The sequence below is a fragment of the Nocardioides litoris genome (assembly GCF_006346315.1).
GTDB classification, from domain to species: Bacteria; Actinomycetota; Actinomycetes; order Propionibacteriales; family Nocardioidaceae; genus Nocardioides; species Nocardioides litoris.
In genome coordinates, this window is the sequence record NZ_VDMR01000001.1 from 1 (window position 1) to 56,819 (window position 56,819).

The window sequence follows — 56,819 nt, forward strand, 5'->3', positions numbered from 1 at the left end:
ATGCCGCGTCCGATCACGTTGTTCACGGGCCAGTGGGCCGATCTGCCTTTTGAGGAGGTGTGTCGTCTGGCGTCGGGGTGGGGGTATGACGGGCTGGAGATCGCGTGCTGGGGGGATCACCTGGATCCGTGGCGTGCGGCGGAGGACGACGCGTATGTGCAGGGCAAGCTGGACGTGCTGGAGGAGCACGGGTTGAAGGTGTGGGCGATCTCGAACCACTTGAAGGGTCAGGCGGTGTGTGATGACCCGATCGATGGTCGGCACCAGGCGATCTTGCCGCCGCAGGTGTGGGGTGATGGTGACCCGGAGGGGGTGCGGCAGCGGGCGGCGGAGGAGATGAAGCTGACGGCTCGGACTGCGCAGCGTCTGGGGGTCGACGTGGTGGTGGGGTTCACGGGGTCGGCGATCTGGAAGTACGTGGCGATGTTCCCGCCGGCGACGGAGGAGATGGTGGCGGCGGGGTATCGGGATTTCGCGGATCGGTGGAACCCGATCCTGGATGTGTTCGATGAGTGTGGGGTGCGGTTCGCCCATGAGGTGCACCCGAGCGAGATCGCGTATGACTACTGGACGACGCATGCGACGTTGGAGGCGATCGGGCATCGGCCGGCGTTCGGGTTGAACTGGGACCCGAGCCATTTCGTGTGGCAGGACCTGGATCCAGTGGGGTTCATGTGGGACTTCCGGGATCGGATCTACCACGTGGACTGCAAGGACGCGAAGCGTCAGGTGGGCAACGGTCGGAATGGTCGGTTGGGGTCGCATCTGCCGTGGGCGGATCCGCGGCGGGGGTGGGACTTCGTCTCGACGGGTCATGGTGATGTGCCGTGGGAGGCGTCGTTCCGGATGTTGAACACGATTGGTTATGAGGGGCCGATCTCGGTGGAGTGGGAGGACGCGGGGATGGATCGGTTGGTGGGGGCTCCGGAGGCGTTGGAGTTCGTGCGTCGTCTGGCGTTCGACCCGCCCTCGGCGGCCTTCGACGCCGCCTTCTCCACCACCAGCTGACCTGACCACCCGGCCCCCCACGCCCGACCGCACGACCGACCGACCACGAGCGAGGACGACGACATGACCAGCCAGCCGACCGGGACCGCCGCGACCAGCAGGACGGGGGTGTGGTTCGTCGGGGCGCGGGGCTCGGTGGCGACGACCGCGGTGGTCGGGGCGCTGGGGCTGCAGCACGACCTGGCGCCGACGACGGGGCTCGTGACCGAGCTGCCCGACCTGGACCCGGCCGGCCTGCCCGACCTGGCCGGTCTGGTCTTCGGCGGCCACGACGTCGGCCACGACACCCTGGCCAAGAAGGCCGAGACCCTCGTGGCCGGCGACGTCCTGCCCAGCATGCTCGTCCGCGCCCTGCGCGACGAGCTCGACGCCGTCGACGCCGACGTGCGGGCGGGGTGGTCGGCGGGGGAGGAGCCGGTGGCGACCGCCGTCGAGCGGCTGGCCGGCGACATCCGCGCCTTCGCCGAGCGGCACGACCTCGAGCGGGTCGTCGTCGTCGACGTGGCCTCCACCCAGGCCCCGGTCGAGGACCCCGAGACCCTGACCGAGGTCGACGACCGGCTGCCGATGGGCGCGGTCTACGCCCTCGCCGCCTTCCGGGCCGGCGCGCCGTACGTCACCTTCACCCCCAGCCCCTGCCTGCGCCTGCCCGTCGTGGCCGCCGCGGCCCGCGCCGCCGGACTGCCGTACGCCGGCTGCGACGGCAAGACCGGCGAGACGCTGCTGAAGTCCGCGCTGGCCCCGATGTTCGCGATGCGCAACCTGCAGCTGCGGTCGTGGGCCTCGATCAACCTGCTCGGCGGCGGTGACGGCGCCACCCTGGCCGACCCCGAGGCCGCCCGCAGCAAGATCGACACCAAGCGCAGCGGGCTGGACGCGATGGCCGGCTACGAGGTGCCCGGCCCGATGCACATCGACCAGGTCGAGGACCTCGGCGACTGGAAGACCGCGTGGGACCACGTGCGCTTCGACGGGTTCCTCGGCACCCGGATGACCCTCCAGCTGACCTGGCAGGGCTGCGACTCCGCCCTGGCCGCGCCCCTGGTGCTCGACCTGGTGCGCCTGGTCGCCGCGGCGCACGCCGCCGGCCGCAGCGGCGCGCTGGGCGAGCTGGGCTTCTTCTTCAAGGACCCGGTCACCGAGGCCGGCGTCGCGGCCGAGCACCGCCTGGCCGACCAGTGGCGCGAGCTCGTCGAGTGGCGCGCCGGGCTCGACTCGTGAGCACTGCCCGCACCACCGCCCGCAACGTCGCCGAGCTCGTCCGGCTGCCCGCCGCCCTCACCGTCCCCGGTGACGTCTGGGCCGGCGCGGCCTGGGCCGGCGCCGGTGCGGGGGCCGGACCCGCGATGCCCGTGGGCTCGGTGCTCCTCTACTGGTCCGGCATGGCCCTCAACGACTGGGCCGACCGCGAGGTCGACGCCGTCGAGCGCCCCGAGCGGGTCATCCCCTCGGGCCGGATGAGCGCCGGCACCGCCCTGGCCGTGGCGGGCGGTCTCGGCGCCGCCGGCGTCGCGGTCACCGCGGCCGCCGGGGGACGGTCGGCGCTCAAGGTCAGCGTCCCGCTCGCGCTGCTCGTGGCGGCGTACGACGTGGTCGCCAAGGACTCCGTCGCCGGACCGGTCGTGATGGCCTCGACCCGCGGGCTCGACGTGCTGCTCGGCGCCGCCGCGGCGCCGGGCGCCGCCGCGCTCCCGGCGGTGGCCACCGCGACCCACACCGTCGGGGTCACCCTGCTCAGCCGCGGCGAGGTGCACGGCGCCCGCCCGGCCGCGGCGTGGGCCGCCGTCGCGGCCACCGCCACCGCCACCGGCCTCGTCGTGGCCAGCGCCCTGCGCGGCGACGGGTCCGAGGTGCCCACCGCGCACCGCGTCGCCGCGGTCGGGTTCGCCGCGGCGTACGCCGCCAAGGTCGGTGGCGCCCAGGCCCGCGCGGCCCAGCAGCCCGACGCGGGCGAGGTCCGCAAGGCCACCGGTGCCGGCATCGGCGGGCTCACCCTGCTCCAGGCGGCCTGGCTGGCCGCTCGCGGCCGCCTCGGCACCGCGGCCGTCGTCGCGGGCGCCGGGCCCCTGCTCAAGCGCGCGGCGGGGAAGGTCAGCCCCACGTGAGCGGTTCCGCCCTGCGCCTCGGCTACGGCCTCAACGGGTTCGCCGGCCACCGGCTGGCCGACGCGTGCGCCGTGGTCTCCCACCTCGGCTACGAGGGCGTCGGGCTGACCCTCGACCAGCCCCACCTCGACCCGTACGCCCACCTGCCGGCCGAGATCGAGCACGCCCGCCGCTGCCTGTCCCGCCACGGCCTCGCCTCGGTCGTGGAGACCGGGTCGCGCTACGTGCTCGACCCGTTCCGCAAGCACGAGCCGACCCTGGTCAGCGACGAGGGCCGCGAGCGCCGCACCGACCTGCTCCAGCGCGCGGTGCGGGTGGCCCACGAGCTGGGCTCGGAGGCCATGTCGTGCTGGTCGGGCACCGCCCCCGAGGGCGTCGGCGCGGCCGTGCTGTGGCGCCGGGTCGTCGACGGCCTCGGCCCCGTGCTCGACGACGCCCACGAGCTCGGCGTGACGGTGTGCGTCGAGCCCGAGCCCGGCATGTTCCTGGCTACCCTCGACGACGTCCTCGCCCTGCGCGAGCGGCTCGGCTCGCCCGAGCACCTGCGGGTCACCCTCGACCTCGGCCACCTGGTCTGCAACGAGCCCCGCACCCCGGGCGAGACCGTGCACCTCGCCGGCCCGCTGCTGGGCAACGTGCAGGTCGACGACATGGTCCGCGACGTGCACGAGCACCTCGAGCTCGGCACCGGCGAGCTCGACCTCGACGACGTGCTGGGCGCGCTCCTCGCCACCGGGTACGCCGGCCTCGCCTGCGTCGAGCTGCCCCGCCACTCCCACGCCGCGCCCGCCGTGGCCGCCTCGACTATGGCCGCGCTGCGCGCCTCGCTCGACCGTCTCGGGTCGGTCGAGCAGCCCTCCCCACCCTCCCCGCCCGCTCCCCACCAGCACCCGAAGGAGGCGGTCCGGTGACGACCGTCCGCCCGCTCGTCCCGTCCGCCGACCTCCGCACGGTGCTCGGCCCCGAGGGTGCCGCCACCCTCGACGAGATGGCCGCCACCCTGCGGGCCACCCCGGCCAGCATCGACCGGCTCTTCCCGGCCGCGGCGCGGCGTACGGCCCGGGGGCCGCTGGCCGGCACCGCCCACCGCATCGAGGACGCCGTGCGGGTCGAGCTCGTCGGCGCTGTCGCCTCGGTGCGCGGCCCGGCCGACCTGGCCGAGGAGCTGCGCCTGCTCTACCGCTACGGCGACGCCGACGAGAAGCGCGCCGTGCTGCTCGCCCTCGGGGGCATCGACGACGTCGCGGTCGACGCGCGCGACCTGCTGCTCGACGCGCTGCGCACCAACGACGTGCGCCTCGTCGCCGCGGCCATGGGTCCGCACGCCCGTCGCCTCTCGGCCCACGACTGGCGCCACGGCGTCCTGAAGTGCATCTTCACCGGCGTCCCGCTCGCCGAGGTCGCCGACCTCGACACCCGCGCCGACGACGAGCTGCGCGCCATGGTCCGCCGCTTCGCCGACGAGCGCGAGGCCGCGGGCCGGCCCGTGCCCGACGACGCGGCCGCCCTGCTGACCCCCCGTGCCGAGACGACCACCGCTCCAGAGAAGGCTTGACCCATGCGCATCTTCGACCCGCACATCCACATGACCTCGCGGACCACCGACGACTACGAGCGGATGCACGAGGCGGGGGTGCGCGCGCTGGTCGAGCCGGCGTTCTGGCTGGGGCAGCCGCGCACCAACGTGGGGTCCTTCACCGACTACTTCGACGGGCTCGTCGGCTGGGAGCGGTTCCGGGCCGGCCAGTTCGGCATCGCCCACCACTGCACGATCGCGCTCAACCCCAAGGAGGCCAACGACCCGCGGTGCACCCCGGTGCTCGACGTGCTCCCGCGCTACCTGGCCAAGGACGGCGTGGTCGCGGTCGGCGAGATCGGGTTCGACTCGATGACCGAGGCCGAGACCGACGCGTTCCGCCGCCAGCTCGAGCTGGCCGTGGAGTTCGAGCTGCCGGCGATGGTGCACACCCCGCACCGCGACAAGGAGGGTGGCACCCGCCTGACCCTCGACCTGGTGGAGGCCTCCGGCATCGCGCCCGGCATGGTCGTGGTCGACCACCTCAACGAGCTCACCGTCGGCCCCGTCGACGAGGCCGGCTGCTGGATGGGCTTCTCCATCTACCCCGACACCAAGATGGACCCGCACCGGATGGTGGCGATCCTGCAGCAGCGCGGCCTGGACCGGGTGCTGGTCAACTCCGCCGCCGACTGGGGCCGCAGCGACCCGCTGCTGACCCTGCGCACGGGCGAGGCGATGCTCGCCGCCGGCTTCAGCGACGACGACGTCGACCGCGTGCTGTGGCGCAACCCGGTCGAGTTCTACGGCCAGAGCGGCCGGCTGATGCTCCCGGGCGACCCCGACGACCTCGACGGCGCGGTCGACGAGGTCGACGAGTCCGCGACCTTCGAGGGCAACTCGATCCTCCGCGGCGCCCGCGTCCAGGCCTCCTGATGCGGCTGCGCCACCCCGACGGCACCGTGGTCCACCTCGGCTACGGCACCAACGTGCTGCCCGCCGAGGACGTCGACGGCCTCGTCGCGCAGTCCGTCGAGGTCGGCGCCCGCATCCGCCGCTCGCTCGGCACGACGGGGTCGGTCGGGCTGGGCCTCTGGCTGCCCGCCGACGCGGCCCACCGCCTCGCCGCCGACCCCGCCGGCGTGCGCGAGGTGCGCGCCCGGCTGGCCGACGAGGGCGTCGAGATCGTCACCGTCAACGCCTTCCCGTACGCCGCCTTCCAGGGCGCGGTGGTCAAGCACGCCGTCTACCACCCGACCTGGGCCCAGCGGGAGCGGCTCGACTACACCCTCGCCGCCGCGGGGGTGCTGGCCGGGCTGCTGCCCGACGACGTGGTGGCCGACGGGCACGGATCGATCTCCACCCTGCCGCTCGCGTGGCAGGCGCCGTGGTCCGCCGACGACCAGGACATCGCCGAGGCCATGCTGGCCGAGCTGGCCGACGGCCTGGCGAAGGTCGAGGCCGACACCGGTCGCCGCATCGTGGTCGGCGTCGAGCCCGAGCCCGGGTGCGTCGTCGAGACCGTCGAGCAGGCCGTGGACCGGCTCGCCGCCGTCGACCGCGACCGCATCGGCGTCTGCCTCGACCTGTGCCACCTCGCCGTCGGGTTCGACGACGCCGACCGGGCCGTCGCGCTGCTCGACGACGCCGGGCTGCGGGTCGTCAAGGCCCAGCCCGCCGCCGCGCTGGTCGTCGATGACCCGGCCGACCCGGCCACGCGCGCCGTGCTGGCGTCGTACGCCGAGGACCGCTTCCTGCACCAGGTGCGCACGCCCCAGGGCGCCGGCGTCGCCGCGCGCGACGACCTGCCCGAGGCCCTCGACGGCGACGAACCGCTGGCCACCGAACGGCCGTGGCGGGTGCACTTCCACGTGCCCGTGCACGCCGACCCGCAGGCCCCGCTGCGCACCGCCCGCGACGACCTGCGCGCCTCGCTCGCCGCGCTCCTCGGCGGTCCGGCGGCCAGGGTCGCGCACCTGGAGGTCGAGACCTACACCTGGTCGGTGCTGCCCGGCGGCGGCCCGTCCGACGTCGACGAGCTCGCGGCGGGCCTCGCCGCCGAGCTCGCCTTCGTGCACGCCGAGCTCGTCGCGCTCGGCCTCACCCCGCTCTGACCCGTCCGCCCGCACCCGGAGGAACCCATGGACAAGCTGCTCGTGGTCGACGTCGTCGGCCTCACCCCCGACCTGCTGCAGCACATGCCGCGGCTGCAGCGGTTCGCCGAGGCGGGCTCGCAGGCGGTGCTCGAGACCGTGCTGCCCGCGGTGACCTGCAGCGTGCAGTCGACGCTGCTGACCGGCCTGCCGCCCGCCGAGCACGGCATCGTCGGCAACGGGTGGTACTTCCGTGACCTGGGCGAGGTCTTCCTGTGGCGCCAGCACAACAAGCTGGTGCAGGGGGAGAAGGTCTGGGAGACCGTGCGCCGCGAGGCGCCCGGCTACACCGTGGCCAACGTCTGCTGGTGGTACGCGATGGGCGCCACCACCGACTGGACTGTCACCCCCCGCCCCATCTACTACGCCGACGGCAAGAAGGCGCCCGACGCCTACACCCGCCCGCCCGAGCTGCACGACGAGCTGGTCGACGAGCTGGGCGAGTTCCCGCTCTTCCAGTACTGGGGGCCGACAGCCTCCATCAAGTCCTCGGAGTGGATCGTCGGCGCCGCACGACGGCTGATGCCGCGCGCCGACCTGACGCTGGCCTACCTGCCCCACCTCGACTACGACCTGCAGCGCTTTGGCCCCGACGCGCCCGAGGCCGCCGCCGCGGCCCGCGAGGTCGACGCCGCGCTCGCCCCGCTCCTCGACGACGCCGAGCGCCTCGGCGCCCGGGTGGTCGTGCTGTCGGAGTACGGCATCACCGCCGCCGACACCCCCGTCGACGTCAACCGCATGCTGCGCTCGGAGGGCCTGCTCGAGGTCTACACCCAGGACGGCATGGAGTACCTCGACCCCTGGACCTCGCGTGCCTTCGCCGTCGCCGACCACCAGGTCGCCCACGTGTACGTCGACGACCCGGCCGACCTCGAGCGCGTCCGGGCCCTGTGCGCCGCGCTGCCCGGCGTCGCCGAGGTGCTCGACCGCGCCGGCCAGGCGGCGTACGGGCTGGACCACGAGCGGGCCGGCGAGCTGGTGCTGGTGGCCGACCCGACCGCGTGGTTCACCTACTACTACTGGGACGACGACGACCGTGCGCCCGACTTCGCCCGCGGCGTCGAGATCCACCGCAAGCCCGGCTACGACCCGGCCGAGCTGTTCCTCGACCCCGAGGACAAGCTGGTCAAGGCCAAGGCGGCGCTGACCCTGGCGAGGAAGTTCGCCGGCCTGCGCTACGCGATGAAGGTCGTGCCGCTCGACCCCGCGCCCGTGCGCGGCACCCACGGCCGGCTGCCGGCCCGCGACCAGGACGCCCCGGTGGTGCTGTGCGACCAGCCCGGCGTGCTCGGCGACCGGATCGCCGCCACCGACGTGCGCGACCTGCTGCTGCGGCTGGTCGGCGTGGGAGCACAGGTGTCGTAGTGGAGTCCGGACCCCTCCTCGACCGCGTCCGCGACCGGCTGCGCACGCCCCCGTCCTGCGGCGTGCCCGCGGCCGACCGGCTGGTCGCCGACGCGCTGGTCCCCGGCAAGCTGCTGCGGCCCGACCTCGTCGTGCGCAGCGCCGCCGCGGCCGTGGCCACCGGCGGCGCCGCGCTGTCGCCCGAGGCCGCGGAGCGGATCGTCGCGGGGGCGCTCGCGGTCGAGCTGCTGCACGTCGCCACGCTCGTGCACGACGACATCATCGACGCCGCCCCGACCCGCCGCGGCCGCCTGTCGGTCGTCGCCGCCGCCGGCACCGGGACCGCGATCGTGGTCGGCGACCTGCTCCTCGCCCGGGCCGCGGTCGCGGCCGCCGCGTCGTCGCCGCTCGCCTCCGCCGCCTGCGCCCGGGCCCTCGAGCGGATGGCCGCCGGCCAGCTCCGCGAGGCCGGCCTCGCCGCCGCGCCCTCGGTACAGGCCCACGCTGAGTACGCCACCCTCAAGACCGCCGAGCTGTTCCGCACCTGCGCCGAGGTCGGCGCCGCCGCCGTCGGGGCCGACCCCGCCGTGCTCGAGGCCCACGGCCGGTTCGGGCTGCACTTCGGTGTCGCCTTCCAGCACGTCGACGACCTGCTCGACGCCGTCGGCGACCCCGTCCTCATGGGCAAGCCCGTCGGGGCCGACGCCGCCAACGGCGTCCCCACCGCCGTCACCCTCCTCGACGGCTCCGTCGAGGCGGTCGCGGGTCTCGTCGCCGACGAGCTCGACGCCGCCCGCGAGGCCGTTCCTGCCCTCGCCGACTGGGCCACCGCCGGCCTCCGCCGCGCGCTCGGCACCGCCCTCGACCTCGACGGTCGGCGGCGTACGGCGGGACTGGCGGCGGCGCTGCGCACCGGCTGAGCCCCGGGCCAGGTCACCGCCGCCCGGGCCGACCACCGCGGCACACTGGACCGGTGGCCCCATCCCAGGACGCCCTCGACGAGACGACCCGCGCCCGGCTCGAGCTGGCCGCCGAGCCGGACGAGATCGCGCACGTCGTGTGCTGCCGCGAGGACCCGTGGGAGCGCGCGCTGTGCGGAGAGCCGATCGATGCCGTCAACCTCGCGGCCGAGACGGTCTGCACGTTGTGCGTCGAGGTCGCGATGGGCCTGCCCGGGTGGGCACCCGACGCCGACCCGCCGCGCTGCGTCCTCGACGGCACGCCCTGTCCCGACGAGCACGACATCGACCTGCGCATCCTGCGCGAGGTCACCCGCCCGCCCGGCTGAGCCACCACGGCGGTCCGGTGGTGGCGTCGTCCGCGGTCCCCGACACCCGCAGCACCACGTCGTCGAGGCGCAGCACCAGCGAGCCGTCGGGGTCGGTCGTCGCCGCCGTGACGGTGAGTCCGCCCAGGCCGCCGGCCACGGCCAACCAGGCCGCGTCGTCGGTCGCGCGGTGCTCCGTGCCGTCCACGGACCAGGGCGCGTCGAGGTACAGGCGGGACTCGACCACCGGGGTCGGCCGCGCGTCGCAGAACCCGACGAAGGGCCAGGACTGCCGCACCCCGACCTCGACCACGAACGTGCCGGCGAGCCCCTCGGCGTCCACGGCCCTCACCCGTCCCGCCGGGCAGCGGACCAGGCCGCCCAGAGCCGGGCGTACGGCCCGTCACCGGCGGCGAGCACGGCGGGCGGACCCTCCTCGACGACCCGGCCGGCCTCGAGCACGACGACCCGGTCGGCCTCGGCCGCGGTGGTCAGGCGGTGGGCGACGAGGAGCGCGGTCCGGCCGGCGAGCGCCCGGCGCATGCCGTCCTCGAGCACCCGCGCGCCGGCCGACCCGGCCTCGGCGGTGGCCTCGTCGAGCACGGCCACGTCGGCGTCGCGCAGCACCAGGCGGGCGATCGCGACCTGCTGCGCCTGCACCGGCGTCAGGGCGTGGCCGCCCGAGCCGACGCGGGTGTCGAGGCCCTCGGGCAGCGCCCGCACCCAGGCCCCCGCCCCCGCCACGCCCAGCGCCGCGACCAGGTCGTCGTCGGAGGCGGTGGGGTCGGCCAGGCGGAGGTCCTCGGCCAGCGTGCCCGCGAACACGTGCACCTCCTGGCTGACCAGGGTGACGTGGCGGGCCAGCTCCTCGCGGCCCATGTCGGGCACCGAGGCGCCGCCGACCTCGATCGCCCCCGCGGCGGGGGAGTGGATGCCGGCGACCAGGGCGGCGAGCGTCGTCTTGCCGGCGCCGCTGGAGCCGACGACGGCCACGTGCTCGCCCGCGGCGACGGCGAGGTCGACGCCGTGCAGCACCTCGGTGCCGTCGGCGTAGGCGAACCGGACGTCGCGCACCGACAGCACCGGCGCCTCCGGCTCGGGCGCGCCCACCGGCTCGGCCACCTCCATCGACGCCACCCCGGCCAGCCGGGCCAGGGAGGCGGTCGCGCTCTGCACCTCGTCGAGCAGCACCAGCAGGGCGCTCACGGGGTCGAAGAGCCGCAGGAAGTAGAGCGCGGCAGCGGTGGCGGAGCCCAGGCTGGCGGTGCCGTTGCCGACCAGGACCGCGCCCATGACGAGCACCGACCCGGTGCCGACGAGCTCGCCGAGGTGGATGCGGCAGAAGAACCAAGCGCTCTTGTCGACCGCGCGCAGGTGCGCCCGTCGCGCCTCCTCCGAGCGCGCCGCGACCCGGTCGAGGTGCCGGGTCCCGAGGAGCAGGGCCTGCACGGTGCGCAGCCCGCCGACGGTCTCGACCAGCTGCTGGGAGCGGACGCCCTCGGCGCGGCGGGCGGCGGCGTACAGCGGGGGGCTCGCGCGCAGGTAGAGGCGGGCGGCCAGCGCGTGGAAGGGCAGCGACAGCAACCCGGCCAGCGCGAACCGCCAGTCGAGCACGGCCAGGCCCACGACGGTCAGCACCACCGTGATGCCGGAGAACAGGAACTCGGGGAAGCCCTCCCGCAGCGCCTCGCTCACCCGGTCGACGTCGTCGCCGACCCGGGAGGCCAGGTCGCCGGTGCCGCCCTGCTCGAGCCGCTCCTGCGGCAGCGCGAGCGCCCGGCCGAGCACCGTCTCGCGCAGCCTGGCCAGCGCGCCCTCCCCGACCCGCGAGAGCGCCGCGCGTCCGAGCCCGGCCAGCACCCCCTGGGCGAGGACCGCGACCGCGAGCACGACGAGCGGGACGGTCAGCGCCGAGCGCGGTCCGCCCGCCTGGCCGATGTCGACGAGCCGACCGAGCACGGGTGGCACGACCAGGCCGGCGACGGTCGAGGCCACGAGCAGGCCCACGGCCACCGCGGCGCCGCGCCGCTGCGGGCGCACGGCGGTGGCCAGCCGGCGCCGGGCCTCCGCCGGCGTCGCGACGGGCAGCGCCCCCGGGGTGAGGGTGCTCACGCCAGCACCGCCGCGGCGTACCGCTCGTCGGCGACCAGGTCGGCGTGCGGGCCGCGGACCGCGACGACGCCGTCGACGACGAGCGCCACCTCGTCGGCCGCGGCGAGCAGGGCCGGGCTCGACGTCACCACCACCGTCGTACGACGACCGGCCCGGAGCCCGCGCAGGCCGTCGGCGACCCCGGCCTCGGTGACCGCGTCGAGCGCGGTCGTGGGGTCGTCGAGCACCAGCACGGGCGGGTCGGCGGCGAGCGCACGGGCCAGGGACAGGCGCTGGCGCTGGCCGCCGGAGAGCGTGGTGCCCTGGTGGAGCGAGCCGTGCTCGCGCAGCGCCGCGGCGACGTCGTCGGCGCGGGCGGCGGCCAGGGCCAGCGCCGGGTCGTCGCCGACGACGTCGCCCAGCGGCTCGGTGAACAGGGCGGCCTCGTGCGGCACCACGACCACGGTGCGGTGCAGGGTGTCGAGGGGGAGGTCGCGGGCGTCGACCCCGCCGAGGAGGAGCGTGCCGGCGGTGGGGTCGGTCCGCCGGGCGAGCACGTCGAGCAGCTCGGCCCGGGCCGTCAGGTCGTCGCACACCACGCCGACCGTGCTGCCGGGCTCGACGTGGAGGTCGAGCCCGCGGAGGTGGGAGCCGTGCACGGCGCGCAGGTCGAGCCCGCCGCCCAGGGCCCCGCTGCCCGTCCCCGGGGGCACGTCGTGGACGACGTACGGCGCCGCGAGGACCTCGGCGATCCGGCTCGCCGAGGCGCGCACGGTCGCCGACCCGGCGGCGGCCCACGACAGCCGGGCCACCGGTCCGACGAGGAACTGGGCCAGCCCCACCCCCGCCACGAGCTCGCCGGGCGTGAGGTCGCCCGATACCGTCAGGTGGGCGCCGACGCCGGCGACCGCGACCAGCAGCAGACCGCCGATGACGAGCGTGACGCCGTCGATGGCCGACTGGGCGTCGCCGGCGCGCACGCGGGCGACCCGCGCGGCCTGGCTGGCCCCGCGGAACCGGTCGGCGGCGTGCCGCTGCGCGCCGAGGCCGTGCAGCACCCGCAGGCCGGAGACGAGGTCGACGGCCAGGCCGGAGCTCTGCGCCGCCGCCTCCTGCTGGGCGGCGCTGCGGGTCTGCAGGGGCCTCGCCAGCAGCGGCACGACGAGCACCGAGACGACGACGGAGGCCAGGGCGACCAGGCCGAGGACCACCGAGGTCGCCATGAGCACCGCGCTCGCCACGAGCAGCGCGACGAGCCCGCTGACGCCGACGCCGAGGTAGTGGACGGTGCGCCCGACCTTCTCGGCGTCGGACCCGACGATGCTCAGCACCTCGCCGGTCGACCGCGGGCGCGTCGTGCCGCGCGGGTCGACCAGGCGCTCGACCACGGCCTGGCGCACGTCGTGCTCGGCGCGGGTCTGGGCCCGGGCCGCCACGGGCCCGGCGCCGTTGCCGGCGGCGGAGAGGACGACGTACACCGCGGCGAGCACGCCCACCCAGACGAAGACCTGCGACACCGAGCCCGGGGCGATGGCCCGGTCGATGGCCAGGCCCACGACCACCGGGGTGCTGGCCTCGCAGAGCTGGTGCAGGCACAGCAGCGCCGCGGTGGCGGCGGTGCTCCGACGGCAGCGGGCGAAGGCGAGGCGCAGGACGCCGCGGACGTCGGCCACCCCGGGCTCGTCGGGCTCGGCCACCGCGTCCTCCTCCGTGTCCGACCCGCCGGTTAGGTCACCCTAACTGTGTCCGGGTCCCGGCCTCAGCGGGGGGCGGAGCCCCGCGCCGCGTCGAGGAACGCGACCAGGCGCCCGACCGAGGCCTGCGCCTCGGGCATGACGGCCTGCTGCTGGTAGAGGTGCCACAGGGACGGCTGGTCGTCGAGCCGGACGTCGACGCCCTGCGCCTCGAGGGTCCGGGCCAGGGCGACGACGTCGGGACGGAGGAGGTCGACGCCGGCGGTGGTGAGCAGGACCGGGCAGGTGAGTCCGGTGTAGTCGCCCAGGACGGGCGAGACCTCGGGGTCGTCGGCGGGACGGTCACCGAGGTAGGCCGGGAGCGCCTTGTCGAGCATCCCCGTCCAGCGGATGACCGGGTCGAGACCCTCGTTGGCGAGCCGGTCGCCGGCGAAGTCGTGCAGGTCGGCGGCCGGGGACAGCAGCGCGAGGGCCGACGGCTGCACCGCGGTCGACCCGTCGGCCAGCAGCCGCTGCACCAGGCCGAGGGCCAGGTTGCCGCCCGCCGACGTGCCGACGAGGAGCGGGCGCCCCGGACGGTCGGCCGTGAGGGCCCGCCACGCCGTCTCGACCCGGTCGAGGGCGGCCGGGGCGCGCCGCTCGGGGGCCAGCGGGTAGTGCACCGAGAGGCAGCGCAGCCCGGTCCGCGCGGCCAGCTGCACGACGACCGGGTCGACCGGCTCGCCCAGCACGAACGCGCCGCCGTGCAGGTAGACGAGCACCTCGTCCGCGTCGTGCGCCGCCGGCTCGACGACGGTCACGGGGCAAACGCCGACCTCGGTGCGGCTCGTGCGGACCGGGTGCAGCGCCCTCGCCTCCGCGAGGAGCTCCCGGCTGCGCCGGCGCACGGCGAGGCGGACGAGGTGGATGGTGAGCCGGTTCAGCGGCACCGGGATGGCCGCGGGCGGCGCGGTGCGCAGCACCTCCGCGGCCCGGTCGGACAGGTCGGGGGCCGGGGAACCGTCGGCGCTGTCGTCCACGGGGACGACACTCTCACGGCGCCGCCGCCTGAGGGCCGCTCCAGCGGTGGGCCAGGCCGTCGAGCCGCAGCACGGCGGACTCGTCGCGGTGGGTGCCGGTGGTGCCGACGTGCTCGTCGCTGGTGCCGGGGGTTCTCGATGACGTGCACCAGGGCCATGCCGTGCCCGCGCCCGAGGCCGAGGTCGTCGACCAGCCAGGCCAGGATCGGGGTCGCCTTGGTGTCGGGGCCGAAGCCGCGCGCGTGGGCGAGGTCGACGATCTCCTGCGGGGTCTTGCCGGTCTTCTTCTCGGCGGCGTCGAGGTAGGCCTGGAAGGGCATGGGGTGCTCCTGCGGGGCACGGTTGGTGGGCTGCCGGGACCGACCCGGCAGCCCCACGGACTCGTCGCTCAGTTGAGGGTGCGGGTGCCCTCCGGCACGCCGCCGCCGCGCTGCACGACGTCCTCGGTGAGGACCTGCAGCGCGGTGAGGGCGACGTTCTGCGAGAGGGGACCGTAGGAGATCCGGGCCACGCCGTGCTCCTGCTGCCAGGCCGAGGACGGCGTGCCGGGGATGCCGATGGTGGTCAGGCGGCGCGGGCCGAAGGCGTCGACGAGGGCCTCGACCTGCCCCTCGTCGAGCTTGCCAGGCACGAAGACGACCGGCGCGCCGGCGTCGAGGAACGCCCGGCCGCGCTCGATCGCGTCGGCGAGCTTGGTCGCCTCGTCGCGGTCGCGGCCCACGGTGAAGGCGTCGGTACGGGCGTTGAGGACGAAGTCGACGCCCTCGGCCTCGGCCACCGCCATGATGTCGGCGACCTGCTGCGCGGCCTCGGCCACCGGCTTGAGCTGGTCCTCGATGTTGGCGCCGACGACACCCACGCCGATGGCGCGGCGCACCGTGCCGGGCGCGTCGCCGTACCCGCCCTCGAGGTCGGCGGTCACCGGGAGGTCGGTGGCCGCGACGATGCGGGCGACGTGCTCGAGCACGAGGTCGACGGGGATGTTCTCGCCGTCCTCGTAGCCGAAGAGGGCCGCGATCGAGTGGCTGGCCGTGGCCAGGGCGCGGGTGCCCTCGACCGCCGCCACGGTGCGCGCGGTCACGACGTCCCAGACGTTGACGACCGAGAGCAGCGCCTCGTCCTGGTGGAGGCGCAGCAGCTCGGTGGCGCGGGCGCGGGTGGTCTCGATGTCGCTCATGCGGGCGACGCTAGTGGCGCCGCCCAGCGCCGTACCGCTCGTGGGGGTGATCGTGCTGGTGTGGCGAGACAGCGGCCGGTCGCGGCCCCTAGGGTCCTGCGTCGACAAGGGTGACCACCGGACACGCCTTCGTCCCGGGACCCGCGTGACCCCCCACGGCTCGCGCGGCGCTCCGGTCGCCCGCCTCTCCGCCCCCATCGGAGAGGCGGGCTCCTCCGACCCGGCCGAGCGGCACGAGGACGCGCGGGCCGTGGTCCGAGCACGCCAATGGCCCCGCCGGCGGTGGGGCGGGGTGTGGGGCTCGGTGGTCAGGGCTCGGCGGAGCGGTCGACGGTGCACGTCGCGCCGGCGGGGGAGTGCCACTCGAAGCCCCCGGGTCTGACCTGTTCGTAGGTCCAGGGGCTGAAGGTGTTGGCGCGGTGGTGGGCGCGGCAGAGTCGGGCCAGGTTGCTGGACCCTGGTCTCGCCACCGGAGTCGTACGGAACCACGTGGTCGCGGTCGGTGCGGCGGCGGTTGCCGTGGGGGAACACGCACCGCTGGTCGCGGAGGTCGACCTGCTCGGCCAGCCGTGGCGAGGGCGTGTAGCCGGCGGAGGTGAGGTCGGCGGTGAGGTCGATGACGGGCTTGATGGTGACCTGGGTGCCGGGGTGGCGGCACCAGGTGGCGAGCTGCTCGGTGGTGATGGTGGTGCCGGTGGTCTCGACGACGTCGGAGTCCGAGCGCAGGTGCGCGTACACGGTGACACCGCGCCCCGAGGGCATCTCGAGGTCCAGCGCAAGCTGGGCGCGGGCGATCTCCCCGACGGCGAGGGCGCGGCGGGCGTCCCAGGACTCGGACGACCCCAGTGCACCGAGCTGGGCCGCCACCGAGGCACCCGCGGTGTCGAGGTCGACCGCGTCGGCCAGGTCCAGGGGCCCGGTGACCTCGACCGTGCCGTCGATCGAACGCACGTGGTCGAGGTGGACGTCGAAGCGCAGCTCGAGCGAGATGCCGACGTACACCGCGCACGAGTCGGGGGACCGCCCGAGGACGCAGGCCAGGTCGTGGGTGTCGAACTCGCTGACCCACGGACACCCCGGCCCGCCGAGCTGCAGCCCCGAGTCATGGAGTGGAGCGACGCCTCGGCCTCGGACACCTCATGGGCCGTGCACCAGTCGAGCACCGCCACCAGCTCCGCCACCTCCATCTGACGCTTGCCACGGCAAGCGTCAGGGACCGCGGCGAGGGCCGGGTCGAGGAGGCGGCTGCTGGTCACGTCGTCAGACCAGAGGCGACCGCCGACAGTTCTCGTCGGTGTGTTCGATCGACCTCAGAGGCTCTTCAGCCCGGAGACGAACGAGAAGTCCATCTCGTCCTTGTACGCCGACAGCTCGATCCCGGCCTTGCTCGCGGTGACCTCGGGCCCGACCTGCCAGCCGACGTCCTTGATCGAACCGGTGGCGCCGTCGACGGTGATGTAGACGCCGGACTTGAACGAGCCCTCGAGGGGTCCGCCCCCGATCTTGGCCTTGCTGCCGCCCATCAAGGTGACGGTGCCGGCCCGGTAGTCGGCCGACAGCTCGGCGAAGGCGTAGAGGAACGGGAGCACCTCGACCGAGGCCTCACCGGAGACCTTCTCGCAGTTGACCTTCATCTCGTACACGCCCTCGAAGTCGGCCTTGTAGCTGATGCGGGCCAGGTCGGGCGGGCACGGCCCGGCGGAGGCCGGGTCGGTCGCGGCGGGGATCGGGAGGAGGTCCGCGGGCAGCGGGGCGACGCAGTAGGCCTCGAAGGACGCGGCCGAGGTCGACCACCGCAGCGCCTCGCCGGCCATCATCACGTGCAGGTCGCGCTCGAGCTGGGCGATGTGGAGCACCACCACGGCGTGGGCCGCGGGCTCGGCGAGGTTGGCGGCGACCGAGCTGCGCACCAGCGACAGGTCGCGCAGCTGGTCGTCGGCCGCGGCCTGGAGGCGCACCATCTGGGCGACCCAGCGGCGGTGGGAGGCGGCGAGCGCCGGCCGGCAGTGGTCGTTGACGTACTGCATCTCGCACCCACCGGGCGCACCGGCACAGGCGACCTGGGAGTCCCGGACGATGGTCCCGAAGGTGCCCTCGAAGCCGCCGCCCCAGAACTCGTCCCAGATCACGTCCAGCTGCGACCGCTCGTGCTCGACCCGCTGCTCGAGGCGCGCGGCGTCCGGGGTGGAGATGGTCTGCCCCAGCTCGATCAACGACGCGCGCCGGACGCGCTCGGCCAGGGAAGAGTCGGCGTCGACCTCGTCGAGGCGGGCCAGCGCGGCGTCCAGGGCGGCCTCGGAGGCCCGCAGCTCCTCGGTGTAGGTCGCCGTCACGCCGTGGTAGGTGCCGTGCATGGCGACGGCCTGCGCCGGGCTCTGGGCCAGCGGCAGGACGCGGACGTCGGTGGCCCGCCCGGCGCGCAGGTCGACGTGCGCGGCCGGGTCGACCTCGGTGGGCACCTGGTCGGGCGTGGACGTCTCGTGGGTGCGCACGCGGGAGCGCTGGACCAGCCGCTCGGCCCGGGCGGTGCTGCCGGCGCAGGCCTCGACGGTGGCCAGGCCGGTGTCCGCCTCGGTCAGCATCGGCGCCGCGGCGCGGACGGCGGTGAACCAGCGCCGGGCCTCCTCGAGCCGGCCGGTCATCACGAGCGCCTGGCCGCGCACGGTGGCCGCGACCACCGGGACCGGTACGCCCAGCGCGGGGGTGCGGGCGGTGCGGCCCACGGCGGCGTCGAGGAGCGCGATGGCCTCGTTGGGCAGGCCCAGCGTGGTGGCGAGGGCGGCGGCGTTGACGAGGTGGGTCGCGATGGTCGGTTCCAGCTCCGCGGCCCGCAGCAGCGCCGCGAGCGCCAGCCCGGGCACGCCCTCGGCGACCCCGGTGGCCGCGAGCTCCTGCAGCGCCAGCGGGTCGGCGTACGCCGGGGAGGTGCTCAGCCGACGTACGCCGTCGGGCGCGTCGCGCTGCAGCCGGGCGCGGATCGCGGCCACGGCGGCGACGAGGTCGACCGGCCGCACCGGGTGCACCTGGGCGCAGTCGGCCTTCATCTGCTGCACCACCAGGCCCGCCGGGACCAGGCGGGGGCTGGTGGCGGCGAAGCCGTCGATCGTGGTGTCGCCGGGGTCCATCGTCGGCAGGGTCGGCGGGGTCGGCCCGGGCTGCGGGGCCGGCGGCGTCGACCGGGGGACGACGGTGACCGCTCCGACCACCCGGCAGTTGTCGGCCTCGCGGCGCTCCCGGACCTGACGACGCGCGTCGGCGCACGCCCGCACCCGGTAGGCACCGGCGGGCACGGCCGGCACCCTGACGGCCAGGGACGCCGTCTGGCTGGCCCGTCGACCGAGCGCGGGCGCCGCCGGCGCCCCGAGGCGGACCGTGCGGCTCGCCCCGACGAGGTCGACGTGGGTGACCGTGCTGCGCGCGCGGGCCGAGCCGGTGTTGCGGACGGTGACGGTCATCCGCAGCGGGGCGCCGACCGTCGCCGTGCGCGAGGAGACCGTCCCGCTGCTGACCACCAGGTCGGGCTTGGCGCGGGCCGCGGCGGCCGGGTCGGCCACACCGGTGGCGAGGGTGCCGAGCAGCAGTGCCCCGGCGCCGAGCAGGACGGACAGGCGGGAGGAGGTCGTCACGCCGAGCAGACTGCGGGAGGGCGCTTGCAGTCCGATTGCCGCGCGCTCGCAGCGGCCCCTGGCGCGCGGGGCTCAGCCCAGGCGCAGCTGCCGCGGCTCGGCCCAGTCCCAGAGCATCGCGCGGGGCTCGACGAGCCGGTCGAGGCGCCGGGCCTCGGGCATCACGAGGAGGACGCGGGCCGAGCCGAAGCAGGCCGTGGGCACGGAGAGCCGCACGACCCTCCGGGCGTGGTCGACCCCGTGCCGCGGGTCGCAGGAGCGGAGGTCGCCGTCGGTGTGGTCGCGGCCGCGAGGGTGGGCACGGGTGACCGCGACGCCGACCTCGCCCATCCGGAGCTCGCCGGCCTCCTCGTCGACCCAGTGGACGTAGAGGTCGACCACGGCCGGCCGCCCGCCCCGGCGGAGCTCGCGGAACGACAGGCGCGTCTGCACCCGGGACCCGACGACCCGGGTCCGGGCCGAGACGAGGTCGATGTCGGCGCGAGCGACCTCGGTCGGGTTGGGGTCGTCGAGGCCGTCGTACCGGTGGACGTCGCCCACCGGGTCGCTCGTCGGCGCGCCCACACCCCCGGCGAGGGCCGCGCCTGCGGGCGTCCACGCGAGGGCGACGAGCGTGAGGAGGGCGGCGAGGGCACGGCGGGGCATGGCCGGAGCGTAGGTGCCCCCGCCCCGCGACGGACCGGTTCGCGGGCACTCCGTGTGCCACCCTCGTCGGGTCGTGGGGAGGGGGAGCGATGGACGGTCGACGTGGACCGGGCGACCTGCCCGACGACGTGCTCGACGTCCTCGACGCCGTCGCTCGGGCGGCCGGGGCGCAGGTCTCGCCGGTCGGCCGCCTGCCGGGCGGGGCCAACGCCGGGGTCACGCGGCTGCGGGTCGCCGGCGCGCCCGACGCGGTCGTCAAGGTCGAGCCGCGGCTCCGGGCGGACCACCTCGACGACCTGCGACGGGCCCGTCGGGTCGTCGAGCACGTGCGGGCCCGCGGCTACCCCACGCCGGCCTGGCTCGCGGTCGGCCAGACGGACACCTCGGTGTGGCACGTGGTGGAGCACGTCGACGCGGCACCCGCGCCGGCGCTGACCGCACCCCTGGTCGAGCAGCTGCTCGCCGCGGTCGAGCTGCAGGCCGGGCAGGCCACGGAGGACCACGACCACGCGGCGTACGCCGAGCAGGTGGTCGCCCGGCTGGTCGGGCAGCGCGGGCCGCTCGACACCGGCCCGCACGCGGCGGTGGTGGCGCCGCTCGTCGCGCGGCTGCGGTCGGCAGCGCGCCGCGTGAGGGGGGCGCCGCCGTCGACGGACGTGGTCCACGCCGACCTCAACCCCGGCAACGTCCTGGTCCGCGACGGTGTCGTGGTGGCCCTGGTCGACATCGCCAACGCGGGCCGGGGCACCCGGGCGACCGACCTCGTGACGCTGCACTGGCACGCCGACGGCCCCGGGCTCGACGCCGTCCGGCGGCGGCTCGCGGCCAGGGTCCTCGACCTCGTCGGGCCCGACGCGGCGACGACGCTCGTGGTCACGCAGGTCGTGCTGCGGCTGGAGTGGCGTCTCGGGCTCGGCGAGCCCGGCGCCGTCCGGGCGGCCGTCGAGCGCGGCCACCGCGCGCTCGACGACCTCGGCTGACCCGGCGGCCCGGTCTCAGGCGGGCCACTCCTTGGCGACCAGCGTCAGCACGTCGTACGTCGCCACGGGGTCGCCGGCGGCGTTGGCGACGAGGGCGTCCCAGCGCACCTCGCCGTAGTCGGCGGACGTGCGCGGGGTGATCTGCTTGACCGTCAGCGTGACCGCGATGGTGTCGTCGGCCTTGACGGGCGTCAGGAACCGCAGCGAGTCGACCCCGAAGTTGGCCAGCACCGGACCCGGGTCGGGGTCGACGAAGAGGCCGGCGGCGAGGGAGACCACGAGGTAGCCGTGGGCGACGATGCCGCCGAAGAGCGGGTTCTGCGCAGCGGCCTCGGGGTCGGTGTGGGCGTAGAACGTGTCGCCGGTGAACTCCGCGAAGTGGTCGATGTCGGCCCGGCTCACCGTCCGCGGCGCGGAGGTGATGGTGTCGCCGACCCGCAGGTCGGCGAGGGACTTGCGGAAGGGGTGCACCCCGTCCTCGGTGCGCCGGGAGCCGGTCGTCCAGCGCCCGGTGATCGCGGTGAGCATGTCGGGGGAGGCCTGGACCGCTGTGCGCTGCAGGTGGTGCAGGACGCCCCGGATGCCGCCGAGCTCCTCGCCGCCCCCGGCGCGGCCGGGACCGCCGTGGACCAGCACGGGCAGGGGCGAGCCGTGGCCGCCGGCCGCGGCCGCCTCGGCGGCGTCGTCGCGGTTGAGGACCACGATGCGGCCGTGCCACGGGGCCAGGCCGAGCACGACCTCGCGGGCCACGGCCGGGTCGTGGGTGACGACGGAGCCAGCGAGCGACCCGCGACCGCGGGCGGCGAGGCGCACCGCGTCGGCCACGGAGTCGTAGGCCACCAGCGTGCTGACCGGGCCGAAGGCCTCCACGTCGTGCGGCTCGACCGCACCGTCGTGCGCGCGCAGCAGGACGGGGGAGATGAAGGCGCCGCGGTCGGCGTCGGCGTCGACGACGTCCACGTGGTCGGGGTCGCCGAAGACGAGGTCGGCCGAGGCGCGCAGCGACTGCACGGCCTTGCGGACCTCCTCGCGCTGGTCGAGCGAGACCAGCGCGCCCATCCGCACCTCCTCCGAGCGCGGGTCGCCCACGGTGACGGAGGCGAGCCGGGCGGCGATGGCGTCGGCGACGGTGTCCTGCATCGCGCGCGGCACGATGACGCGGCGGATGGCGGTGCACTTCTGGCCGGCCTTGACCGTCATCTCGGTGACGACGCCCTTGACGAAGACGTCGAGCTCCGGGTCGTCGGCGGTCACGTCGGGGCCGAGGATCGAGCAGTTGAGCGAGTCGGCCTCGACGGTCAGCTCGACGCCGCCGTGGAGGACGTTGGTGTGGTTGCGCAGCAGCCCGGCGGTGTGGGCCGAGCCGGTGAACGCGACCCGGTCCTGCACGGTCAGCTCGTCGAGCAAGCCCTGGGGAGGCCCGCACAGCAGCTGCAGCGAGCCCTCGGGCAGCAGGCCCGACTCGACGATCCGGCGCACGACGGCCTCGGTGAGGTACGCCGTCTGCTCGGCCGGCTTGACGATGCTCGGCGACCCGGCGAGGAAGGCCGGGGCCAGCTTCTCCAGGAAGCCCCAGACGGGGAAGTTGAACGCGTTGACCTGCACCGCGACGCCCGGTCGCGAGGTCCAGACGTGCTGGGCGACGAAGGTGCCGGCCCTGCCGAGCGGCTCGAGGCCACCGTCGACGTGCACGGTGTCGTTGGGCAGCTCCCGGGTGCCCTTGCTCGCGATCGAGAACACCGTGCCGATGCCGCCGTCGATGTCGACGCCCGAGTCGCGCCGGGTGGCACCGGTGCGGAAGGACAGCTCGTAGAGCTCGTCCTTGACCGCCAGCAGGTCCTTGGCCATCGCCTTGAGCAGGCCGGCGCGCTCGTGGAAGGTCAGCGCGCGCAGCGCCGGACCGCCGACGTCCTTGGCGTGGGCGACCATCGCACCCAGGTCGAGGCCGGTCGAGCTCAGCCGTGCGACCTCCTCGCCCGTCACGGCGTCCAGGAGGGGGGCGCCCTCGTCGTCGGCGCGGAACCAGCGTCCGGCTGCGTAGCTCTCGAGCAGGGTCACGATCTCTCCCGGGTGTCGTCGGCGGTCGTCGTCGATCGGTGCTTGCGCGTCGGCTCGACTCGTGTGAAGGTATTACAGACCGCTCGGTCAGTAAAGCCTTTGGAGGACCCGTGACCGCCACTCATCACGAGACGCACGACGAGCCGCAGGCCGTCTTCGACGCCACCATCGAGCGCGGCGACCGCATCGAGCCCCGCGACTGGATGCCGGAGGGCTACCGCAAGACGCTGGTGCGCCAGATCGCCCAGCACGCCCACTCCGAGATCATCGGCATGCAGCCCGAGGGCGGCTGGATCACCCGCGCGCCGTCGCTGCGCCGCAAGGCGATCCTGCTGGCCAAGGTGCAGGACGAGGCCGGGCACGGCCTCTACCTCTACTCCGCCGCCGAGACCCTCGGCGTCTCCCGCCAGGAGCTGACCGAGCTGCTGCTGGCCGGCCGGCAGAAGTACTCCTCGATCTTCAACTACCCGACCCTGTCCTACGCCGACGTCGGCACCATCGGCTGGCTGGTCGACGGCGCCGCGATCTGCAACCAGGTGCCGCTGTGCCGCACGTCCTACGGCCCCTACGGCCGCGCGATGATCCGCATCTGCAAGGAGGAGTCCTTCCACCAGCGCCAGGGCTACGAGCTGTTGAGCACGATGATGCGCGGCACCGACGAGCAGCGAGCCATGGTGCAGGAGTCGGTCGACCGGTTCTGGTGGCCGGCGCTGATGATGTTCGGTCCGCCCGACGCCGACAGCCCCAACACCGCCCAGTCGATGGCCTGGGGCGTCAAGCGCAACACCAACGACGACCTGCGGCAGCGGTTCGTCGACATGAGCGTGCCGCAGGCCGAGGCCCTCGGCGTGACGTTCCCCGACCCCGAGCTGCGCTGGAACGACGAGCGCGGCCACTACGACTTCGGCACGCCCGACTGGGACGAGTTCATGCAGGTCGTCCAGGGCAACGGGCCCTGCAACGCCCAGCGCATCGCGCACCGCCGCCGGGCCCACGACGACGGCGCCTGGGTGCGCGAGGCCGCGCTCGCCTTCGCCGACAAGCAGGCGGCGGCCGTGGGCGAGGGCCGATGAGCGAGCTGACCGCCGAGGGCGGCCACGGCGCCGTACCCCTCAAGGACGTGCCCGCCGACAAGGGCGGCGCGACGACGCAGCGCGAGTGGCCGCTGTACGAGGTGTTCGTGCGCGGCAAGCGCGGCCTCAACCACGTGCACGTCGGCTCCCTGCACGCCGCCGACGACGAGATGGCGGTGCGGCACGCGCGCGACGTCTACACGCGCCGCAACGAGGGCGTCTCGATCTGGGTGGTGCGCGCCGACGCGATCACCGCCTCCAGCCCCGACGAGAAGGACCCGCTGTTCGCGCCGAGCGGCGACAAGGTCTACCGGCACCCCACGTTCTACGACATCCCCGCCGACGTCCCCCACATGTGAGAGGAGGCCTCGATGAGCCACGGCACCCCTGACCCCAACGCCGCCACCGGCAGCGTGTACGACGGCCTGCTCGAGCACCACGACGTGGTCGGCGACGACTCGGCGTGGGCGTTCGGCACCGACTTCGAGGACCCGCTCGCCGGGGTCGACACCACCGTCCCCGACGGCGTCGACGCGGCCGAGCTGGCGGCGTACTGCCTGATGCTCGGCGACGACGCCCTCGTCATGTCGCACCGCCTCAGCGAGTGGGCGAGCAACGCGCCCGACCTCGAGGAGGACATCGCGCTGGCCAACACCGCGCTCGACCTGCTCGGCCAGGCCCGGCTGCTGCTGGCCCGCGCCGCCGCCGCCGACCCCTCGGTCGTGCCGGCGCTCCCCGAGGGCTCACCGGTGCCGGCCGAGGACGCGCTGGCCTTCTTCCGCGAGGCGGGTGACTTCCGCAACGTGCGGCTGGCCGAGGTGCCGGTCGGCGACTTCGCCCACACCGTCGTGCGGCTGCTCCTCTTCTCCACCGCCCGCCTGGCCGTGCTGGCCCGGCTGCGCGAGAGCCGCGACCCGGTGCTGGCCGCCATCGCGGCCAAGGGCGTCAAGGAGCTGACCTACCACCGCGACCACGCCGGCCGCTGGTTCCTCACCCTGGCCCAGGGCACCGACGAGTCCCGCCGCCGGCTGCTGGCCGCGCTCGACGAGGTCTGGCCCCTGCACGCCGAGCTGGTGAGCGCCCACCCGACCGAGACCGCGGTCGCGGCCGCCGGGGTCGGGGTCGACCCGTCCGAGGTCGCCGCCGAGGTCGACGTGGTGCTCGAGCAGGTGCTGGCCGTCAGCGGCGTGGACCGTCCCGAGAAGGGCGCGCTGGCCGGCGTCCGCGGCCGCACCGGCCGCCACGGCCTGCACACCGAGCACCTGTCCCGGATGCTCGCCGAGATGCAGGTCGTCGCTCGGGCGCACCCGGAGGGGCTGTGGTGACCACGCTGGCCCCGGCCCGCGACGTGGCCGCCGAGGTCACCGACCCGGAGATGCCGATGCTGACGCTCGAGGACCTCGGCGTCCTGCGCGACGTGCGCGAGCACGCCGACGACCCGCGCCGGGTCACGGTGACCATCACGCCGACCTACTCCGGCTGCCCGGCCATGGCCACCATGCGCGACGACCTCGTGCGCCGGCTGCGCGAGGCTGGCTACGACCCGACCGTCGAGGTCAGCCTGAGCCCGGCCTGGTCCAGCGACTGGATCACCGAGCGCGGCCGGCAGGCGCTGCGCGACCACGGCCTCTCGGCCCCCGGGCCCGCCGGCCCGGCCGCCGGGGGAGTCGGGGGAGTCGGGGGAGCCGGACCGGTGCCGCTGACCCTGCTGCCCGTGCGGCGCGCGATCACCTGCCCGCACTGCGGGTCGGCCGCCACCGCGGTGACCTCGGAGTTCGGGGCCACGGCGTGCAAGGCGCTCTACCGCTGCACCGACTGCCTCGAGCCGTTCGAGCACGTGAAGGAGATCTGAGGTGTCCAGCTCCGCCCGGGCCGACTTCCACGCCCTGCGCGTGCGCGAGGTCGAGCCCCTGACCGACGACGCGGCCGCGGTGACCTTCGAGGTGCCCGACGACCTGGCCGCGGAGTTCGCGTTCGTGCCCGGTCAGTCGCTGACCCTGCGCAAGGTCGTCGACGGCGTCGAGCACCGCCGCCAGTACTCCATCAGCGCCCCCGCCGGCGGCCCGCCCCGCGTCGGCGTCCGGGAGATCCCCGACGGCCTGTTCAGCCGGTGGCTCGTCCGCGACGTCCGACCCGGCGACACCGTCGAGGTGCAGGTGCCCGGCGGCCGGTTCTGCCCCGACCCCGCGGTGCTCGAGGGGGGCCGCCACCTGTGCGTGGCCGCCGGCTCGGGCATCACGCCGATGCTCTCGGTGGCCTCCAGCGTGCTGGCCGCCGGCGGCCACGTGACCCTGCTCTACGGCAACCGCACCAGCGGGTCGGTGATGTTCGCCGAGGAGCTGGCCGACCTGAAGAACCGCTTCGGCCCGCAGCTGCAGCTGGTCCACGTGCTCAGCCGCGAGCCCCGCGACGTCGAGCTCTTCTCGGGCCGCCTCGACGCCGACCGGCTGCACCGGCTGCTCACCACGGTCGCCCCCGCGGCGTCGTACGACCACGTGTGGCTGTGCGGGCCCCACGCCATGATCGAGGACGCCCGCACCGTGCTGGCCGACCTCGGCGTGCCCGCCGAGGCGGTCCACTTCGAGCTGTTCTTCGTCGATGCGCCGCCGCCCGAGCTGCACCGGGTCGAGGCCGAGCCGAGCGGCGAGACCGTCGAGGTCACCGTGGTGCTCGACGGCCTCACCGCCACCGCCCCGCTGCCGGTCGAGCAGACCGTCCTCGACGGCGCGGCCGTGATGCGCTCCGACCTGCCGTTCGCGTGCAAGGGCGGCGTGTGCGGCACCTGCCGGGCCAAGGTCACCGAGGGTGAGGTCGACATGCGCCGCAACTACGCGCTCGAGTCCGCCGAGGTCGAGGCCGGGTTCGTGCTGACCTGCCAGTCCTTCCCGCTCGGCGAGCGCGTGACCGTCGACTTCGACGCATGAGCGGGGTCGCCCGGCCGTCCGTGCGGGTCGAGGAGCACGACGACCGGGTCGTGCTCACCCTCGACCGGCCCGAGGTCCGCAACGCCATCGACCAGCAGATGGTCGACGAGCTGCACGCCGCCTGCGCGCTGCTCGAGGCCGAGCCCCGCGTCGCCCTGCTGCGCGGTGCCGGCGGGGTGTTCGCCGCCGGCGCCGACATCGCCCAGCTGCGCGAGCGCCGCCGTGACGACGCCCTGCGCGGCATCAACTCCGGGCTCTTCGACCGCGTCCGCCGCCTGCCCATGCCCACGATCGCCCTGGTCGAGGGCCACGCCCTCGGCGGCGGCGCCGAGCTGGCCTACGCCTGCGACTTCCGGGTCGGTGCGCCGACCACCCGGCTCGGCAACCCCGAGACCGGCCTCGGCATCCTCGCCGCGGCCGGCGCCGCCTGGCGGCTGGCCGAGCTGGTCGGCGAGCCGCTGGCCAAGGAGCTGCTGCTCACCGGCCGCGTCCTGGACGCCCAGGAGGCACGCTCGGTGCGGCTGCTGCACGAGGTCGTCGACGGCGGCGCCGACCACGCCGACCTCGCCGAGGCGCTGCTGGCCGCCGGCCACCGGTGGGCCGATCGGATCACCCGGCAGGCGCCGCTGGCCACCCGCCTGACCAAGGCCGTCTTCCACGCCCCCCGCGAGGCGCACCCGTTCGTCGACGACCTGGCCCAGGCCGTGCTGTTCGAGACCGAGGACAAGCGGGAGCGGATGACCGCCTTCCTGGAGCGGAGGACCCGATGAGCGAGCCCACCCTGCCCACCCTGCCCACCCTGCCCACCCGCGTCGGCGTGTACGGCGGCGGCCGCATGGGCGCCGGCATCGCCCACGCCTTCCTGGCCGCGGGGTCATCGGCGACGGTCGTCGAGGTCGACGGGGCCGCCGCGACCGCCGCCCGCGACCGCGTCGTCGGCACGCTGACCGTGGCCCGCGACCGCGGCAAGCTCGACGGCGACCTCGACGAGGTCGTGGCCCGGCTCGACGTCACCCACGACCCGGCTGCGCTGGCCGGGGCGGAGCTCGTGGTCGAGGCCGTGCCCGAGGACCCCGCCCTCAAGGCGTCGGTGCTGGCGCGCGTCGAGGCCGTGGCGCCCGACGCGGTGCTGGCCACCAACACCTCCTCGCTGTCGGTCGACGGCCTGGCCACCGCCGTACGCGCTCCCGAGCGCCTCGTCGGGCTGCACTTCTTCAACCCGGTCCCGGCCAGCGCCCTGGTGGAGGTGGTCGTCGGCTCGGCCACCGACCCCGCGCTGGTCACCCGCGCCCAGGCCTGGGTCGCCGCCCTCGGCAAGACCGCGATCACCGTGCGCGACTCGCCGGGCTTCGCCTCCAGCCGCCTCGGCGTCGCCATCGCCCTGGAGGCCATGCGGATGGTCGAGGAGGGCGTCGCCTCCGCCGAGGACATCGACACCGCCATGACGCTCGGCTACAAGCATCCCGTCGGGCCGCTGCGCACCACCGACGTCGTCGGCCTCGACGTGCGCCTGGCCATCGCCGAGCACCTCGCCCGTGAGGTCGGACCGCGGTTCGAGCCGCCGCAGGTGCTGCGCGACCACGTCGCCGCGGGCCGCCTCGGCCGCAAGACCGGGCAGGGGTTCTTCGCGTGGTGAGCGCGCCGGACCCGCTCGAGACCTCCCGGCGCATGTGGGCCGTCGACCCCGCCTCGCGGTCGCTCGGCATGGAGCTGGTCGACCTCGGTGCCGGCACCGCGACGGTGGCCATGACCGTGCGCGACGACATGGTCAACGGCTACGCGATCGCCCACGGCGGTCTGGTCGCCACCCTGGCCGACACCGCCTTCGCCATGGCCTGCAACTCCCGCGGCCGCACCACCGTGGCCTCCGGGTTCGACGTCACCTTCCTCGAGGCCGGCCGCGCCGGCGACCGCCTCGTCGCCCGGGCTCGCGAGACCGCGCTGCGCGGCCGCTCCGGCCTGTACGACGTCACCGTCACCCGCGAGGCCGACGGCGTCGTCGTCGCCGAGCTGCGCGGTCGCAGCCGCGCCGTCGACCGCGCCTGACCGGCCGACCCACCCCCGCCGTACCCCGCCCCGTCGTACAGGAGAGACCCGTGCTCGACCTCAGCCCCCGCCCCGGTGACCTCGAGCCCATCGAGACCGCCTCGCTCGACGAGCTCCGCTCCCTCCAGCTCGACCGGCTGCAGTGGTCGGTGCGCCACGCCTACGACCACGTGCCGCACTACCGTCAGGCCCTCGACGCCGCGGGCGTGCATCCCGACGACGTCAAGGACCTCGCCGACCTGGCCAAGCTCCCCTTCACGACCAAGGCCGACCTGCGGGAGAACTACCCGTTCGGGATGTTCGCCGTCCCGCGTGAGCAGGTGTCGCGGGTGCACGCGTCGTCGGGCACGACCGGCAAGCCGACCGTCGTCGGCTACACGCGGGCCGACCTCGACACCTGGGCCACCGTGGTCGCCCGCAGCATCCGGGCCGCGGGCGGGCGCGCCGGTCACGTGCTGCACAACGCCTACGGCTACGGCCTCTTCACCGGCGGCCTCGGCGCCCACTACGGCGCCGAGAAGCTCGGCTGCACCGTCGTCCCGGTCTCCGGTGGCATGACCGAGCGCCAGGTCCAGCTCATCGGCGACTTCCGGCCCGACATCATCATGGTGACGCCGTCGTACATGCTCTCGGTGGTCGACGAGATGGAGCGGCAGGGCATCGACCCGCGCTCGACCTCGCTCGAGGTCGGCATCTTCGGGGCCGAGCCGTGGACCAACGACATGCGCCGCGAGATGGAGGAGCGGCTCGACATGCACGCCGTCGACATCTACGGCCTCTCGGAGGTGATCGGGCCCGGGGTCGCCAGCGAGTGCGTGGAGACCAAGGACGGCCTGCACGTCTGGGAGGACCACTTCTACCCCGAGGTCGTCGACCCGGTCACCGGCGAGGTGCTGCCCGACGGCGAGGAGGGCGAGCTGGTGCTCACCTCGCTGACCAAGGAGGCCATGCCGGTGCTGCGCTACCGCACCCGTGACCTCACCCGGCTGCAGCCCGGCACCGCCCGCACGATGCGGCGGATGGAGAAGGTCACCGGCCGCACCGACGACATGATCATCCTGCGCGGCGTCAACCTGTTCCCGACCCAGGTCGAGGAGCTCGTGCTGACCCTGCCACCGCTCTCGCCGCACTTCCAGTGCATCCTCGAGCGCGAGGGCCACCTCGACTCCCTCACCGTGCTCGTCGAGCGCCGCGAGCACGCCGCCGCCGACGCCGGTGACGCGGCCGGCGCCGAGCTGCGCCGCCTGGTCAAGGCCTCCATCGGCGTCAGCGTCGGCGTCGACGTCGTCGCCCCCGGCACCGTCGAGCGGTCGGTCGGCAAGATGCGCCGCATCGTCGACCGGCGACCGGTGCGCTGAGCGGTCGCCGACCCGAGGTCTTCGTCACGCCCAGGACCACTGGCGGCTCGACGGCACGGTGACGGCGCGCCGCCAGCTCCACCCTCGATCCACGTCCGGGCCACGCGCCGGTCACAGCGGCTCCACACGTGCGGTGCGTGGCGCTCGACGCGGTTGCCGCTCGTCGAGGCCAGGCGGGCCGCAGAGTCCTAGGATCGTCGCGCCATGCCTGACCAGCACCTGCCGCCGTTGCCGGCCTCCGACCTCGGCCGCGAGCTCGGCACGTCGTTCGACCGCTACGCGCGGCTCGTGTGCCAGCTGCTGGGCGTGCCGGTCGCCCTGGCCACGGTCGTCGAGCCGGACCGGCAGGTGTTCTGCGGCCAGGTCGGCCTGGCCGAGCCGTGGGCGAGCCGCGGCGAGACCCCGCTCAGCCACAGCTTCTGCCAGTACGTCGTCGACGACGGGGCACCGCTGGTGATCACCGACGCGCGCGTCGACGAGCGGCTGCGGACCAACCTGGCGATCCAGGACCTCGGTGTCATCGCGTACGCCGGCCACCCGCTCACCGACCACACCGGTGCCGTCATCGGGTCGCTGTGCGCGATCGACACCGTGCCGCGGCGCTGGAGCACCGAGGAGCTCGACCGGCTCGCCGACCTGGCCGAGGCGTGCTCGGCCGAGATCGCCCAGCGCGGTCTGTCCCTCCTCGCGCGCGATGCGTGGTCCCGCGCCGACGAGAGCGACCGGCAGGCGCGGGTGCTGCTCGCCCTGAGCCACTCCCTGTCCGAGACGCGCACGCTCACCGACGTGGCCCGCGCGGTCGAGACGGTCTCGCGGGACCACTGGGGCAGCGACAAGGCGGCCATGTGGGTGCGGGCAGCGGGCGACGACCCGCAGGCCGACCCGGAGGGAGCGACGACGCGGTACCTGCTCCTCGCGGCCGCCGACGCCGTGAGCTGGGAGCTCGCCCGCGAGCACGCCCGGTTCGACACCACCGCGGACAACCCGATCGGGGCGGTCTACGCCAGCGGCGAGCCGCTGTTCTCCACCACCCGCGCCGACCACGACGACCGCTACCCACGCTTCCGCGGCGTCGGCACCGCCCAGGCCCGCGCCTACGTGCCCCTGCGCCACGGCGGCCAGGTGCTCGGCGTCCTCGTCCTGGCGTGGGAGGGCGAGCAGGCCTTCGACCGCGACGTGCGCGACACGCTCGCCGCGATGGCGCTCTACACCGCCCAGGCGGTCGCGCAGGCGCGGCTCCTCGACGAGCGGGCCCTCGTCGCGACCACCCTGCAGGAGGCGATGCTCACGCCCCTGCCCCGGATCGACGGCCTCGCCCTGGCCGCCCGCTACCGGCCCGCGGCGCTGCGCGAGCGCGTCGGCGGCGACTGGTACGACGCCGTCGCGCTGCCCAGCGGCGGCACGGCGCTCGTCATCGGCGACGTCGTGGGCCACGACATCGCGGCCGCGGCCACGATGGGCGCGCTGCGGACCACCCTGCGCACCCTGGGCCACGTCACCGAGCCGGGGCGTCCGGCCGAGGTCGTCGAGCGGTTCGAGGCGGTGGTCGGCGACCTCCTGCCCGAGGCGATGTGCACCCTGCTCTACGCCCAGGCACACCGCGTGGCTGACGGTGTCGACGGTGTCGACGGTGTCGACGGTGTCGGTGTGGCTGGTACTGCTGGTGCTGCTGGTGGTGGTGGCGGCGCGCTGACGGTGCGGTGGTCCAACGCGGGCCACCCGCTGCCCCTCCTGCTGCACGCCGACGGCACGACCTCCTGGCCCGTCGACGAGCACGACTCGATCATCGGCATGGTCCGCACCGCGCCCCGGCGCGACGCCGTCTTGACCCTCCCGCCGGGGTCGACGCTGCTGCTGTTCACCGACGGCCTGGTCGAACGCCGCGGCGCCGTGCTCGACGACGGCATGACCGCGCTCGCCGACGCCGTGGCCCGGCACGCCGACCTCGCCCACCGCGACCTCGGCGCCCTTCTCGACGCCGTGCTCGCCGACCTCCTGCCGCCCCGGCACGGCGACGACGTCGCCGTCATCGCCGCGAGGTGCGCGACCGCCTGACCGACTCGTGGCCTGGACGTCGGCGGTCGCATCCCCCGCTTCCCGTCCGGGGACCTCGTGGCCTTCCGGCCGATCTGGCGACCGCCCGACCCGGGTCCCCGCACGGGCAACCCGATGTCGTGTGGGACCGCGGCCGGCGCGTCTGCGACCGGCAGCCCGATGGGCGGCGCGAGGGGCAACGGGCGCGTCAGTGTGCGCGGTCCGTCGAGGACAGCAGGCGTCAGTCCTTGACCGATGGGTCCGTCCGGCAGATCGGACGTGACGACTGCCCCGCGCACCGGTGGTGGGCGGGGTGTGGGGCTCGGTGGTCAGGGTTCGGCGGAGCGGTCGACGGTGTACCTCGCGCCGGCGGGGGAGTGCCACTCGAACACGCCGGGTCTGAGTTGCTGTAGGTCCAGGGGCTGTGGGTCTTGGCGCGGTGGTGGGCTCGGCAGAGCCGGGCGAGGTTGGATGAGCGGGTCTGGCCGCCGGAGTCGTGGGGCTGGATGTGGTCGCGGTCGGTGCGGCGTCGGTTGCAGTGGGGGAAGACGCAGCGCTGGTCGCGGAGGTCGACCTGCTCGGCCAGACGTGGTGAGGGCGTGTAGCCGGAGGAAGTGAGGTCGGCGGTGAGGTCGATGACGCGCTTGATGTGGACGTCGGCGGCCAGCCAGGCCGCGACCTGCTCGGCCAGGGCCTGCGCTGCGGTGGGGTCGCCGCCGGGGAGGTCGACGACCGGTGTGACGGTGACCGTCGTGCCGGGGTGGCGGCACCAGGCGGCGAGCTGCTCGGTGGTGATGGTGGAGCCGGTGGTCTCGACGACGTCGGAGTCCGAGCGCAGGTGCGCGTAGACAGTCACCCCGCGACCGGTGGTGGTCTCGAGGTCAAGGGCCAGCTGGGCGCGGGCGATCTCGCCGACGGCGAGGGCGCGGCGGGCGTCCCACGACTCATGGCACCCCAGCTCGCCGAGCTGGGCCGCCACACCGGCAACGGCGGTGTCGAGGTCGACCGCGTCGGCCAGGTCGAGGGTCCCGGTGACCTCGACGGTGCCGTCGATCGATCGGACGTGGTCGAGGTGGACGTCGAACCGCCGGTGCTCCAACGCCGCCAGACGCCGGCGCTCCACCTCCTCGGGGCCGTGGGTGGCGAGGGCGGAGGCGACGGTGCGGTCGACCTGGGCGAAGGTGCACGTGTGCGCGGTCGGGGCGAGCGCTCGGTCGACCTCGGCCGCACCCGCGGGCGGGAGCTGCTGGGTCTGCTCGGCGATCCGGAACGCCTTCCACACCGGCACCTGCAGCGCGACGACCCGGGCCCACAAGCGGGGGAGGCGGTGGCGCAGCTCGAGCGCGTTGCCGACGTACACCGCGCACGAGTCGGGCGAGCGGCCGAGGACGCAGGCCAAGTCGTGGGTGTCGAACTCGCTGACCCACGGACACCCCGGCCCGCCGAGCTGCAGACCGGGCGTCATGGTGTGGACCGACGCCTCGGCCTCCGACACCTCATGAGCCGCGCACCAGTCCAGCACCGCGACCAGGGTCGCGACCTCCTCGCGCAGCATCCGCCCACGCGCGTCGGCCACGGCAGCGAGGGCCGGGTCGAGGAGGCGGCTGCTGCCTCCCGGCTGCGGGGGTCTGGAGACGGGCGCCGGGGCGCCCTCCTCGACCACTGCTGCGAGCCCGCCCGCGCGGGCCTACCGCGGCCGGGCGCCCTCGAGCAGCAGGTCGACGATGCCCTCGACCTCGTCCTCGCGGGGGGCCGAGCCTCGCCAGACGAGGCGGTAGAAGGCGGAAGCCGCCAGCAGGTCGAGCAGGGCCTCCAGGTCGACGTCGGGCCGCACCTCGCCCCGGTCCTGGGCGGCCCGGGCGTGCTCGAGTCCCTCGGCGCGGTCCTGGGCGAGCGAGGCGGCGAAGGCGTCGTCGATGCCGGGGTGGCCGGTGGCCGCGGCCATCAGCTCGGCCGCCTGGCGGCGCAGGGCCGGCTCGGCCTGCATGCCGCGCGCGGTCACCGTGAGGCGGGCGACCATCCACGCCCGCAGCGAGCCCGGCCCGACCTCGACGAGCCGGGCGCCCACCTCTGGACGGGGGCTGATGGTGGCCAGGATGACCTCGTCGACGTCGTCGTACCGGCGGTTGACCGAGGGGAGGCCGACCCCTGCGCGCCTCGCGACGGCCGCGCGGGTCATGCCGGCCCGGCCGACCTCGCCGAGCAGCTCGACGCAGGCGCGCGCGACCTTGTCGTCGATCGAGGGGTCGCGCGGTCGGGCCACGCCTGTTACGTTATTACACGTAACGAAACCGAGGCGTTCGACGCGCCGACGAGAAGGGAGCAGCATGAGCACGCGCTACCAGGGCACGGTCGGCGGTCACCAGGTCGAGCTCGAGTTCGACCGGACCAAGGTCTTCGTCAACGAGGCCCGGCTGCGGGTCGACGGCCAGGAGGTCGACCGCGGCTCGATGGTCTACGGCGACAAGACGCTGCGCACGACGCTGGCCGACGGCACCGAGCTCGAGGCCGTCGTGCACTCCGGCATGGTGGGCGAGCCCAGCCGCCCCCAGGTCCGCACCGCCGAGGGCAGCTGGACCGACCTCACCGAGGTCTGAGCTCCACGGCGCACTCGGCGCTCCAGGCGGCGAGCAGCGGCATCGCCCGGGCGGTGGGGGAGTCGGGCTCGACGGTGTAGACGACCAGCCGCTGCTCCGGGTCGTGCGGCCCGACCAGCGCCTCGATGGCGAAGGACAGCGGGCCTGTCACCGGGTGCACGACCCGCTTGGCCACGGAGGTCCGGTCGGTGACGCCGTGGTCGTCCCACCACCGGGCCACGTCGGGGTCGGCCGCCCGCAGCTCCGCGACCAGGTCGGCCAGCCGCCGGTCGTCGGGGTGGCGACCGACCTCGTAGCGCAGTGCCCCGACCGCGGCGGCGGCGAAGTCGGCCCACGTCGCGATGCGCTCGCGCGCCCGCGGGTCACGCAGCAGCCAGCGCGCGAACACCGTGCCCGGCTGGACCTCCGCCCCCACCACGGCCGGCAGCAGGGCGTTGACCGCGAGCACCTCAGAGCGCCGTCCGAGCACGAGCGCCGGCACGTGGTCGAGCGTCGCGAGCACCCGCAGCAGCCCGGGGTCGGGCCGCTGCGGCGCCTCCCAGGTCGTCGTACGACGACGGGCGGGCGCCGCGAGGTCGCGCAGGTGCCGGGTCTCGACCTCGTCGAGGCGCAGCGCCCGGGCCAGGGCCTCGACCACCTCGTCGGTGACCGTGTGCTGGCGGCCCTGCTCGAGCCGGCTGTAGTGGTCGGCGCTGAGCCCGGCCAACCACGCCAGCTCCTCCTTGCGCAACCCCGGCACCCGCCGTGGACCGGGGAAGGCGTCGATGCCGGCCTGCGCCGGCGTCAGCCGGTCGCGCCGCGACCGCAGGAACGCCCCCAGGGCGGAGCGGTCGGCGGGCACCGGCCCAGCGTACGGACGCCGCGTCCGGCCGACCTGGTCACGCCGTGCCTCGGTTGCCCTCGCCCTGGTGCGACGCCCGGCCGGCCGGTGGACTCGGAGACATGAGCACCCAGTCCTCCTCCCTCGCCGGCCGCACCGCCGTCGTCACCGGCTCCACCAGCGGCATCGGCGCCGCCACCGCGCACGCCCTGGCCGCCCGCGGCGCCCGCGTCGTCGTCACGGGCCGCGACGCCGCCCGCGGGGCCGAGGTCGTCGCGTCCGTCGGCACCCCGGCCTCGGGCGGCTCCGCGGTGTTCGTGCCCGGTGACCTGACCGCCGCGCCCGACAGCCTCCGCGCCCTGGCCGCCGCCTGGACCGACGCCCTCGACGGCCGGGTCGACGTGCTCGTCCACAACGCCGCCCTGTGCCCAGCGGTCGACACCGTCTCGCTCACCGACGCCGACCTCGAGTCGACCTTCGCGGTCAACGTCCGCGCGCCGCACGTGCTCACCGCCGCCCTTGCTCCCGCCATGGCCGAGAGCGGGAGCGGGGCGATCGTGGTCGTCGGGTCGTGGATGGCCGGCCTCGGCCACGCCATCGTCGGGTTCTACGCCGCCACCAAGGCCGCCGAGGCGCAGCTGGCCCGCAGCTGGGCGGCCGAGTACGGCCCGCGCGGCGTCCGCGTCAACACCGTCGCCCCGGGCGCGACCCGCACCCCGATCAACGCCGACGCCGACGCCGTGGTCGCCCAGATGACCGCCGGCACCCCCGCCGGCCGGCCCGGCACGCCCGAGGAGGTCGCCGCGGCGATCGCGTGGGTCGTCTCCGACGAGGCGGCGTACGTGCACGGCGCGCTCATCCCCGTCGACGGTGGCATCACCGCGACCCGCTGACCGGTCCCGCCGCCCCGCTGCTCCTCCCCGCCAGCATCCCCGCCGCCCCGGCGGCCAGCAGCACGAACCCCGCCGCCACGGCCGCGGCGCCCGGCGCGTCGTCGTACGCCGGGGAGAGGGCGAGCCCGAGCACGCCGACGACGGCCAGCACGACGCCGAGCCGGGTGAAGAGCGGTTGGGAGAAGGCGCGGGCGAAGGGCAGGAAGTGCAGGCCGACCGCGACCACGACCCAGGCCCGCACGAGCCCGGCGTGACCGGAGGCGTCGAGCACGCGCGCGCCGGCGAAGATCGCCAGGACCATCAGGACGACGCTCCAGCCGTACAGCCGGACGCCGCGCCGGTCGGGCGGGGGTGGCGGGTCGCTCGGCAGCAGCGCCACGCAGGCCACGACCGCCAGGGCGGCGACGACGCCGAGCACGCGCCACAGCCACGCGGCGGGCAGCTCGCCCGCGCTCAGCAGCACGAAGGCCAGGCCCCCGACCGCACCGACGAGGCTCCCGAGCCGGCGTCCGTCCATCGTGCGATCCCACCACGGGAGCGCCCGTCCGGCGCGTCCCCCGCACGGGTCAGTCGACGTAGAAGTGCTGGTAGTCCGCGTCGGTCCACACGCCGCCCCACGACCAGCCGGCCCGCTCGAACGCGCGGACCACGGGTCCGGCCGTCACCACGCCCCGACCCGGCCGGGCGCCGGCGGAGCGGTCGACGTCGGCGAAGGACCGGCCGGCCGGCGGGAGCACCTGGTCGCCGAGGAGGTAGGGGTTCTGCACCGGGTTGAGGTCGATGGCCCGGCCGTAGGCGTGGTCGGAGAGCGACGAGGAGCCCTCGACCGTGCGGCAGTTGTAGCCGGAGGAGTTGTTGGCGGCCATCGAGCGGTCGTCGTCGCCGCCGTAGGCATCGACCAGCACCATCCGCTCGATGGGGAAGCGCGCGCGGTAGAGGTCGGCGAAGACCCGCACGGCCTGCCGCGCGACGCCGGCGGCGACCACGATGCGGCCGGTGCGGGCCTGCCCGTCGAACCCGACGTGGCTGACGGTCAGGTGCCGCAGGTCGCGCAACGGCACCGGGCACCGGGCGGGGTCGTGGCTGCTGCCCACCATCAGGTCGCGCAGGTAGGGACCGATCCGTCGCACCTGGGAGCGGAACGGCGGCAGGGCGGGCTGGGTGGGCTCGACCGGTGCCGGCGCCGGCGCGGGCCCGCCGTCGGGGGAGGCCGCCGGGGCGAGCGCCGCCAGCCCGGTGCCGGCGCGCAGGCCGCGCCACTCGCGCACGGCGGCGGCGGCCTGGGCGCCGCCGAGCGGACGAGGCGCACCGCCGTCGGGCGGGATGCGGCCGGGCACGAACGAGTCGCGCACGACCGTGCCGTCGGTGACGGTCAGGCGCAGGACGCCGGTCTCGGCCTGGCGGCCGTGGTACCAGTAGAAGTTGCCCAGGCCGTAGGAGACGTAGGTGGCGCCGAGCATCCCGGCGCCCTGGAGCACGTGGGAGTGCGTGCCGACGACGACGTCCGCCCCGGCGGCGGCGAGGTCGCGGGCGAGGATGCGCTGGCCCTGGGTCACCCGGGACGTGCCCTCCTCGCCCCAGTGCAGGTAGACGACGGTGAGGTCGTCGACCTCGGCCGAGGCGCGGACGGCGTTGAGGAGCTGCGTGGTCCACCGGCCGCGTGCGGCCGCGATGCCGGGCCCGGTGCCGGTGCGCGCGGCCCACACCGGCGAGCGGCTCTCGGCGGGGGAGGAGTCGGCGGCCAGGACGGCCACGTCGGTGCCGTCGATCGTCGTGCGGTGGGGGGCGAAGGCCTGCTCGGCGTCGAGGCCGGCGCCCACGACTGCGACCCGGGACCGCTCGGCGGCCGCGAGCCCCTGCTGGAGGCCGTCGACCCCCATGTCGCCGGCGTGGTTGTTGGCCATCGACACCACGTCGACGCCGGAGCGCGCGAGCAGGCTGAGGGTCGCGGGCGGGGTGCGGAACCAGTAGCGGCTGCCCGGGTCCTCCAGCTCCTTGGTCGTCGGCCGTCCGGGCAGCGACAGGGCGCTCTCGAGGTTGACCACGGCGAGGTCGGCGCCGCGGAGCGTGCGCGACATCGGGCCGAGCGTCGAGCCGGAGCGCCGCGGCTCGCGGTCCTGGGCACCCTCGAAGTGCACGTCGCCGGCGAACGCCAGCTCCACCGTCGACCCGGGCGGCGGCCCGCCGCGGTCGGTCGGCAGGGGCACGGTGCCCCCGGGAACCGACGCCTGCCCGGAGCCGGACCCGGAGCCGCCTGCCGCCGGCGCCGCCTGCGACTCGCACCCGGCGGTCGCCAGCCCGGTCAGGCCGGCCAGGACGAGCGCGGCCGCGCGGCGGCGTACGACGGGAGGTCGTCGCGCGGCGGCCCGGGGCATGCCTCGAGTGTGCGTGAGCGGTGGGAGCCCCAGGTCACCCCGACGGCGTCCCTAGTCACCGCTCTCATCCGCCACCACGTACGGCGTCCGGCCGAGCAGCCGGGTGACGACGACGCCGCACACCACCATGGCCAAGGCCACCCCGGCCAGCACCACCAGCTGGAACCGCGCCGCCTCGACCGGGCTCGCGCCCCCGAACAGGGCACCCACGAACGCCCCGGGCAGCGTGACGAGACCGGTCGAGCGGGCCTGGTCGAGGTTGGGCAGCAGCGCCTCCCGCACCGCCTCGCGGCCGATCTCGCGGTGGGCCACCGCCGGCGTCGCCCCGAGGGCCAGCCAGCCCTCGACCTCGTCGCGGCGCCGGCGCACGGAGCGCAGGAAGGTGCGGCCCGACAGCGTGGCCGCGCTCATGGCGTTGCCGATGACGATGCCGGCCACCGCGACGACGTACCGCGCGTCGAGCTCGACCAGGCGCAGCGCCAGCACCAGGCCGAGCGCCACGGCCGCACCGGAGACGACCCCGGCCACCGCGGCCCGGCGACCGTGCCACAGCTCGCGCAGACGCCCCGCCGCGGTCAGCGACGCCGTCGAGGCCATCAGCAGCAGGAACAGCACCACCGTGCCCTCGCGGGCCAGCACGCCCTGCAGGAGCAGCGCGACCACGCCGAGCTGCACCGTGGCGCGCAGGATCGAGGTGACCGGCACCCACCCCAGCCCGACCCGCGCCCACCGGGCCACCACGACGGTCGTGGCCACCACGACGGCCAGGCCGAGGCCGAACGTCGTCAGGTCGGCCGCGGACACCTCGGAACGCTACTGCGGGACGGCGGGCCGGGCCCAACGACACCGCAAGGGTGCCGCAAGGGTGCCGCAAGACACGGCTCCGGGCCGCGCCCGCGGGCTACAGTCGGGCGTCCCCACACCGACCGGCCGGAGCGAGCATGACCACCGCCCTCCACGTCGCCGTCGGTGACGGCCCCCGGCTCCTCGCGGGCCCGGCGGCGATCGACGGGGTGGTCGAGGCGTGGCGCGACCTGGCCGCCCGGGCCCCGCGTCCCAACCCCTTCAACGGACCCGACCTGCTCCGGCCGGCGCTGCGCCACCTCCCCGACGGCGACCGGGTCCGGCTCCTGGTGGTGCCCGACCCCCACGAGGCGGGTGCGCTCGGCCTCGTGCTGCCGGTGCTGCCTCGGGTGCGCCACCGGCGCCTCCCGCGCCGGGCCGCCGTCGGGTGGCAGCACACCCACCACTTCCTCGGCACCCCGCTGCTCGCGCCCGGCTTCGGGGTGTCCCCGTGGCGGGCCGCCCTCGCTGGCCTCGAGCGCGACCTCGACGACACCTGGCTGCTGCTCGGCGACCTCGACGAGACCGTCGCGACCGACGTCGAGCGGGCCGCCGCGGCCGACGGCCGGGCCACGGCCCGGCTCGCCGTCGGCGACCGACCGGTGACCGAGCGGCGCCCCACCGACGACTACCTGCAGCAGCGGCTCTCCGGCAGCCGCCGCAAGGAGCTCCGTCGGGTGCGGCGGCGCCTCGACGAGGCGCTCGGCGGCGGTCTCGAGGTCCTCGACCTGGTGCCCGAGCGTGGCGTCGACGAGGCACTGGCCACCTTCCTGCGCCTGGAGGCGGCCGGGTGGAAGGGCACCGACGGCGGCGCCGTCGCCCGGCACCCCGAGGAGGAGGCCTACTTCGTCGAGGCGTGCCGTGCCCTCGCCGCCCGCGGCGCGCTCCAGGTGCTCGCCCTGCAGGGGCGACGGCCCGAGCCCGCGGCGGTGGCGCTCGACGTGCGCGACGGCGACACGCTCTTCACCGTCAAGACCGCCTTCGACGAGAGCCTCGCCGCCTGGTCGCCCGGCCTGCTGCTCTGGATGGAGGAGGTGCCGCGCTTCCACGCCAGTGGTGCCCGGCTGCTCGACACCTGCGCCGTGCCCGGCCACCCGATGGCGAGCCGCCTGCACGGCGACGCCCGGCCGCTCGTCACCCTCGCCGTCGCCCTGCGCCGCGGCGCCGGCGACCGGGCCGTCCGCTCCGCCCCCGCGCTCCTGCGCGCGCAGGAGCGGGCCCGCGACGTCGTACGCCGCCGCACCGAGACCCCCTGACCCCACCACCGCCCGAGAGGAACACCCGCCATGACCAGCCTGCTCAACCTCGACGCCGAGTCGACCGAGGCCCTGCGCCGCGCCGGCGCCACCGGCGAGCCGCAGGAGGTGCACCACGACCTGCGCTCCCACGAGCTGCTCACCCTCGAGGCGCTCGCCGACCTCGCCGTCTCGCTGCCGGCGGACAGCATCGAGCACAACGTCGGGAAGCTCCCCGACGTCGTCGCCGACGGCAGGGCGCCCCAGCTCGAGGTCGGCCTGCACGACCTCATCACCGGCATCGAGACCAACGGCGCCTGGTGCGTGCTGAAGAACATCGAGCAGGACCCGCGCTACAGCGCGCTCCTCGACGCCTGCCTCGACGACATCGAGGACCTCGTCTCCGGGCCCGGTCAGGCCTACAACCGCGAGGGCTTCGTCTTCCTCTCCGCCCCCGGCTCGATGACGCCCTCCCACATCGACCCCGAGCACAACGTGCTGCTGCAGGTGCAGGGCCAGAAGACGATGCTCACCGGCAGCTGGGTCTCGCCCGAGGCCCGCGCCGTCGAGGCCGAGCGGCTCGTCACCGGCGGCCACCGCAACCTGTCCTTCGACCTCGACGACCCGGTCGAGCACGTCCTCGAGCCCGGCGACGGCATCTACGTGCCGCCCTACACCCAGCACAAGGTCGTCAACGGGCCCGCGCTGTCGATCTCGCTGTCGGTGACGTGGCGCAGCCCCGCGCTGGCCGACGAGGTCAAGGTGCTGCGCGCCAACTCCTACCTGCGCCGCGCCCGGGTCACGCCGTCGGCCCCCGGCACCCGCACCGGCGTCGACAAGGCCAAGGCCGGCGCGATGACCGCTGCCGAGAAGGCCAAGGCTGCCCTCAAGCGCGGCAAGCAGGGCTGAGCACGGCCGCGCCCGGCTCGACCCACGATTGCCGGAGTGGTCTCGAGACAGGCGCCAGGGCGCCTTCCTCGACCACTGTGTGGCCCGGCTCGCCCCATGACGACCGTGAGGCCGGGTCGACCCACGGTCACCGTGCGGCCCGGGTCGACCCACGGTGGTCGAGGAGGGACGGAGTCCGGTCTCGAGACCACCTGACCGCAGCGGCTCGTGTGGTCTCGAGACAGGCGCCAGGGCACCTTCCTCGACCACCGTGTGGCCCGGCTTGCCCGATGACGACCGTGAGGCCGGGTCGACCCACCGTGTGGCCCGGCTCGACCCGTGGTCACCGTGTGGCGCCACCGGGTGGCCGCCACCGCGGGGTGGCGGCGGCGGGGTCAGGCGGCCTTGGTGACCACGGTCTCGAGGCGGCCGCGGTCGTCGCCGCCGTCGCGGAACGACGTCGTGACGGCGGCGCGGCCCTCGAGCAGCACCTCGAGGTCGTGCACCTCGGAGGGGTTCCAGATGACGGTGTGGCCGTCGCGCTGCTCGATGTTCCACTGGTGCATGCCGAGGTAGTTCTGGAAGACGCCCTCGTTGACGTAGTGGTTGAGCAGCACGGCGCCGCCGGGCTTGACGACCCGCAGCATGCCCTCGAGCGCGGCGATCGGGTCGTAGTGGTGGTCGAGGGCGTTGCCGCAGTGCACCAGGTCGAAGGTGTCCTCGCCGAAGGTCTCAGCCAGCTGCTCGCCGTGGGCCGCGACCGTCCGGACCGGCGGGGTGACGCCGGCGTCGGCCAGGATCGCGTCGTAGTCGTCGGCCAGCGCGTCGCAGGCGGTGATCTCCAGGGCCCGGCGGGGGTGCACCTTGCCGAGCGGGGTCAGCGGGCCGGCGCCGACGTCGAGCAGGGTCACCGGCTCGCGGTCGGCGGGCAGGCGGTCGACGGCCTCGACGACGAAGGTGTCCTCGAGGGGCTGGGCGGGGTCGAGGAGGCCGCGCTCGTGGGCGTCGCGCAGCCACTGCTGGTCCCAGTGCGCCGACTCCCACGTCGCCCCGTCGGCCCAGACCTCGGTGGCCGAGCGGCGCTTGTTGCGGTGGGCGTAGAAGCGTCCGACCGCCGGCTGGACCACCCGGCGGACCGTGGGTTGCCGACCGACGCGGCGAGCGAGCTGGTGGAGGTTCTGCTTGGCGCTGGGCACCCCACCACCGTAGGTGACGGGTGAGCCCCGGGCGCCCCCGCGGGCGGCATCTTGCGGACACCTAGAGTGTTGGTCGTGCCCGACCTCGCCGGCCCGGAGCCCGACGTCTGGGACGCCCTCGCGCTGCGTGCCCGCAACCTCTTCTCGACCCACGCCTGGGCCGCCACCTGGTGGGAGTCGTACGGCGACGGGGCGCGGCCGCAGGTCGTGGTCGACGACCCGGCGCGGCCCCGGGTGGTGCTGCCGCTGTGCACCCGCGGCCGGGTGCTGCGCCAGACCCGCTGGATCGGCCACGGCCCGGCCGACCTGCTCGGCCCGGTCTGCGACCCCGCCGACGAGCCCCTGGCCGCCGACCTGCTCGCCCGCACGCTGGCCGACCGGGGCCTGCGCTCCGACGTGGTGCTGCTCGAGGACTGCGCCGACCGCGCGTCGTGGTGGGCCGAGGCCGCGCCGCGCACGGTCCGCACCGAGACCAGCCCCGTGCTGCGGCTGCCCGCCGGCGCGACCTGGGAGCAGTGGCTGGCCGGCAAGAGCCGCAACTTCCGCAGCCAGGTCTCGCGCAAGCCCAACGGCCTGCGCCGCGACCACGAGGTCGACGTCCGCCTGGCCACGGGCGAGACCCTCGAGGCCGACCTCGCCGCGCTCTTCGAGCTGCACGCCGCGCGCTGGGACCGCGACAGCGTGCTCCTCGACCCGCGCCAGCGCCGCTTCACCGAGGCCTTCGCCCGGGTGGCGCTCGACCGGGGCTGGCTGCGGCTGTGGACCCTCGACGTCGACGGCCGCCCGGCGGCCTCGGCGCTGACCTACCGCTTCGGCGACGACGTCTACCTCTACCAGCTCGGCCGCGACCCGGGGCTGGAGCGCGCGTCGGTCGGGTTCGTCCTGCTCGTCCACCTGGTGCGCGACGCGTTCGCGACCGGCGCCGTGGAGTTCCGGTTCCTGCGCGGCGACGAGGACTACAAGTCCCGCTTCGCCGACGGCGACGACCCGGTGCGCACCCTCGCGCTCCCGCGCACGCTGCGGGGCCGCGCGGCCACCGCGGTCGCCGTGCGCCGCCGGCAGCGGGCCGCCGCGGCGGCGAGCGCCGGGGAGTGAGGGCTCAGGCCCGCGCCCGCGCGGCCAGCCGGACGACGACGGCGTACTGCTCAGGGGCGGCCTTGCGCACCAGCGCCAGCCACACGCCGAGGTAGACGACGCCACCGACGGCGATCTCCAGCAGCAGCGGGAACGGCGAGGCCCACAGCGCCCCCAGCAGCAGCACGGCCGCGATCGCGGCCCAGGCCAGCGGTGTCAGCAGGGCCGGCCGCTCGCCCCGCAGCACCATCGCCACGACGAGGATCGCCGCCTGCACGGCGTAGGAGACGGTGGTGGCCACGGCCGCCCCGACCACGCCGTGCGGCGGGATGAGGACGAGGTTGAGGACCAGGTTGCCGCCGAGGGCGACGGCGGCGGCGAGCAGCAGCTCGCGCGAGCGGCGCACCGCGAGCAGGGCGGAGCCGGCGAAGGTGGCCACGGCGATGAACAGCGGCGCCGGGGACAGCACGGCCAGCACGGTCGAGCCGTCCTCGGCGTACGTCGCCCCGAAGAGGAGCTCGAGCACGGCCCGGCCCTCGACCACGCAGACCACGACGAAGGGCAGGTAGGCGAAGGCGGCCACGGCCAGGGCACGCTCGAACCCGACGCGGCGGGTCTCCTGGCTGGCGTCGGCGCTCATCACCGGCAGCACCGCGTAGTTGATGGCGTAGGTGACGAAGAGGACCGTCTCGAGCACCCGGTAGGCGACGGAGTAGACCGCGACGGCCTCGGCGCCCTCGAGCGCGCCGAGGATGAGGACGTCGACGCGCATGAGCAGCATCAGCACCAGGCCGCTCAGGCCCAGGACGAAGGTGCCGTGCATCGCGCCCGCCATGTCGCGGCGGCTCAACGAGCGCATCGGGGCGTCGACCCCGAGGCGGCGCAGCGCGACCACGTGGGCGAGGTAGCCGGCGAAGGTGCCGACCAGGAAGCCGACGGCCACCGACACCGCGCTCGGGTCGACCACGAGCGCCACCAGCACCGCGACCGCGGTGGCCAGGCGCTGCAGGACCAGCGCGACGGAGATGCCGCCGGAGACCTGGCGCGCCGCGGCCGTGGACCGGATGGTCGCGCTCCACTGCTCGGGGAACCCGGCCAGCAGCATGCAGCCCAGCACCACCCACGACCCGACCGAGGGCGACCCGGCCATCACGATGCCCGCGACCAGGAAGACCGGGGCCGCGACCGCGGTCTTCCACGCCTGCGTCGCGCGGTGCAGGCCGGGGAGCGCGCCGGGGTCGGCGGCGCCGTTGCGGGTCAGGCCCGAGTCGAAGCCCCACGACGCGAGCGCGCTCAGCACGAGCATCACCGTGAGGGCGTAGGAGACGGTGCCGAACTCCTCGGTGGGCAGGATGCGGGCCGCGGCGATCGTCCAGGCCAGGGTCGCGACCTTGCCGGCGATCTCGGAGATCGCCCGGACCGCGGCGTTGCGGGCGGCGCGGTGGGTGACCTCGCCGACCTCGTGCTGGACCTCAGCCACGGTCGGCCTGCCGCTCGCGGAGGCGGGCGAGCACGCCGCGGGCGCACCCGACGGCCTTGGAGACGTCCTTGAGGGCGACGACGACCGGCACCAGCGGCCAGGCGCCGGGGGTCACGTCGAGGTGGCGTCCGCGCACCGCCGGCAGCCCGACGTACGACGCCGCGGCGAGCGCGACCAGGGCGCGGGTGCGGGGGCCGCCGGCCAGGGCGAGGGCGGGGCCGACGAGGTAGGCGCCCCCGCGCACGGCGTCGCGGCCGACGAGCGCGGGGGAGCCGGCGCGGCCGCCCCACTCGCCGTAGGTGGCGTACATGCGGGCCATGTCGCGCAGCCGCCCGGTCTGCTCCCAGACGACCTCGGCGTCGAGGGCGAGGACGCTGGTGCCGCCGACGCGGCGCACGGCCTCGCCGAAGACGGCGTCCTCGGAGCTGCGCAGGGCCACGTCGAAGCCGCCGGCGCTGCGCCAGGCCGCGACCGTGCAGGCCATCGAGCGGCCGTCGAGGCGGTCGGCGGAGAAGGCGCGACCGGTGAGCTTCTGGGCCAGCAGCACCGCCGGGCTGCGGCGGCGGGCCTCGGCGACCGAGGGGAACAGCGCGACGCGGGCGGCGTCGCGGACCGGGTCGCCGGCGTCGACGTCGTACACGCCGACGACGAGGTCGACGGGGTCGGGCTCGGCGAAGGGGGCGCGCAGCGCGGCCAGCCAGGTGGGGGCGGGCTCGCAGCCGGCGTCGGTGCAGGCGACGTGGGCGTGGCGGGCCTGGGCGAAGCCGTGGTTGCGCGCAGCCGAGAGGTTGATCGCGGGGCCGCTCAGGCGACGGACCCGGTGGTCGCGGGCGGCCCAGGCGGCGATCTCCTCGGGGGTGCCGTCGGTCGAGCCGTCGTCGAGGAGGAGGTACTCGTCGTCGGGCCCGAGCTGGGGCAGCACGCGGGACACGACGGCGTCGACGTGCCCCTCCTCGTTGCGCAGGCAGGTCAGCACGGTCATCGGCGGGCCGGCCAGGCCCGCACCGGGCCGGCCGGCCTCGCGGGCGAGGACGGCGACGACGCGGTCGGCCCAGGACGCGGTGTCGTGGTGCCCGGCGACCACGCGGCGGCCGGCGGTGCCGCAGGCGGCCGCGACCCGGGGGTCGAGGAGCTCGCCGACGGCGCGGGCCACGGCGGCGGGGTCGTCGGTCGGGACGACCCGGCCCGCCTCGCGCGCCATCCGCTCGACCTCGGGGTTGCCCTCGGAGCCGATGAGGGGGGTTCCGGCGGCCAGTGCCTCGAGGGCGACGAGGGAGTAGCCCTCGCGCCCGAAATCGCCGCTGCGCCGGGTGAGCACCGCGACCGCGTCGAAGGCGGCAAGGTGGCGACCGGCGTCGGGCACCGGGTCGAGCAGGACGAGCCGGTCGGCGACCCCGGCCTCCGCAGCGAGCGCGGCGAGCCGAGCCCGCTCCTCGGGCTCGGTGGGGTCGTCGGGGCCGACGACGACGACCCGCCACGGCACGTCGGGGCCACCGGCCTCGGCCAGGGCCCGCACGGCGGTGTCGATGCCCTTGTAGCCGACCAGCCGTCCGAGCAGGGCGACGGTCGGCACGTCGGCGGCGGGCAGGCCGTGCTCGCGCCAGAAGGCCCTGGCCGCGTCGCGGCCGGTCGGCTCGTGGGCCGGCCGCGGGGGTGCGACGAGCTCGACGTCGTCGCGCCCGGTGGCTTCGGCCACCGCGGCCGACAGGGCCAGCACCCGGTCGGCCAGGCGACCCAGCGGCCGCGCCAGCCGGCGGTCGAAGGAGTAGTCGTGCTTGGCCCACACCACCGGTACGCCGACCAGGCGAGCCGCGGGGACGGCCGCGGCCGCCGCCTTGACCCCGTTGGCCAGGACGACCTCGGCCCCGCTCGCCCGCAGGCGGCGCGCCAGGCCGAGGCCCCGGGCCGCGACGGCCCGTCCGCTGGAACCTGTGGGCAGGACCCGGACGGGCACGCCGGCGTGCTCGAGCGCGGCGCGGAACGGGCCGTCGTCGAGCAGCCACACCTCCGGCGCCAGGCGGTCGGTGGTGGTGAGCAGGTCGAGGAGCCAGCGCTCGGAGCCGCCCAGGGTGGCCGACGCGGACACGGCGACGACCCTCAGGGGCTGGAGCGGGGCGAGCCGCGCGGTCACGCGTCGGCCTCCTGTCGGTGACGGGCCGCCCCGGCCAGGGCGGCCGCGAGCAGGCTGAGGACGAGCCAGGTGGTGGTCAGGGCGGTGGGGTTGCGCAGCGGGTAGTCGAAGAAGCCGTGGCCGAGCACGACGACGAGGGCGGCGGTGAGCACGCGCGGCAGCGGGTCGGACGTCGCGGTCGTGCGGGTGCGCACCAGCGCCGCGAGGCCGGCCACCAGGCACAGCAGCGCGGCCAGGCCGGGCAGGCCGTGCTCGACGGCGACGTTGAGCAGCAGGTTGTGGGCGTGCTCGACCTCGAGGAAGGTGCCGTCGGGCAGGGCGCCCTCGGCCGCGGCGGCGGTGTAGCCGCCCGGCCCCTGGCCGAGCACCGGGGACTCCTGGATGAGCCGGAAGGCCTGGCCCCAGATGATCGGGCGCTGGTCGTAGGGGTTGTCGCCCGTGGTGGCCAGCGAGCCCAGGCGGCCGACGACCTCGGCCGCGGGACCGACCCCGACCAGGCCGAGCAGGCCGACGACCGCGGCCACCACGGCTGTCGCCCGTCCGAGGGGACGCCGGGCCCGGGGCACCAGGACGGCCAGCGCCACCAGCCCGACCACCGCCCCGACCCAGGCGCCGCGCGAGAGCGAGAGGCCGAGGGCGCCGAGCAGGAGCAGCGCGGCGACGGCACCACCGCGGCGTACGGCGGGTCGGTCGGCGGTGAGGGCGACGCCGGTGGCCAGCACGGCGAGCACCGCGGAGACGATGCCGAGCTCGTTGGGCTGGGCGAAGATGCCGAGGGCGCGGCCGGTGACGACCGAGCCGCCGTAGTAGGTCTCGGTGGGTCCGGCGTCGAGGAGCGCCGTGGCGGCGATGACCCCGCCGGCGGCGACCAGCGACACGGTGACCGTGCGCAGCTGGGCGGGCGTGCGCACGGCGGTGGTGGTGGCGCAGGTGAGCAGCACCAGCAGCACCAGCTGGACGTCGAGCCGGAACGCGACCTCGGCCTCGGGGGCCCGGGTCGTGCCGGCCAGGGCCAGCACGACGAACGCGGCCAGGGGCCCGGCCACCGGCCACGGCGGGAGCCGCAGGTCGAGCCGCAGGGCGGCCGGCACGAGCACCGCGACCGCGGCCAGCAGCGTGACGAGCTGCACCAGCTCGACGGGGCCGGCCTCGACCTGGCCGAGGGGGAGCGACAGCGCGCCCAGGGCCACGACGAGGTGGGGGGCACGGCGCGCCACGAGCACCAGCGCCACGAGGACGACGGGAGCCACGACCGCGGCCGGCCCGGCCGTCGTCCCGGCCGTGGTGGTGACGACGCCGACGCCGCACCCGACGACCACCGCCACCGCGGCGGTGACGACGGCGCTGGGACGCCGCGGCGGGCGCGCGCGGACGCCGGGCGGCGGAGGGGCGGTGAGGACCGGGGCCGTGGGCGCAGGGGTCCGGGCGCGCAGCAGGGCCGTGGTGGTCACCGGGTCGGGTCGGGTCATCGAGACCGGTCGGAGGAGCGGGTCGCCACGGCACGGACGTGGCGACGGACGGCGGGCATGCGGTCCAGGGCGGTCCACCACTTGCGGTAGTGGGGCAGCTGGACCTTGATCCGGAAGGAGGTGAGGGTGTCGGTGGCGTTGACGTCGACCCGGCTCACGGCGAGGCGACCGTGGTCGTCGAAGACCGAGAAGGCGACGTCGAACCCCGCCCGGGCGACCTCGGACCGGGCGGCCGGGTCGTGGGCGCCGAACGGGTAGGCGAAGGAGCGCAGCGGCGACCCGACGAGGTCGGCCAGCCGGTCGTGGGCGCCGACGACCTGGTGGGTCAGGTCGAGCGCCGAGCGGCCACGCATGTCGGTGTGGTCGGCGCCGTGGACGCCGAGCTCGACGTCGGTGCTCGTGTGCAGGTGCACGAGGGCGTCGGCGTCGAGCAGGCGCTCGTCCTTCGGCCGGGCCAGCCAGTGCGCGCTGTCGCCGACCAGGTGGGAGGGCACGTAGAGCACCGCGGGCACCCGCAGTCGCTCGAGCACGGGCAGCGCGAGGTCGAGCACCGAGGTGTAGCCGTCGTCGATGGTGACCAGGAAGGAGGGCCGGCCGGGGGCGCCGTGGCGGACGGCGCGCAGGTAGCCGTCGAGGTCGAGGGGCTGCCAGCCGCGGGAGAGCAGCCAGGACAGCTGGCGCTCGAGCTCGTCGACGCACACGAACAGGTTCTCCGGGTCGTCGGTCCGCCGCTCCCGGGTGAAGCCGTGGTACATCAGCACCAGGGGCGGGCGGCCGGCGCGGACCGGCGCGGGGCCGGGCCCGCGCTCAGGCACGGTGGGGACCCGCGCCGGTGGCCGGGGCCTCGGCCTGGTCGCGGGAGGCGGCGTTGAGGACGAGGCCGCGCACCGGCACGCCGAGGCGGTCGAGCCGGGCGACGGTGCGCTCGAGGGCCTCGAGGGAGGAGCCGCGACGCACGACCACGACCGCCGACGCGGCGTGGGCGGTCACCAGCTCGGAGCTCTCGCCGGCGGCGAGCGGGGTGGTGTCGCACAGCACGACCTGCCAGCGGTCCTCGGCCTGCTTGAGGACCTCGGGGAGCCGGCGGTCGACCACGTCGTCGGGGGTCTCCTCGGGGCGGGCGGCGAGCACGCTCACCGGGCCCTCCTGCACGACGGCCTCGGCGAGCGTGGTGCGCTCGGCCAGCACGTCGTCGAGCACGAGGTCGGCGTCGACCTCCATGAGCGAGGTCAGGTGGGCGGCGTCGAGGTCGAGGTCGAGGACCAGCGTCGACTCGCCCCGGTCGCCCATGGTGCGGGCCATGAGGAAGGTCGCGGTGGTCGCCCCGGCCCCGACCTCGGTGCCGACGACGGCGACCGGGCCCGGCGGGACCGAGCCGGCCGAGGTCGTCCAGCCGCTGCGCAGGGTGCGGGCGGCCTGCAGGATCTCGCGGTCGTCGGCCAGGCGGCGCCGTGGCCAGGGGCCCACGAAAGGCGGCAGGTTGCCGAGCACGGGGGCGCCGGCGACCGCCGCGGCGTCGCCGCCGGTGGCGACCGACGGGCGGCGCAGCTCGAGGGCGCAGGCGGCACCCACGGCCGCGAGCGCCGCGGCGAGCAGGAGCGCGAGCTCGAGGAGGCGGGGCGAGGCCAGCGGGCCGGCGGGCTCGAGACGGGCGGTGGAGAGGACCTCGGTGTCGGAGAGCGGGTCGTCCTCGCCGAGCTGGACCGCGGTCTGCGCGGTCGCGGCGCACAGCGCGAGGGCCGACTCCCCGTTGGGGAGCGAGACCCGGATGGTGAGGGTGCCGGCGTCGGCGTCGACGGCCACCGAGGTCGCCCCGCGCACGGTGTCGCGCGTGAGGCCGGTGGTCTCGGCGAGCGCGGCCACGGTCTCGGTCGAGGTGAGCGAGACGGCGTAGCGGCCGAGGGCGAGGCGCACGCCGTCGGCGCTCACGGTGTCGGCGGACTCGGGGACGGCGCCGACGACGCTCGTCGCGTCGGACGGGACGGGCCGGGTCTCGACGGCGGCGACGCCGACCAGCGCGGCCGGGACGAAGATCCCCACGACGACGAGCCACCGGAAGGCCAGGGCGTTGCGGAGCACGGCCAGCGCGCTGCGGGCGGGGCGCTCACCGGTGCTGCTGGGGTGGCCGGCCACGGGTCAGAACCGCCCGTACAGGTCGCGGAAGGCCTGCAGCAGGGGCCGGGCCGTGAGGTCGCGCCGCAGCATGGCGTAGCCCTCCTGGTGGGGGTCGGTGCTGTCGGAGTTGGCCACGTCCTTGTACCAGAAGGCGGCCTCGACGTAGGGGAACTCCTGGCCCATCAGGCGGAGCGCCTCTGCGGCGTAGCGGGCCTGCTCGGCCTCGCTCACGCCACGCTCCCAGGGCTCGGCACCCGGCGGGTCCTCGTGCACGCTCCAGCCGAACTCGGTGATCCAGACCGGGACGTCGTCGCCCTGGGAGAGCATCAGGGAGCGGAGCTCGTCGAGGTGCCCGAGGCTCCACTCGGAGCCGTCGTCCTCGGCGTCGGGCGGGGCGTCGGCCGGGGTCTGGTAGGAGTGCACGGCCATCACGTCGAAGCAGCCGGCGACCCCGGCGTGGTAGGCCTGCCGGAGCCACTCGACGTCGTTGAACATCAGGCCGCCGAAGACGACCTGGGCCTCGGGGTCGGCCCGGTGCACGGCCGGGTAGGCCTGGCACAGCATGTCGGCGTACTGCTGGGGGTCGGTGCCGCGGTAGAAGTGGTCGAGGTTGGGCTCGTTCCAGACCTCCCACGCGTCGACCTCGCCGGCCCAGCGCTCGGCAGCCCAGCCGATGGCCTGGGCGTAGTCGGCGGGGTCGGTGGGCGGGTAGAACTGCGCGATGTCGGTCTCGGCCAGCGGCCCCGGCGCCGAGGTGGCCCACGTGGGGGACAACCAGAACATGCCGAGGACCTTGAGGCCGTTGGACCGCAGCTCGTCGATCACCCGGTCGACCTTGGGCACGCCCCAGGCCTGGCCGTAGCGACCGGGCTGCGGCTGGATCATCGGCCAGCCGATGTCGAGGCGGACCCAGGTGCTGCCGGACTCCACGATCTTGGCGATCACCGCCCGGCGCTTGGCGTCGTCGTAGTGCGACCACGTGCCGTGGAACTGGATGCCCAGGGCCGGCAGGTCGGCGGGGTCGGGCACCGCGTCGGGCTGCTGCTCGAGCGCGGGGGCCAGCATCGGGCCGGAGTCGGCCGAGGTGGCTGCGCCCATGCCCGGCTGGGCCTGCACCAGGACGAGCGCGGAGACGAGCGCCACGGCGGCCGCGACGACCGCGGCGACCACGGCCAACCCACGCCTGTCCCCCATGAGGGGCGAGACTACCGGCGGCGCGCCGGTGGGCGGGCTTCTTGAGGGTTCCTTGGGGACATCGAGAGGGCCCCCACGGGGTGGCAGGAAAAGGCATCCCGATGACCCCTGTGGACAGTTGGCGGGAGCGCTCGCCGTGCGCTGGATCCGGCCCTTACCGTGGAGGCGCGACCACCCCCCAGCACCCCGGTCGGCCTCCCCCCGCGTCCACGACCCGCAGCACCGTCCCACACCCGTCTCGAGGCCCCATGTCCGACCCGACCGATCGGCTCTCTGCTCCGGAGCGCGCCGGAGCGTCCGTGCTGCACGAGGCGCTCGAGATGCGCCAGGCGGTCGAGCGCGAGCTGGCCGAGGCCGCCGAGGTGCGCACCGCCGCGCTCACCGAGGCCACGCAGCTGCTCGAGCAGGCCCGCCTCGCCGCCGCCGGTGAGCAGGAGGAAGCGCGGGAGGAGGCCCGCCGGACCATCGAGCAGGCCCGCGAGCAGGCCCTCGGCATCGTCGCCCAGGCCCGCGAGGAGGCCTCGCAGCTCCTCGCCGACGCCCACGCCGACGCCGCCGAGTTCGAGGCCTGGGCCCGCCGGGAGGCGCAGGCCGACATCCACCGCGACCTGGCCGACATCCGCCAGAAGGTCGCCGAGCGGCGCCACGAGGTCGGCTCCGGCCTCGAGGCCCTGCGCGAGGCCACCGAGCGCACGATGGCCGCGCTCGAGGGGTCGGCCCGGCTCGCCGCGGCGCTGGACGACGCGACCCCCGGCGCCGACGTCCCCGCTGGCGGGCCGGCCACCGGGCCGCTCGCCGACCTCCTCCGCTCCCCGGAGAACACCGCCGACCGCCGGCCCCCGCGCGGCCCGGTCATCAGCCTCGTCCCGCCCCCCGCGGACCACGACCCCGACGACCCCGACGACCACGCGGGCACCGACGACCTCGACCGCGAGGTCGAGCCGGCCGAGGGCATCGTCGTCGAGGTCGAGGACTACTCCTTCCTCGACGACCTGGCCGACCTCGAGGAGCTGGCCGGCGGGGGGCCCCTCGAGGTCGCCGATGCCGAGCCCGACGACGCCGAGCTCGACATGCCTGATGGGCCCGACGGGCCCGGTGGGGCCGGCGGGCCCGGCCCGGGTGACCCGGTCGTCCCCGACGACGGCGAGCCGTCGTACGACGACGGGCCGGGTGCCGTGGCCGACGTGCCCGACGTGCCCGACGTGCCCGACGTGGGCGACGCGGCCGACGACGGCTCGCGGCCGCTGGGGTGGCTCTTCCGCTCGCCGTCCTCCTCGAGCTCCTAGGCCCGTCGGTGCACACCCGCGCGGACGCGCCGGGGCGAGGTGTCCTAGGGCGTGCCCGTCGAGCCCGTCGAGCCCGTCGCGGTCTCGCGGTCGCAGCCCACGGCGGCGTTGGCGTCGCCGCCCACGTCGGTCTCCGACTGCGCGAGGACGGTGGTGCTGCGGACGGTGCTGCCGGCCGGCAGGGGCGTCCAGGCCTGCAGGTCGACCCGGCGGGGCGGGCCGGGCACGAAGCAGGTCCAGGTGCCGGAGACCACCGTCGCCAGGCGCCCGTCGGGTCCGTCGACCACGGCCTGCACGACCGCCACGTCGACGGGCACGCCGTGGGTCGTGACGTCGGTCTGGACCACGGAGCCCCACGCGTTGGGCACGAGCCCGACCGGGGTCGCCGTGGCCGTGCCGCTCCCGCTGCTGCCGGCGTCGCCCCAGCGCTGGTCGCGGTAGACGACCTGCAGGTCGACGACGGCCGCCTCGGCCGCGTCGGCGGCGTAGAACGAGAAGCCGAAGGTCGCGCCCGGCGGCACCCCGACCACCGCGCAGCACCCGCCCGCGACGGTGGTCGGGCCGGCGGACCCGTCGGCGGTGCTGAGCGTGACCACGGCATCGGCCCGGCGCAGCACCCGGTCGGCGTCGTTGCGCACCAGCACCGAGACCAGCCCGTCGACCTGGCCCCACTCGACCGTCTCGAGCAGCCCCTCGGTCTCGGCCCGCTGGTCGGCGTACGACTCGTCCACGGCGCCGTCGAGCTGGTCGCGCACCTGGGCGCAGCCGCCGGTGGCGAGCACGGTGGCCAGGGCGGTGACGAGGGCGGCGACCGGGGTGACCGCGGTGCGCGCGGTCGTCGGGCGGCGCCCGTGGCGCATCGCGTCCCCCTGGTGGTCCGTGGCCCGCACGCGCGGGCGGCCCGCTCAGGCTACCCCGCGGGCCGACGGCCGTGAGGGGTCCGACCGCGCCCACGACGACCTCGCTGCTGCACGGCGAGCTGCCGGTGCCGCCGCGGAGCCGCCCGGTGCTGCCGCCGACGCTGCCGCCCGCCCGCGCCCCGGTCGTCCTCGGTGTCCTGGCGGCGGCCCTCGCCGGGCTCGCCGCGGGCTGGGCGCCCGCGACGACCGGGCTGCTCCTGGTGGTCCTCGTGGTCGGCGGTGCACTCCTGCTGCGGCTGGAGTGGGCGGTCCCGGTGGCCGTCGCCGCCCTCGTCCTGCACGAGCACCTGGCGGTGCTCTCGCCCCGCCTGGTGCCCGCCGTCGTGGCCGTGCTCGTCGGGTCCTGGCTGGTCCGGCGGGGCTGGCGGGGCTGGGGCGGTCGCCCCGGGCGCCTGCCGGTCTCGCGCAGCCCCGTGCTCGTCGCTGCCGCCGTCCTCGTGCTGGTGGTGCTGATGACCGCGGTCCTCGACCCGCGCGGGACCGCGCTGTCGGACGCACCGGTGCGCTCCCTCGGCCTCGTCGCCGTCCTCGTCGTGCTCGTCGACGCGATGCGCCAGGACCTGCCCGCCCGCCGGGTCGCCGACGTGTACGTCGCCGCGTGCGTCGTGGCCTGCCCGCCGGCGCTGGCCGCCGTCGCGCTCGGCGACGCCGGCCGGGCCGCCGGGCCCGCCGGCGAGCCCGAGGACCTCGCGCTCGTCCTGCTCGCTGCCGTCCCGCTGGCCGTCGCGCTGCGGGAGGGGGCGCGGCGCGCCTGGGTCCACGACGTGGCCGCGGTCCTGCTCGTGGTCACCCTGGCCCTCACGCAGTCGACGGGAGCCGTGCTCGGGCTGGCCGTCGCCGTGGTCCTCGCCGCGGTGCTGCGCCCGTGGCCCTGGCGGGTGCTGCTCGGCGGCGCCGTGCTCGTGGCCGCCGTGGCCACCGCGGTCCTCGGGCCGGCGCCGGGCACGCTGGTGGCCGCGGTCGTCGACACCGTGACCGACGGGGCCGGCAGCACCTACCGCGCGGTCGCCGCCGAGCTCGGTGTCGCCGGGCTCGTGGCCTGGCTGGCCCTCCTCGCCGCGGCGCTGTGGTCGGCGGCCGCGGCTCACCGTCGCGACCGCGACCCGCTCGCGAGCGGGGTCCTGCTGGGTGGGACCGCCCTCGTCGTGGCCTCGGTCGGCACGGCCCAGGCGCTCGCCCTGCCCTGGTGGCTGGTCGCGGCCCTCGCCGCGGTCGCGCTGCAGCCCGGGAGGGCCACCCGCCCCGACCGGTGACCGGTCGCCGCGCCGGTGGCCGGAGGCGGGCTCAAGATCGCCTCAAGGGCGGCTCAAGGGTCCCCGAGGATGCCGGCCGAGGGGGCGACGTACCCCTGGCGGCGCCCTACTATGCAAGTGGGTCCGGTCCCTGTCGGCCGGTCCCTGATCTGGGGGGATCACACATGCAGCCGCAGGACCTGGTCGGCGCGCTCTGGCGCCAGCGCTGGTTGGTCCTTGCCGTCTTCGTGGTCACCGGCCTCGCCGTCGTCGTCGGCGTCCAGCTCGCCCCCAAGACCTACACCGCGACCACCGTCGTGTCGGCCACGGTCGACCCGGAGGCCCCGGCCGTCGACGAGGGCGAGCTGACGGCCCTGCGAGGCACGCTCGCCGCGCTGGCCGACTCCCCCGAGGTGGTCCGAGCCGTCCAGCCCGAGATCGACGCCGACCGCTCGCTCACCGACCTGCGGCGCAGCATCGAGGGCCGTCCGGTCGACGGGACCGTCCTGGTCGAGGTCCGGGCCCGCGACCGGGACCCGGTCGTGGCCGCCGAGATCGCCGACGCCGCGGCGGCGAGGCTGCCGTTCAGCGGCCCCGTCGACGGCACGTTCGTGGTCACCGTGACCACCCCCGCGCAGCCCCCGGCGACGTACTCCTCGCCCGACCTGCTCCTCGCGGGCGGGGCCGGCCTGCTCGTGGCCGTGGTGGTCTCGTGCGCCGCGGCGCTGACGCGCGACCGGCGGCGCTCGACGGTCGACCGGGGCCGGGTGGCCGAGGAGGCCGCCCACGCCCCGCTGCTGGCCCACGTGGCCCCGCCGCGCGACCTGACCACCCTGCCGGCGCTCTACCCGGGCACCGCGGCCGCCGACGTGTTCCGGCACCTCCGCCTGGCCCTGGAGGCCGAGGCCAGCACCGAGCCCGTCGACGTCGTCGTCGTCGCCGGCATCGGCGGA

Annotated in this window: 53 protein-coding genes (1 of these 53 running past the window's edge); 30 read left to right on the plus strand and 23 right to left on the minus strand. The window is 75.9% G+C overall.

From position 1 onward, the window contains the following. The 10 genes from FJQ57_RS00005 to FJQ57_RS00050 form a co-directional block, all read left to right on the plus strand. Positions 1 to 1,008, plus strand: a 1,008-nt coding sequence (locus FJQ57_RS00005) for a sugar phosphate isomerase/epimerase family protein (protein WP_139977235.1), incomplete at its 5' end; no start/stop codon positions are given. Between the two features lie 63 nt (positions 1,009 to 1,071). Next, positions 1,072 to 2,229, plus strand: coding sequence for an inositol-3-phosphate synthase (locus FJQ57_RS00010; protein WP_139977236.1), 1,158 nt, complete (start codon positions 1,072 to 1,074; stop codon positions 2,227 to 2,229). After that, positions 2,226 to 3,113 carry an SCO3242 family prenyltransferase gene (locus FJQ57_RS00015; RefSeq protein ID WP_139977237.1) on the plus strand — a complete coding sequence of 296 codons (888 nt, stop codon included), beginning with the start codon at positions 2,226 to 2,228 and terminating at the stop codon, positions 3,111 to 3,113. Before FJQ57_RS00010 ends, FJQ57_RS00015 begins: the two co-directional genes overlap by 4 nt. Further along, a complete protein-coding gene (locus FJQ57_RS00020; protein ID WP_246081512.1) occupies positions 3,110 to 4,024 on the plus strand; it encodes a sugar phosphate isomerase/epimerase family protein in 915 nt (304 codons plus the stop codon). Before FJQ57_RS00015 ends, FJQ57_RS00020 begins: the two co-directional genes overlap by 4 nt. Further along, a complete protein-coding gene (locus FJQ57_RS00025) occupies positions 4,021 to 4,668 on the plus strand; it encodes an EboA domain-containing protein (protein ID WP_211348693.1) in 648 nt (215 codons plus the stop codon). The genes FJQ57_RS00020 and FJQ57_RS00025 overlap by 4 nt, the downstream gene beginning before the upstream one ends. Positions 4,669 to 4,671: 3 nt before the next feature. Beyond that, on the plus strand, positions 4,672 to 5,565 hold the full coding sequence (locus FJQ57_RS00030; protein ID WP_139977238.1) for a TatD family hydrolase: 894 nt from the start codon (positions 4,672 to 4,674) through the stop codon (positions 5,563 to 5,565). After that, a complete protein-coding gene (gene eboE, locus FJQ57_RS00035; protein WP_139977239.1) occupies positions 5,565 to 6,743 on the plus strand; it encodes a metabolite traffic protein EboE in 1,179 nt (392 codons plus the stop codon). The genes FJQ57_RS00030 and eboE overlap by 1 nt, the downstream gene beginning before the upstream one ends. Before the next feature lie 27 nt (positions 6,744 to 6,770). Next, complete coding sequence (locus tag FJQ57_RS00040) at positions 6,771 to 8,147, plus strand: alkaline phosphatase family protein (protein ID WP_139977240.1); 1,377 nt, start codon at positions 6,771 to 6,773, stop codon at positions 8,145 to 8,147. After that, the gene (locus tag FJQ57_RS00045) at positions 8,147 to 9,046 is read left to right on the plus strand and encodes a polyprenyl synthetase family protein (protein WP_170219195.1); all 900 of its coding nucleotides are present in this window, start codon (positions 8,147 to 8,149) and stop codon (positions 9,044 to 9,046) included. The genes FJQ57_RS00040 and FJQ57_RS00045 overlap by 1 nt, the downstream gene beginning before the upstream one ends. A gap of 53 nt (positions 9,047 to 9,099) precedes the next feature. Next, positions 9,100 to 9,414 (plus strand): hypothetical protein, encoded by a 315-nt coding sequence (locus tag FJQ57_RS00050; protein ID WP_139977242.1) that lies wholly within the window; start codon positions 9,100 to 9,102, stop codon positions 9,412 to 9,414. On the opposite strand, the gene FJQ57_RS00055 is transcribed toward FJQ57_RS00050, so the two are convergent. The 6 genes from FJQ57_RS00055 to FJQ57_RS00080 all read right to left on the minus strand — a co-directional run bounded on the left by FJQ57_RS00055 (position 9,395) and on the right by FJQ57_RS00080 (position 15,374). Next, on the minus strand, positions 9,395 to 9,736 hold the full coding sequence (locus FJQ57_RS00055) for a hypothetical protein (protein WP_139977243.1): 342 nt from the start codon (positions 9,734 to 9,736) through the stop codon (positions 9,395 to 9,397). The two genes, FJQ57_RS00050 and FJQ57_RS00055, sit on opposite strands and share 20 nt — an antisense overlap. A 5-nt stretch (positions 9,737 to 9,741) precedes the next feature. After that, positions 9,742 to 11,505 carry an ABC transporter ATP-binding protein gene (locus FJQ57_RS00060; RefSeq protein ID WP_139977244.1) on the minus strand — a complete coding sequence of 588 codons (1,764 nt, stop codon included), beginning with the start codon at positions 11,503 to 11,505 and terminating at the stop codon, positions 9,742 to 9,744. Further along, positions 11,502 to 13,181: an ABC transporter transmembrane domain-containing protein gene (locus tag FJQ57_RS00065; RefSeq protein WP_139977245.1), complete on the minus strand. Its 1,680-nt coding sequence runs from the start codon at positions 13,179 to 13,181 to the stop codon at positions 11,502 to 11,504. The genes FJQ57_RS00060 and FJQ57_RS00065 overlap by 4 nt, the downstream gene beginning before the upstream one ends. Positions 13,182 to 13,243: 62 nt before the next feature. Beyond that, positions 13,244 to 14,197: an alpha/beta hydrolase fold domain-containing protein gene (locus tag FJQ57_RS00070; RefSeq protein WP_139977246.1), complete on the minus strand. Its 954-nt coding sequence runs from the start codon at positions 14,195 to 14,197 to the stop codon at positions 13,244 to 13,246. Continuing rightward, positions 14,098 to 14,517, minus strand: a complete 420-nt coding sequence (locus FJQ57_RS00075; RefSeq protein WP_246081513.1) for a DUF4287 domain-containing protein — start codon at positions 14,515 to 14,517, stop codon at positions 14,098 to 14,100. Before FJQ57_RS00075 ends, FJQ57_RS00070 begins: the two co-directional genes overlap by 100 nt. Positions 14,518 to 14,585: 68 nt before the next feature. After that, entirely contained in the window at positions 14,586 to 15,374 is a 789-nt protein-coding gene (locus tag FJQ57_RS00080) for an isocitrate lyase/PEP mutase family protein (RefSeq protein WP_139977247.1), read from the minus strand. A 489-nt stretch (positions 15,375 to 15,863) separates the two neighbouring features. Here FJQ57_RS00080 and FJQ57_RS00085 point away from each other — a divergent pair, with 489 nt between their 5' ends. Next, positions 15,864 to 16,565 carry a hypothetical protein gene (locus FJQ57_RS00085; protein ID WP_139977248.1) on the plus strand — a complete coding sequence of 234 codons (702 nt, stop codon included), beginning with the start codon at positions 15,864 to 15,866 and terminating at the stop codon, positions 16,563 to 16,565. Positions 16,566 to 16,684: 119 nt separating this feature from the next. Here FJQ57_RS00085 and FJQ57_RS00090 read toward each other — a convergent pair whose 3' ends face one another. Both FJQ57_RS00090 and FJQ57_RS00095 read right to left on the minus strand, forming a co-directional pair. Then, complete coding sequence (locus tag FJQ57_RS00090; RefSeq protein ID WP_139977249.1) at positions 16,685 to 19,000, minus strand: CARDB domain-containing protein; 2,316 nt, start codon at positions 18,998 to 19,000, stop codon at positions 16,685 to 16,687. 72 nt (positions 19,001 to 19,072) lie between these two features. Next, positions 19,073 to 19,645, minus strand: a complete 573-nt coding sequence (locus FJQ57_RS00095) for a hypothetical protein (RefSeq protein WP_139977250.1) — start codon at positions 19,643 to 19,645, stop codon at positions 19,073 to 19,075. An 89-nt stretch (positions 19,646 to 19,734) separates the two neighbouring features. Between FJQ57_RS00095 and FJQ57_RS00100 the strand changes: the two genes are divergently transcribed. Next, the gene (locus FJQ57_RS00100) at positions 19,735 to 20,625 is read left to right on the plus strand and encodes a phosphotransferase (protein WP_139977251.1); all 891 of its coding nucleotides are present in this window, start codon (positions 19,735 to 19,737) and stop codon (positions 20,623 to 20,625) included. 15 nt (positions 20,626 to 20,640) lie between these two features. Here the strand turns inward: FJQ57_RS00100 and paaZ are convergent, their stop codons facing one another. Beyond that, the gene (gene paaZ, locus FJQ57_RS00105) at positions 20,641 to 22,683 is read right to left on the minus strand and encodes a phenylacetic acid degradation bifunctional protein PaaZ (protein ID WP_211348694.1); all 2,043 of its coding nucleotides are present in this window, start codon (positions 22,681 to 22,683) and stop codon (positions 20,641 to 20,643) included. A 110-nt stretch (positions 22,684 to 22,793) separates the two neighbouring features. On the opposite strand from paaZ, the gene paaA reads away from it, so the two are divergent. The 10 genes from paaA to FJQ57_RS00155 all read left to right on the plus strand — a co-directional run bounded on the left by paaA (position 22,794) and on the right by FJQ57_RS00155 (position 32,139). After that, positions 22,794 to 23,756: a 1,2-phenylacetyl-CoA epoxidase subunit PaaA gene (gene paaA / locus FJQ57_RS00110; RefSeq protein ID WP_139977253.1), complete on the plus strand. Its 963-nt coding sequence runs from the start codon at positions 22,794 to 22,796 to the stop codon at positions 23,754 to 23,756. Further along, positions 23,753 to 24,115 carry a 1,2-phenylacetyl-CoA epoxidase subunit PaaB gene (gene paaB, locus FJQ57_RS00115; RefSeq protein ID WP_139977254.1) on the plus strand — a complete coding sequence of 121 codons (363 nt, stop codon included), beginning with the start codon at positions 23,753 to 23,755 and terminating at the stop codon, positions 24,113 to 24,115. The genes paaA and paaB overlap by 4 nt, the downstream gene beginning before the upstream one ends. 12 nt (positions 24,116 to 24,127) lie before the next feature. Beyond that, complete coding sequence (paaC, locus tag FJQ57_RS00120) at positions 24,128 to 25,081, plus strand: 1,2-phenylacetyl-CoA epoxidase subunit PaaC (protein WP_139977255.1); 954 nt, start codon at positions 24,128 to 24,130, stop codon at positions 25,079 to 25,081. Then, entirely contained in the window at positions 25,078 to 25,608 is a 531-nt protein-coding gene (gene paaD, locus FJQ57_RS00125; RefSeq protein ID WP_139977256.1) for a 1,2-phenylacetyl-CoA epoxidase subunit PaaD, read from the plus strand. The genes paaC and paaD overlap by 4 nt, the downstream gene beginning before the upstream one ends. A gap of 1 nt (position 25,609) precedes the next feature. Next, a complete protein-coding gene (paaE, locus tag FJQ57_RS00130; protein ID WP_139977257.1) occupies positions 25,610 to 26,680 on the plus strand; it encodes a 1,2-phenylacetyl-CoA epoxidase subunit PaaE in 1,071 nt (356 codons plus the stop codon). Continuing rightward, entirely contained in the window at positions 26,677 to 27,450 is a 774-nt protein-coding gene (locus FJQ57_RS00135) for an enoyl-CoA hydratase/isomerase family protein (protein WP_139977258.1), read from the plus strand. The genes paaE and FJQ57_RS00135 overlap by 4 nt, the downstream gene beginning before the upstream one ends. After that, the gene (locus tag FJQ57_RS00140) at positions 27,447 to 28,316 is read left to right on the plus strand and encodes a 3-hydroxyacyl-CoA dehydrogenase family protein (RefSeq protein WP_139977259.1); all 870 of its coding nucleotides are present in this window, start codon (positions 27,447 to 27,449) and stop codon (positions 28,314 to 28,316) included. The genes FJQ57_RS00135 and FJQ57_RS00140 overlap by 4 nt, the downstream gene beginning before the upstream one ends. Further along, on the plus strand, positions 28,310 to 28,726 hold the full coding sequence (gene paaI / locus FJQ57_RS00145; protein ID WP_246081514.1) for a hydroxyphenylacetyl-CoA thioesterase PaaI: 417 nt from the start codon (positions 28,310 to 28,312) through the stop codon (positions 28,724 to 28,726). Before FJQ57_RS00140 ends, paaI begins: the two co-directional genes overlap by 7 nt. Before the next feature lie 50 nt (positions 28,727 to 28,776). Further along, entirely contained in the window at positions 28,777 to 30,084 is a 1,308-nt protein-coding gene (gene paaK / locus FJQ57_RS00150; protein WP_139977260.1) for a phenylacetate--CoA ligase PaaK, read from the plus strand. A gap of 204 nt (positions 30,085 to 30,288) precedes the next feature. Further along, positions 30,289 to 32,139, plus strand: coding sequence for a GAF domain-containing SpoIIE family protein phosphatase (locus FJQ57_RS00155; protein ID WP_139977261.1), 1,851 nt, complete (start codon positions 30,289 to 30,291; stop codon positions 32,137 to 32,139). A gap of 220 nt (positions 32,140 to 32,359) precedes the next feature. On the opposite strand, the gene FJQ57_RS00160 is transcribed toward FJQ57_RS00155, so the two are convergent. Together FJQ57_RS00160 and FJQ57_RS00165 are read right to left on the minus strand one after the other, a co-directional pair. Then, complete coding sequence (locus tag FJQ57_RS00160) at positions 32,360 to 33,694, minus strand: HNH endonuclease (RefSeq protein WP_139977262.1); 1,335 nt, start codon at positions 33,692 to 33,694, stop codon at positions 32,360 to 32,362. A gap of 111 nt (positions 33,695 to 33,805) precedes the next feature. Beyond that, positions 33,806 to 34,381, minus strand: coding sequence for a TetR-like C-terminal domain-containing protein (locus tag FJQ57_RS00165; protein ID WP_170219196.1), 576 nt, complete (start codon positions 34,379 to 34,381; stop codon positions 33,806 to 33,808). Between the two features lie 64 nt (positions 34,382 to 34,445). On the opposite strand from FJQ57_RS00165, the gene FJQ57_RS00170 reads away from it, so the two are divergent. Continuing rightward, a complete protein-coding gene (locus FJQ57_RS00170) occupies positions 34,446 to 34,715 on the plus strand; it encodes a hypothetical protein (protein WP_139977264.1) in 270 nt (89 codons plus the stop codon). Here the strand turns inward: FJQ57_RS00170 and FJQ57_RS00175 are convergent. After that, the gene (locus FJQ57_RS00175; RefSeq protein ID WP_139977265.1) at positions 34,702 to 35,556 is read right to left on the minus strand and encodes a helix-turn-helix transcriptional regulator; all 855 of its coding nucleotides are present in this window, start codon (positions 35,554 to 35,556) and stop codon (positions 34,702 to 34,704) included. The genes FJQ57_RS00170 and FJQ57_RS00175 overlap by 14 nt on opposite strands. Before the next feature lie 101 nt (positions 35,557 to 35,657). Here FJQ57_RS00175 and FJQ57_RS00180 point away from each other — a divergent pair, with 101 nt between their 5' ends. Beyond that, positions 35,658 to 36,428, plus strand: coding sequence for an SDR family NAD(P)-dependent oxidoreductase (locus tag FJQ57_RS00180; RefSeq protein WP_139977266.1), 771 nt, complete (start codon positions 35,658 to 35,660; stop codon positions 36,426 to 36,428). Here FJQ57_RS00180 and FJQ57_RS00185 read toward each other — a convergent pair. The 3 genes from FJQ57_RS00185 to FJQ57_RS00195 are packed head-to-tail and all read right to left on the minus strand — an operon-like array spanning position 36,412 to position 39,607. Further along, positions 36,412 to 36,945 (minus strand): hypothetical protein, encoded by a 534-nt coding sequence (locus tag FJQ57_RS00185; RefSeq protein WP_139977267.1) that lies wholly within the window; start codon positions 36,943 to 36,945, stop codon positions 36,412 to 36,414. The two genes, FJQ57_RS00180 and FJQ57_RS00185, sit on opposite strands and share 17 nt — an antisense overlap. A 49-nt stretch (positions 36,946 to 36,994) precedes the next feature. Beyond that, positions 36,995 to 38,803: a CapA family protein gene (locus tag FJQ57_RS00190; RefSeq protein ID WP_139977268.1), complete on the minus strand. Its 1,809-nt coding sequence runs from the start codon at positions 38,801 to 38,803 to the stop codon at positions 36,995 to 36,997. A gap of 51 nt (positions 38,804 to 38,854) precedes the next feature. Then, a complete protein-coding gene (locus tag FJQ57_RS00195; RefSeq protein ID WP_246081515.1) occupies positions 38,855 to 39,607 on the minus strand; it encodes an ABC transporter permease in 753 nt (250 codons plus the stop codon). Positions 39,608 to 39,744: 137 nt separating this feature from the next. On the opposite strand from FJQ57_RS00195, the gene FJQ57_RS00200 reads away from it, so the two are divergent. Further along, complete coding sequence (locus FJQ57_RS00200) at positions 39,745 to 40,902, plus strand: GNAT family N-acetyltransferase (RefSeq protein ID WP_139977269.1); 1,158 nt, start codon at positions 39,745 to 39,747, stop codon at positions 40,900 to 40,902. Positions 40,903 to 40,932: 30 nt separating this feature from the next. Further along, positions 40,933 to 41,790: a JmjC domain-containing protein gene (locus tag FJQ57_RS00205; RefSeq protein ID WP_139977270.1), complete on the plus strand. Its 858-nt coding sequence runs from the start codon at positions 40,933 to 40,935 to the stop codon at positions 41,788 to 41,790. Positions 41,791 to 42,164: 374 nt separating this feature from the next. Here FJQ57_RS00205 and FJQ57_RS22110 read toward each other — a convergent pair whose 3' ends face one another. Next, the gene (locus tag FJQ57_RS22110; protein ID WP_170219197.1) at positions 42,165 to 42,965 is read right to left on the minus strand and encodes a class I SAM-dependent methyltransferase; all 801 of its coding nucleotides are present in this window, start codon (positions 42,963 to 42,965) and stop codon (positions 42,165 to 42,167) included. A gap of 75 nt (positions 42,966 to 43,040) precedes the next feature. Between FJQ57_RS22110 and FJQ57_RS00215 the strand changes: the two genes are divergently transcribed. Then, a complete protein-coding gene (locus tag FJQ57_RS00215) occupies positions 43,041 to 44,060 on the plus strand; it encodes a GNAT family N-acetyltransferase (RefSeq protein ID WP_170219198.1) in 1,020 nt (339 codons plus the stop codon). A 4-nt stretch (positions 44,061 to 44,064) separates the two neighbouring features. Here FJQ57_RS00215 and FJQ57_RS00220 read toward each other — a convergent pair whose 3' ends face one another. The 6 genes from FJQ57_RS00220 to FJQ57_RS00245 are packed head-to-tail and all read right to left on the minus strand — an operon-like array spanning position 44,065 to position 52,428. After that, positions 44,065 to 45,519: a flippase gene (locus tag FJQ57_RS00220; RefSeq protein WP_139977273.1), complete on the minus strand. Its 1,455-nt coding sequence runs from the start codon at positions 45,517 to 45,519 to the stop codon at positions 44,065 to 44,067. Beyond that, on the minus strand, positions 45,512 to 47,605 hold the full coding sequence (locus FJQ57_RS00225) for a glycosyltransferase (protein ID WP_139977274.1): 2,094 nt from the start codon (positions 47,603 to 47,605) through the stop codon (positions 45,512 to 45,514). The genes FJQ57_RS00220 and FJQ57_RS00225 overlap by 8 nt, the downstream gene beginning before the upstream one ends. A 41-nt stretch (positions 47,606 to 47,646) precedes the next feature. Then, entirely contained in the window at positions 47,647 to 49,119 is a 1,473-nt protein-coding gene (locus FJQ57_RS00230; RefSeq protein WP_139977275.1) for an O-antigen ligase family protein, read from the minus strand. Next, complete coding sequence (locus FJQ57_RS00235; protein WP_139977276.1) at positions 49,116 to 49,934, minus strand: polysaccharide deacetylase family protein; 819 nt, start codon at positions 49,932 to 49,934, stop codon at positions 49,116 to 49,118. Before FJQ57_RS00235 ends, FJQ57_RS00230 begins: the two co-directional genes overlap by 4 nt. Next, entirely contained in the window at positions 49,927 to 51,252 is a 1,326-nt protein-coding gene (locus FJQ57_RS00240) for a P-loop NTPase family protein (protein WP_139977277.1), read from the minus strand. Before FJQ57_RS00240 ends, FJQ57_RS00235 begins: the two co-directional genes overlap by 8 nt. A 3-nt stretch (positions 51,253 to 51,255) precedes the next feature. Next, entirely contained in the window at positions 51,256 to 52,428 is a 1,173-nt protein-coding gene (locus FJQ57_RS00245; RefSeq protein WP_139977278.1) for a cellulase family glycosylhydrolase, read from the minus strand. A 248-nt stretch (positions 52,429 to 52,676) separates the two neighbouring features. On the opposite strand from FJQ57_RS00245, the gene FJQ57_RS00250 reads away from it, so the two are divergent. Continuing rightward, positions 52,677 to 53,714: an ATP synthase subunit B family protein gene (locus tag FJQ57_RS00250; RefSeq protein ID WP_139977279.1), complete on the plus strand. Its 1,038-nt coding sequence runs from the start codon at positions 52,677 to 52,679 to the stop codon at positions 53,712 to 53,714. A gap of 44 nt (positions 53,715 to 53,758) precedes the next feature. Here the strand turns inward: FJQ57_RS00250 and FJQ57_RS00255 are convergent, their stop codons facing one another. After that, positions 53,759 to 54,574, minus strand: coding sequence for a hypothetical protein (locus FJQ57_RS00255; RefSeq protein WP_139977280.1), 816 nt, complete (start codon positions 54,572 to 54,574; stop codon positions 53,759 to 53,761). Positions 54,575 to 54,645: 71 nt separating this feature from the next. Here FJQ57_RS00255 and FJQ57_RS00260 point away from each other — a divergent pair, with 71 nt between their 5' ends. Both FJQ57_RS00260 and FJQ57_RS00265 read left to right on the plus strand, forming a co-directional pair. Beyond that, the gene (locus tag FJQ57_RS00260) at positions 54,646 to 55,887 is read left to right on the plus strand and encodes a hypothetical protein (protein WP_139977281.1); all 1,242 of its coding nucleotides are present in this window, start codon (positions 54,646 to 54,648) and stop codon (positions 55,885 to 55,887) included. 164 nt (positions 55,888 to 56,051) lie between these two features. Further along, a protein-coding gene (locus FJQ57_RS00265) for a Wzz/FepE/Etk N-terminal domain-containing protein (RefSeq protein WP_139977282.1) crosses the window boundary here: on the plus strand, positions 56,052 to 56,819 show its 5' portion. Its footprint extends 504 nt past the window's final position; the window shows 768 of its 1,272 coding nt (coding positions 1-768); it begins with the start codon at positions 56,052 to 56,054; its stop codon lies off the right edge, out of view.

Bases quoted from the DNA above. Each gene is read 5' to 3' on its own strand.
- FJQ57_RS00095 (WP_139977250.1), bottom strand. From the start codon at position 19,645: ATGCCCCGCCGTGCCCTCGCCGCCCTCCTCACGCTCGTCGCCCTCGCG.
- FJQ57_RS00030 (WP_139977238.1), top strand. From the start codon at position 4,672: ATGCGCATCTTCGACCCGCACATCCACATGACCTCGCGGACCACCGAC.
- FJQ57_RS00100 (WP_139977251.1), top strand. From the start codon at position 19,735: ATGGACGGTCGACGTGGACCGGGCGACCTGCCCGACGACGTGCTCGAC.
- FJQ57_RS00185 (WP_139977267.1), bottom strand. From the start codon at position 36,945: ATGGACGGACGCCGGCTCGGGAGCCTCGTCGGTGCGGTCGGGGGCCTG.
- FJQ57_RS00230 (WP_139977275.1), bottom strand. From the start codon at position 49,119: ATGACCCGACCCGACCCGGTGACCACCACGGCCCTGCTGCGCGCCCGG.
- FJQ57_RS00040 (WP_139977240.1), top strand. From the start codon at position 6,771: ATGGACAAGCTGCTCGTGGTCGACGTCGTCGGCCTCACCCCCGACCTG.
- FJQ57_RS00155 (WP_139977261.1), top strand. From the start codon at position 30,289: ATGCCTGACCAGCACCTGCCGCCGTTGCCGGCCTCCGACCTCGGCCGC.
- FJQ57_RS00080 (WP_139977247.1), bottom strand. From the start codon at position 15,374: ATGAGCGACATCGAGACCACCCGCGCCCGCGCCACCGAGCTGCTGCGC.
- FJQ57_RS00250 (WP_139977279.1), top strand. From the start codon at position 52,677: ATGTCCGACCCGACCGATCGGCTCTCTGCTCCGGAGCGCGCCGGAGCG.
- FJQ57_RS00200 (WP_139977269.1), top strand. From the start codon at position 39,745: ATGACCACCGCCCTCCACGTCGCCGTCGGTGACGGCCCCCGGCTCCTC.
- FJQ57_RS00075 (WP_246081513.1), bottom strand. From the start codon at position 14,517: ATGCCCTTCCAGGCCTACCTCGACGCCGCCGAGAAGAAGACCGGCAAG.
- paaC (WP_139977255.1), top strand. From the start codon at position 24,128: ATGAGCCACGGCACCCCTGACCCCAACGCCGCCACCGGCAGCGTGTAC.
- eboE (WP_139977239.1), top strand. From the start codon at position 5,565: ATGCGGCTGCGCCACCCCGACGGCACCGTGGTCCACCTCGGCTACGGC.
- FJQ57_RS00010 (WP_139977236.1), top strand. From the start codon at position 1,072: ATGACCAGCCAGCCGACCGGGACCGCCGCGACCAGCAGGACGGGGGTG.
- FJQ57_RS00140 (WP_139977259.1), top strand. From the start codon at position 27,447: ATGAGCGAGCCCACCCTGCCCACCCTGCCCACCCTGCCCACCCGCGTC.
- paaB (WP_139977254.1), top strand. From the start codon at position 23,753: ATGAGCGAGCTGACCGCCGAGGGCGGCCACGGCGCCGTACCCCTCAAG.
- FJQ57_RS00205 (WP_139977270.1), top strand. From the start codon at position 40,933: ATGACCAGCCTGCTCAACCTCGACGCCGAGTCGACCGAGGCCCTGCGC.
- FJQ57_RS00190 (WP_139977268.1), bottom strand. From the start codon at position 38,803: ATGCCCCGGGCCGCCGCGCGACGACCTCCCGTCGTACGCCGCCGCGCG.
- FJQ57_RS00255 (WP_139977280.1), bottom strand. From the start codon at position 54,574: ATGCGCCACGGGCGCCGCCCGACGACCGCGCGCACCGCGGTCACCCCG.
- FJQ57_RS00245 (WP_139977278.1), bottom strand. From the start codon at position 52,428: ATGGGGGACAGGCGTGGGTTGGCCGTGGTCGCCGCGGTCGTCGCGGCC.
- FJQ57_RS00135 (WP_139977258.1), top strand. From the start codon at position 26,677: ATGAGCGGGGTCGCCCGGCCGTCCGTGCGGGTCGAGGAGCACGACGAC.
- FJQ57_RS00180 (WP_139977266.1), top strand. From the start codon at position 35,658: ATGAGCACCCAGTCCTCCTCCCTCGCCGGCCGCACCGCCGTCGTCACC.
- FJQ57_RS00170 (WP_139977264.1), top strand. From the start codon at position 34,446: ATGAGCACGCGCTACCAGGGCACGGTCGGCGGTCACCAGGTCGAGCTC.